Genomic DNA, 57,671 nt, shown 5'->3' on the forward strand with positions numbered 1-57,671 from the left:
ACAGTCGTGTGGTAGCTACACTTTGTTCAATCTATTCTTATTCTTTTCGGTCTCTATGTCTTAGGTATAAAAAAGCCGATGTATTAAACATCGGCTAGAGAGACATGGTTCAGGAGATTTAGCTACGCAAAGCGGCTTTGGCTGACAGTGCTTTTTTATCTGAGTCTGAAAGAAAGGCTAATTCTAATCCGTTAATTTGCGCTTGTCTGATATGCTCTTGAGAAAGGCCTGCTTGAAGTGCTGCAACTTCATATTCATGTGGAAGTTCAATACCTTCAACCGCTGGGTCATCAGTATTTAAACAAGCAAGTATCCCATGCTCTAAAAACTGTTTTATAGGATGATGAGCAAGAGAGTTTACTGTGCTCGTTTGGAAGTTTGACGTTAGGCAAGACTCAATGCCAATACGATGTTTGGCAAGATAATCCATTAGCTTAGGGTCATGGACGGCTTTTACTCCGTGTCCAATGCGTTCTGCACCTAGCTCTTTAATTGCTTGCCACATACTTTCTGACCCCGCCGCCTCTCCAGCATGTACTGTAACTCTTAGTCCTGCATCTCGTACTTGTTTAAAGTGAGAAATAAATCGCTTGCCCGGCTGCCCAAGTTCATCGCCCGCCAAGTCGACTGCAACAATGTGCTGTTTTTGAGTCAAAATAGCGTCTAGCTCCTGCTGACAAGCATCGGTGCCAAATGTGCGGCTCATAATTCCTATTAGGTTAGCCTGAATACCGAAGTCTCGAACGCCCGCTTGCACCCCATCAACTACAGCCTCAACAACGCCAGCGATAGGCAGTTGATGTTTCATAGCCATATAGTAAGGAGAGAACCTCAGCTCGGCATAATCAATTTGAGCATTTAAGGCATCTTCGACATTTTCGTAGGCGACTCTTCGGCAAGCATCGAGATCACCCAATGCGGCAACTCCCCAATCAAGTTTTGATAAAAAAGCGACCAATGATGGTTCTGCTTCGACGATTTGTACATGAGGTGTGAGCTCTTCTATGTTGCCAGCTGGCAGCGCCACACCAAATCGTTGCCCTAGTTCTAAGATAGTTTTGGTTCGAATGTTGCCGTCAAGATGGCGATGCAAATCAGTAAGCGGTAGATTTTTAGTTATCATTATGTTTTTCCGAAAGTGTGTATGGCATCAAGTATAAAAATCAATGTGGTCAGTGTCAGCTAGCAAAGAGTATTAAATCACCCAATTCTGTTTATTTGGCTTTTATGTTTACCATATCTGTTGACCATTCGTTAAAAGGGATGGCTTTACTAAACAGAAAGCCTTGCCCATGAGTGCAGTTAAGCATGGTTAGGAGATGGACTTGCTCTTTGGTTTCAATACCTTCTGCTACAATTTCGACATTAAACCCACGAGTCATGTTGATGATTGCCGCAACGACTGAGCTACTGAGATTTGTCTGTTCGAGCTGCGATACAAACGCCCTGTCTATTTTTAGACAATCGAATGGAAGTTGATGTAAATAAGAAAGGGAGCTGTATCCGGTACCAAAATCATCTATCGCGATATGGATGCCCAGCTCTTTGAGTTTGTTCATGTTTGCTAAAATAACTGGGTCGTTATCAACAATTCTTGATTCTGTGATCTCTAAAGCGAGGTTATTGGGTTCAAGCCCCGTTCTTTCCAAAGTCGCTTTGAGTTCATGAACAAACTGAGGTTGAGATAGCTGGTTCACTGAGAGGTTGACGTGCATTTTAAACGTCGATCCCCATTTACCCATCTTGATGCCTTGCATCGTGTCAAAACACGCTTGATACAAGATTTGCTCACCAATCAGGCCAATAAAGCCGCTTTCTTCAGCGATAGGAATGAATTCCAAGGGGGGAATGATATCACCGCTTGGTGTCACCCAGCGTGCCAAGGCTTCAGCTCCGATGATATCTCCCGTTGATAAGTTTACAATTGGTTGATAATGCGGAATATATTCTTTGTTCTCGATGGCAAGCTTAATTTGAGTGAGCATTTGCGTACGTTTACGAGATACATCGTCCATCTCTGGAGAGTAATAGCAGATCCTTGAGCGCTCTTGCTTGGCGTGGCTGAGTGCGATGCTACCATTACGTAACCATAGCGCCATAGTATGGAGCGTGTTATTAGGGAGTACGATGCCAATGGAGGCATTGACGACCACTTTTTCATTATGCATTGAGAATGGGACAGCAAACATTTGTAATATGCTGTTAGCCGCGGATTGGGCTTCATTCTTTTGTTGTAAAGAGGGGATGTAAATAGCGAATTCATCACCACCTGTACGAGCAATACATGAGGTGCTCGCAAATAGTGTGCGTAATTTTTCAGCAATAATTTGTAATAGTAAGTCACCTTGCTGATGTCCCAAGCTGTCATTAATATCTCTGAATTTATCGATGCCGATAAGCAATAGGCTGCCATTAATTTGATTTAATTGACTAAAGTTATCAATTAAACCTTCACGGCTATAGAGCTTGGTTAGGGAATCGTAGATCAATTGGGAATGCAATGCCTTAAATGAGGCTTTTAGGTTGTTGGCCATTTCATTGAATGAATAAACAAGCAAACTCGTTTCATAAATATTGCCAGCTTTCGGCATGTTACTTTCCCAATCCCCTTTTGCTAGATGCTGAGCAGCAGCAGCGGTAGCGGTAATTGGAGTGGTGATTCGATTAAAGGCAATGAGCCCTATACCAATGCCGATAAGGCTGACAATACCGCCAATAATCCAACTGTTTTGTTGGTTTTCTGGCAGTCGACCAAGTAGATCGGTTTCTGAAATCGAGACGCCAATAAACCATTCGATGCCATGTTTATCTTTAAAGGGAGTGAGATGATTAAAATAGCGGGTGCCATCAACTACCGTTTCGAATTTGTTGAGTGTTGCTGACAGCATTTTGTCATGGTTATCAATATAATGTGCACTGGCTTGGATCACTGGGTTGGCATTTTCGATAGCCAGTAGTCGCTCTCCTTTTGCCGACAGTTCGGTCCCCCAAGAGACAACGGTGCTGGTATTGGAGTGAGCCACTAACCTTTTTTCTGGATCAATAATATATACGTTGGCATGAGTTTTTTGTTGCAGTGAGGTCAGAAACGCATTGAACGTATCGATTTTCACATCAGTCACCAAAACACCGATGAATTTGTTCATAGAGAAAACGGGTGCTAAAGCAGAGAGCGTGATCTCTTGGCGTTCATCAACATTAGTGTAGATTGGCGACCAACTTGGGCTTAAACTTTGTGCAACTGGAGTATACCAGGGGCGAGTTCTTGGATCATAATCGGCAATGGTGGAGCGAATATCTTGATTGATGGTTTTTCCTGAGTAGATCACCAAGTTTTGCTGAGTTCGATTATCTTTCACCATCAAGGTAAAACTATCACCAATCTCTTTGCGAAAGCCCACGTACTCCGCCTGTTCGCCACCAAATCCGATCACATCAATTTGTTCTAGCGGTCGATAAAGCGTTTCAAAACTGGCAAGCAGATATCCTTCTACTTTACTGACATCGTCCGCAGAATAGAACTGACTAAAGCCGATCGTGTGGCTTAAAGCGAGGCTGGCTTGAAAAGGTTCATCGAGAAAACTGATCAGCCGCTGCTCTACATTGGCATTTAATGATGAAAGCTGTTTGCTGCTAATGTCATCAACCATCTCTTCATAACTGTATTTTTGTACACCCACAATCACTCCAATCGTTATGAGGAAAATCATAACAAATGGTAGAACAACGGCTGTTTTCAACGTTATTTGATTCGTAAATGACATGTCGTGTCTTCTGCATCCATACAAATTATCGGTAAAACACGCAAGGTGGTGGGTGATTGCATTGTGCCAGAAAGTGAATCACTGCACCTGATCATTAAAAAATTATCAGTAAAGTTCTTTTAACTTCCTTGTCAACGTATTGCGCCCCCACCCAAGCACCTTAGCTGCGTCTTGTTTGTGACCATTGGTGTGATGAAGTGCTGCTTCCAAAAGTATACGTTCAAATTCAGGAAGTGCATAAGAAAGCAGCTCTGTTTCTCCTGAAGCTAATGAAGATTTAGCCCAACTTGCGAGTTGTTGTTGCCAACTTATAGCACTATCAAAGTCACTATTTTTCTTTTCCGACAATAATTCGGAAGGAAGATCACTGGGCAGCACCTCGCTGCCACTGGCCATTACAGTTAACCAGCGACACATATTTTCAAGTTGTCGTACGTTTCCCGGCCATTCAAGACGATTCAAAATTTCAATGCTCTTAGGATGTAGCGTTTTCATTTCTACGCCTAATTCTTTTGCTGCAGAGGCGAGAAAGTGCTTGGTCAGTTTTTCTATATCTTGGCTTCGCTCACGCAGTGCTGGGATATGAATACGAATGACATTGAGACGGTGAAAAAGGTCGTCACGAAACTTTCCTTGATGAACGAGCTTTTCTAAGTTTTGGTGAGTAGCGGCGACAATGCGGACATCCACTTTGATTGCTGAATGCCCTCCTACGCGGTAAAACTGACCATCGGCTAAAACACGCAGTAGCCGAGTTTGAATGTCGAGCGGCATATCGCCAATTTCATCTAAGAACAGGGTGCCACCATTGGCCTGCTCAAAACGCCCTTGGCGGACACTGTTTGCACCAGTGAATGCTCCTTTCTCATGACCAAACAGTTCTGACTCGATGAGATCTTTTGGAATTGCGGCCATATTGAGGGCAATAAACGGTTTTTGGGCGCGTGGGCTATGGCGATGAAGCGCGTGAGCGACTAACTCTTTCCCGGTTCCTGATTCACCATTGATCAAGACTGAGATTGAGGAACGTGATAAACGGCCAATCGCCCGAAATACCTCTTGCATTGAAGGGGCCTCTCCAATGATTTCCGGTGTACTATCAACGCCAATCTGTTGATTGGATTGTTCTTTGCGCTGCTCCTGACTATGAGCAATGGCACGTTCAACCAAGGTGAGGGTTTCATCGACATCAAAAGGTTTAGGCAGATACTCAAAGGCACCCTTTTGATAGGCATTCACCGCGGCATCAAGATCTGAGTGGGCAGTCATGATGATGACGGGCAACTCAGGAGATCGTGAATGAACTTGGTTTAGCAGCTCAATACCATTCATGCCCGGCATGCGAATATCGGAAACGAGCACATCGGGCGTTTCTCTTTCTAGCGCCAGTAACACACTTTCGGCATCGGAAAACGTTTCGCATTTTATGTTGGCTGATGAGAGCGTTTTTTCCATCACCCAGCGGATCGAACTATCATCGTCCACCACCCAAACGTATCCTTTACTCATAATGTTTATTCCTTAGCAGCAAACCCAATCTGACATCGGTCAAATGGGTAAATAAATAGTAAATGTGGTTCGACCTGGCCAGCTTTCAACATCGATTTTTCCATTGTGCTGATCGATCAGGTTTTGTGAGATAGAAAGACCCAGCCCCGTTCCACCTTCACGGCCGCTGACCATGGGGTAAAACAGTGTGTCTTGTAATTCGGTAGGAATGCCTGGGCCGTTATCGCTGATTTCTATGCGTGCCACTAACTTATGGCGCTGTCCGTGAATATTGGCTTGGTGCACTGTTCTGGTGCGAAGTGTGATTTTACCATGCGGATCATGAGATAAAATCTGCGCCGCATTGCTGACGATATTCAGTAATGCCTGCTCGATTTGATCGGTATCCATCAAAATATCGGGCAAGCTGGGGTCATAATCTCGTTCAATCACCAAGTGTGTGCTGGCTTCTAGCTCAACCAATTGGCGGACTTTTTCCAAAATTACATGGAGATTTTCAGAGCACTTCTTGCCTGGTTTTTGTGGGCCGAGCAAACGATCAACGAGCGCGCGCAGTCGATCGGCTTGTTCAATAATAATTTGGGTGTACTCAGTGAGACTGTGGTCCGGCAACATCTTTTCTAGCAGTTGCGCCGCGCCACGTAGCCCACCTAATGGGTTTTTAATTTCATGCGCCAGCCCGCGAACTAAGAGTTTTGCCGCTTGCTGTTGGGCGTGCTGATTGAGCTCTTGTGTTAACCGTCGTTGTTGACCAATTTTGCGCATTTCGACCAAAAGCATCAGCTCGCGTTGCCAAGATATAGGGCTCACGGTCACTTCCAGCATCAGTGGCTTACCATCGACCACAAACGTAACATCGCTATCAGTAATACTTTGGCCACTTTGCAACGGCTGAGAAAGCAGCGCTAAATCAAGAGAAGCGTGCTGGATGAGTTTTGACAGTGGTTGGTTGATAATTCGCTTAGCACTTTGGGAGAAGAGTTGTTCAGCCGCTGGATTGGCATAACGGATACAAAGAGACTCATCGAGCATCAAGGTGGCGGTAACGATATTATTTAAAATCGTTTGGCTTAGCTCACAATTCACGTTTTCATCCTTGTCCGTGTTCCCAAATGATGCAATGCACAACTTTGGTGCATTGCATGGCTAAGTATGGCGCATCGGTGTCAGAAGAAAAAGTGAAACCTGTTGTTATATCGAGCTTATTGGCGAAGAGTTCATCACTTGATGCTGGCTCGATGTAAATGCACCGTCACAGGGTTAGACGATGCAATAATCTTGCCGTTTACAACTACTTGAATTAAAAAGCGATGCGTTCCTCTATCTAGATTTTTCAGCGTCCAAGTAGGTTGAGTGGCGGGGGCGCCATAGGCCTTGTCATTCATGACCAATTGCAACTGTTCATTGACGGTTAAGTTGCGATTGAGTTCGGCGTTGATTGAAATAACGCCCGCATTGCTGCGTAAGGTTTCATCGTCAGCCGGAGAGCGAATTGCAATGGTCAGCGGTTCTATTTTGTTGACATGGGTTGCGGATTTTTCCTGTGGCAGATTTTTGGTGAGCTCAGTGACGGGGTGAGAGGTTTCAAAGGTTGGCTCAGGCGCATCGGCCTGAAAATCAGGAATCGAAATTTGCTTTGCTCCCTTATCTTGTGGGACATCGCTAAGATGCAACACGCCGTTCGCATCCACCCACGTATAGACGTTTTGTGCAATTGAAGTCGCGGAATAAAGCATGATGAGTGTTAGGAGTAAAGTTCGGATCAGATTCACAGTCATCCCCCTATATAGAGATGTTTTCACGTTAAGGGTATCGGCTTTTGAGTGCCGTTATTGTTGTAACGCTAATGTTACGACGTCCGGAATTAACCCCAAATATGAAAAAGGCTCACCTGCGAGGCGAGCCTAATAAATCCATAACCTAAGTTACATTTTGTACTAAAGCTAAGAATTATACCGAGTAGTACAATTCAAATTCTAGTGGGTGAACGGCCATGTTGACGCGTTCTACATCTTTTGCTTTTAGCGTGATGTATGAGTTGATGAAATCATCAGAGAATACGCCGCCAGCGGTCAGGAATTCACGATCTTCATCCAGTGCTTTTAGTGCCACTTCAAGTGACTCGGCTACTTTTGGAATCTCAGCGGCTTCTTCTGCTGGTAGGTCGTACAAATCTTTATCCATCGCCTCTCCTGGATGGATTTTGTTCTTGATACCATCAAGACCAGCCATAAGAAGAGCGGCAAACGCTAGGTATGGGTTCGCTGCTGGATCTGGGAAACGAGCTTCGATACGACGTGCTTTCGGGCTTGGTACCACTGGAATACGGATAGACGCAGAACGGTTACGAGCCGAGTAAGCTAGCATTACCGGTGCTTCAAACCCAGGGACAAGGCGCTTGTACGAGTTTGTTGATGGGTTAGCAAATGCGTTGATGGCACGCGCGTGCTTGATGATACCGCCAATGTAGTAAAGCGCTAAGTCAGATAGACCGCCGTACTTGTCACCAGCAAATAGGTTTACACCATCTTTTGCAAGAGATTGGTGAACGTGCATTCCTGAACCGTTGTCGCCAACAAGAGGCTTAGGCATGAAGGTTGCTGTTTTACCAAAGGCGTGCGCAACGTTGTGCACCACGTATTTGTAGATTTGGATCTCATCGGCTTTAGTAGTTAGCGTATTAAAGCGAGTGGCGATTTCGTTTTGACCTGCAGTCGCTACTTCATGGTGGTGAGCTTCAACGACGAGGCCCATCTCTTCCATGATCAAACACATGGCTGAACGGATGTCTTGTGATGAGTCAACCGGTGCAACAGGGAAATAACCACCTTTCACACCAGGGCGGTGGCCTTTGTTACCACCTTCAATTTCAGCGCCAGTGTTCCAAGCCGCTTCGATATCATCAATTTTGAATGAGGCACCAGACATATTGTTGGTGTATTTCACGTCATCAAAAAGGAAGAACTCTGGCTCTGGACCGACAAGAACGGTGTCTGCGATCCCTGTTGAACGCATGTAATCTTCTGCGCGTTTAGCGATAGAGCGTGGGTCACGATCGTAGCCTTGCATCGTTGCAGGCTCTAGAATGTCACAACGAATGTTAAGTGTTGCGTCTTCTGTGAACGGGTCAAGAACTGCACTTGATGCATCAGGCATCATCACCATGTCAGACTCATTGATTCCTTTCCAGCCAGCAACGGATGAACCATCGAACATCTTACCTTCTTCGAAGAAGTCTGCGTCGACTTGATGAGCAGGAATAGAGATATGTTGCTCTTTGCCTTTCGTGTCGGTAAAGCGCAGGTCAACAAACTTAACTTCGTTTTCTTGGATCAGCGATAGAACGTTTTCTACTGACATCTTGGATAACCTCCAGTGTTATTAAAGCGGTAATGGCCCGAATCGAATTGAAACTAGCATTGATTAATTTCATTCTAAACTTATTAATCGATGCTGTTTCTAATAAAGCTAAATTCGTGCCAATTAAATTAATCCTTTAATTTCAAGTGTTTTGGTTGTTCTTTGTCGAATTTAAATGCTTCTCTGCACCAAAAAGATCCTTATTTGCACTATTTTGGTGCCTTGAGTTTTATGTTGCACCATTAACTACCAAAGCGCACACTATTCAGCCTAGGTTTACTAGGCTTGTCAATGCTGATTTAGTCCATTTTGATGCAATTTGTTTTAAAGCAAGTAGCGGACTAAGCTTGTGGTGAGCGAAAATCAGCGCGATAGATCACATATTTCTAGGTTTTTCGCCAAAATCTGGTACATTATTGACCGTTTTTTTAATCAAGTTCTATGCTCGTTGCGGCCTCATGCCGAAGCGAGTTACTCCCTTAATAAGTGAAGCAAAATCCATGGCTACTCCACAGATTGATAAATTAAGAAATATCGCGATCATCGCACACGTTGACCACGGTAAAACAACGTTGGTTGATAAACTGCTGCAACAGTCAGGTACGTTAGAGTCTCGCGGTAATACGGAAGAGCGGGTCATGGACTCGAACGATATCGAGAAAGAGCGCGGTATCACTATCCTTGCAAAAAATACAGCCATTAACTGGAATGATTTCCGTATCAACATCGTAGATACTCCAGGACACGCCGACTTCGGTGGTGAAGTTGAACGTATCATGTCAATGGTTGACTCTGTTTTGCTGATTGTTGATGCGGTTGATGGCCCAATGCCACAAACTCGCTTCGTAACACAAAAAGCCTTTGCTCACGGTTTGAAACCAATCGTTGTTATTAACAAAATTGACCGTCCTGGTGCTCGCCCTGATTGGGTTATGGATCAAGTGTTCGACCTGTTCGACAACCTTGGTGCAACGGATGAGCAGCTCGACTTTAAAGTGGTTTATGCCTCTGCACTGAACGGTTGGGCGACACTTAACGAAGGTGAAGTTGGTGAAAACATGGAACCTTTGTTCCAAGCGATCGTTGACAATGTAGAGTCACCACAAGTTGACCTTGATGGCCCACTACAAATGCAAGTTTCTCAACTTGATTACAGCTCTTACGTTGGTGTTATCGGTGTTTGTCGTGTGACTCGTGGTAGCGTAAAAGCGAACCAACAAGTAACAGTTGTCGGCGCTGATGGTAAGAAACGTAACGGTAAAGTTGGTACAGTTCTGGGCTATCTTGGCCTTGAGCGTAACGAAGTTGAACAAGCTAACGCTGGCGACATCATTGCGGTAACAGGTTTAGGTGAACTGAAAATTTCAGACACCATTTGTGACCAAAACTGTGTTGAAGCTATGGTGCCGCTATCTGTTGATGAACCGACAGTGACCATGACTTTCCAAGTCAATACTTCACCGTTTGCAGGTAAAGAAGGTAAATACGTGACTTCACGTAATATCCTTGAGCGTCTGCAAAAAGAGCTTGTTCATAACGTAGCATTGCGTGTTGAAGAAACCGACAACCCAGATCGCTTCCGCGTTTCAGGTCGTGGTGAACTTCACCTATCAATCCTGATTGAGAACATGCGTCGTGAAGGGTTTGAGCTTGCAGTTTCTCGTCCTGAAGTTATTTTGAAGGAAGAAGACGGCCAGAAAATGGAACCGTTCGAAACCGTAACGATCGATGTGATGGAAGAGAGCCAAGGCGGTGTGATGGAGAAAATCGGCCTACGTAAAGGTGAGTTGACGAACATGACTCCAGACGGCAAAGGCCGTGTGCGTCTTGATTTCATGATGCCTTCTCGCGGTTTGATTGGTTTCCAAACAGAATTCATGACCTTAACCTCAGGTTCAGGTTTGCTTTACCATACGTTTGATCATTACGGCCTACACAAAGGCGGTAACATTGGTCAACGTAACAACGGCGTGTTGATCTCTAACGCGACAGGTAAAGCGTTGACTTACGCTCTGTTCAACCTACAAGAGCGCGGTCGCCTATTTACTGAGCACGCAGATGAAGTGTACGAAGGCCAAGTGATCGGTATCCACAACCGTTCTAACGACCTAACAGTGAACTGCTTGAAAGGCAAGCAGCTGACAAACGTTCGTGCTTCTGGTACTGATGAAGCGCAAGTATTGTCACCTGCAATCAAGTTTACACTTGAGCAAGCACTTGAGTTTATTGACGACGATGAACTAGTGGAAGTGACCCCACAGAGCATTCGTATCCGTAAACGTCATTTGACTGAAAATGATCGTAAACGTGCAAGCCGTGGCTAATACCGTCATGGTATAAGTTAACGAGTTAATCTAAGGGCGAGGAGTGTACTTCTCGCCTTTTGCTTATCTGCAATATAGTCAGTTTTAGGTATAGAATGGTGATTGATGATAAAAATAAGCAGGGAGAAGGCATTTGAAAATTAAAAAGCTTGGCAAACAATGTTTACTGTTTACGCGTTATTTACTCAGCCGGATGGATCATGACCGCGTCAATGTTAATGCGGGCTATTTGGCTTATATCACGTTGTTGTCGATCGTACCTATGCTTACCGTGCTGTTATCAATTCTCTCCTCATTTTCTATTTTTGCCAATGTCGGTATGGTTATTCAAGATTTTGTGATCACCCATTTTGTGCCTGCCGCAGGCGATGTAGTGCGAGAGGCGTTGCTCGAATTTATCGCGAATACAGGTAAGATGACGGCCGTGGGCGGGGTATTTTTATTCGTTGCAGCTTTAATGCTGATTTCCAATATTGACAAGAATTTGAACTACATTTGGCGAGTTAAAGATAAACGGCGCATGGTGCTCTCTTTTTCAATGTATTGGATGGTTCTTACGCTCGGGCCAATTTTAGTCGGCGCAAGTATTGCGGCAACCTCGTATATTACCTCACTCAAGATTATTGACAGCGAAGCACTCTCTGGTGCTTATAATTTGTTGCTGCGCTGGCTACCTTTTATTTTGTCATTCTCTGCTTTTGTCGGTTTGTACCTGCTGGTGCCGAATAAAAAAGTGCATCTTTCACACGCCTTGGTCGGGGCAATGGTGGCGGCTATTTTATTTGAGTTCAGTAAAAAAGGTTTTGCTGCTTATATTACTCAGTTTCCCTCCTATCAACTGATTTACGGCGCACTGGCGGCGATCCCTATTCTGTTTGTGTGGGTCTACTTATGCTGGATGATTGTGCTCGTTGGGGCGGAGGTGACGGCGACTTTGGGTGAAAAAGAGCACTGGAGCAATGAGCAAGAAATGCTAAACTCATTGCCTATCTCCGAGCAAATGATAAAGGGAAATCAGAGTGATAGCGTTGATCCAGAGAGTGAGTGAAGCGGCGGTACGTGTTGATGGGGAAGTGGTTGGCGAAATCAATCAAGGCTTACTGGTGCTACTTGGGGTCGAAAGAGATGACGATGAGGCAAAGGCCAAACGTCTAGTCGAACGTGTGACTCAGTACCGCGTGTTTGAAGATGAAGAGGGAAAAATGAACTTGAACGTGCAACAAGTGAACGGTCAGGTTTTAGTGGTGTCTCAATTTACATTGCCAGCCGATACCAAAAAGGGGACGCGTGCCGGATTTTCAAAAGGTGCACACCCTGCTGATGCTGAGCGTCTGTATGATTACTTTTCGGATTTGTGTGAGCACATTTTGCCAACTCAGCGTGGCCGCTTTGCACAAGATATGAAAGTTTCGCTGATTAATGATGGCCCAGTGACATTCTGGCTTCAGGTTTAATAAAGAAATGGATAGAGCCTCCTTCGTTGGGATCATGCGGAGTATGAGAGGCTGTGATTTAGGGATAACCAAATGTTTAAACTGATTACGCCAAGTACCGACAACCAACTGAATAAATACTACCATTTTCGCTGGCAAATGCTGCGTGAGCCATGGCATCTACCGATCGGCTCGGAGCGTGATGAGTATGATGGCATGAGTCACCACAGGATGATTGTCGATGGTCGTAACCGACCGATTGCCATTGGTCGCTTGTACATTACGCCAGATTGCGAAGGGCAAATTCGCTATATGGCGGTTAAAAGTAGCCGTCGCAATAAAGGTATGGGCTCTTTGGTGCTGGTGGCGCTAGAGTCGCTGGCTCGTCAAGAAGGTGCAAAGCGCCTAGTCTGTAGCGCCCGTGAAGATGCGATTGCATTTTATGAAAAGAACGGCTTTGAACGCCGGGGCTCGCTCAATGATGAACGCGGTCCGGTTCGACATCAACAAATGGTCAAACCGCTCGATCCCATGGCCAATGTGATTCGCAAACCTGAATGGTGTACTGAACTGCAAGAACGCTGGGCCACGCACATTCCTATCAGCGAAAAAATGGGCATTAAGGTGACTCAATATACGGGCTACCAATTTGAGTGCAGCGCTCAGCTCAATCCGAATTTGAACCCACACAACACCTTATTTGCAGGCTCGGCATTTACCCTTGCCACCTTGACCGGATGGGGAATGGCATGGTTGCTGATGCGTGAGCGAAGCCTGAATGGCGATATTGTTTTGGTTGATAGCCGCATCCGCTATCGTCACCCTGTGGTGCATAACCCTTTAGCCTTCACTTCATTGGATGGCATTAGTGGCGATTTAGATCGTTTAGCCAGTGGACGTAAAGCGCGTATCGTCGTCAATGTCACTATCACCAGTGGCGGTAAACCCGCCGTTGAATTTACGGGAACCTATATGTTGATCCCCAATTACAAGGCATTGTTAGCCGCCGCATCATTGGCTGAGTAAGTGTCGGTTTCTGGATCACACGAATAGATGGTGTGCTGTGTGTTGTGGAGCAGTTCGAAGTGCATCTCACGGCACATCTGTTGGAGGTTAAGGTTAAGTTGTCCTTTCTCCAACTTGACCAAATCCACGTGACCATCAAGGTTTGCCTTGAGCGTCTTTCCAACCAGCGGCGTTGTATTAATCATCATCCGCCCTCTGTCTGAGTGAATGACTAAACCTTCGAGCGTAAACGGCTCATGGCTGAGGTTTTGCTCAGGATCGCTTAGCGTTAATATGCCTTGTCGAATATTGAGCGTTGCTTCACCTGTGAGGGAGTGGGCGAAGGTGGCGTAGTCTCCGGCGAGGCCGTTGACCTGCGCTTCCCATTCACTGAGACCCTCTATGGTAAAGGGAAGCTGGGTGACTTTATTGAGCACCGCTAGCGGTAGCCCATCGGCATGAATGTTGGTTTGCCAAGGCTGACTTAACGTTTGGAAATTCCAACGCGCAGTGGCATCGATATAGCCGTTTTCTAACGGCATGAATAAACGATCTAGGTACCATTGGCCTTGCTCGCTGCGCATCTCAACGACGCTTTGCGTGCTCAATAGTGAATCGTAGCTGGCGCTGTTTGCGCTGATATTGAGCGTGCCTTGCCACAATCCCAAGCGTTTTTCTTTTACGAGAGTTAACTGCTTCCCTTTGGCATGGACACCAGACAATTGCCAATAAGGTGGCGCAAATAATTGAATGAGTTGGCTATTGGCGATGGTGAGTTGCTCGATGGTGAGGTTATCAACCCCCGGCCAATGCTGGCTCAGCGACGTAAAATCATCTTTGCTTTCGCTCACCCATTTTACACCGCGAATAGTGAGCTGTTGCAGCGATGCTGAGGTTGGGGTGATAACACCCGCCCATTGAATATCACCTTGCTTAAATTCACTACTAAAATCCTCAATGATCAGTTTACCCGGCTCGGTGCGCAGGCTAAAGGTCGGCTCCACCCACTGCTGACCTAGCCAAGTTGCATCGTCGGCTTGCAGCGAGAACTTACCTTGTTGCTGCTGCCAAATATTGCTGTGTGGATAAATGTTCTCCAGCGAAATATCGACGTTACGCAAGCTGATATCCGCAAGCTCGATCTGACTGTTTAAAATATCTAAGCTATTGATATGGTCTATTTTGTCAAAGAGCTGAAACCAACCCGATTGGCGTAAGGAATGACTCATATCTCGGCTAAGATTGAGTTTTTCCAGTGTCACATTGATCAGCGACCAACCTTGAGGATACTGCTCGGCTTGACCTGAAATAGCCGCGCCGCGCCATGACAACGAGAGCCCATAGACGGTGCTGTTGGCAGGTTTGTAATCCATATCGAGCAGTAGGTTATTCAGCGCTTCTCCTTGCCAATAAAATTGTTCAGCTGAGAGTTGTATCTCGCCGAAAGGCAGAGCTGTTGGATCATCCGACCAATGTGGATTTTTAATCTGTAGGTTAACACCGCGCGCTAGCCAACCTTGTTGGGCGATGTCGGCGTGATTGAGCGCGATTTGGCTCACCGAAATGGGCCATGATCGCAAATCGGTAGGAAGGCCATTTTGTAGACTGATACCACTAAGTAGCACGCTATCAACGGCGATTTTTTGGTCGCGAATGAGCTGTGGGCTGAGCCAAATATCGGCTTGCTCTATCGGGATGTACTGCTTATTTTGCCGCAGTGTTAATTGGTTGAACTGAAAATGCAAAGGATACTGGTATTGAAGAGATTGAAACGTCACGTTTCCTTTCAAAAGTCGTTCAACGAGAGTTTGAGCAACGGGAGTAGCATAAGAGGTATGTAGCAGTGCAAACATACCCAGCATGAAAGTGAGAAATAGCGCGATGATCGCAATCAGCAATGCCAAAGCCTTGTTCATGGTGTCCTTACTCGTAAATCGTTACCTGCGACAGAGTGAAACAAATTACCTCACGCAGCAACAAAAAAAGCCCCTTATCAAAGGGGCTTGCTACTGACTTATCAGTTTTAGTCGAGTTGTGGGCCTGCGGCCACTAATGCTTTACCTTCTGCGTTATCAGTATACTTGGCAAAGTTATTGATAAAGCGCGAGGCGAGATCTTCAGCTTTGCTTGTCCATTGTAGAGGATCCACGTAAGTATCGCGTGGGTCGAGAATGGTTGGGTTTACACCAGGTAGTGAGGTTGGTACTTCAAGATTGAAGATTGGAATATGCTTGGTTGCTGCCTTCTCAATCGAACCATCTAAGATAGCGTCAATGATGGCGCGGGTATCTTGAATCGAGATGCGTTTACCGCTGCCGTTCCAACCTGTGTTGACTAGGTAAGCTTCAGCACCAGCTGCTTCCATACGTTTTACCAGCACTTCGGCATATTGTGTTGGGTGGAGCGTTAAAAACGCTGCGCCAAAACAGGCTGAGAAGGTTGGTGTTGGTTCGGTGATGCCACGTTCAGTACCCGCTAGTTTTGCCGTAAAGCCAGACAAGAAGTGATACTTGGTTTGTTCTGGAGTCAATTTAGAGACTGGTGGAAGCACACCAAATGCATCTGCGGATAGGAAGATCACTTTATTGGCGTGACCACCTTTCGATACAGGCTTAACGATGTTTTCGATGTGGTAGATAGGATAAGAAACACGAGTATTCTCGGTTTTAGAACCATCATCAAAGTCAATCGAACCATCGCTACGTACTGTGACGTTTTCCAGTAGCGCATCACGGCGGATCGCGTTGTAGATGTCAGGCTCGGCTTCTTTGGAGAGCTTGATGGTTTTCGCGTAGCAACCGCCTTCAAAGTTAAACACGCCATCATCATCCCAGCCGTGCTCGTCATCGCCGATTAACGCGCGTTTTGGATCGGTAGAGAGTGTGGTTTTTCCTGTGCCAGATAGGCCAAAGAAAATCGCCACATCGCCATCTTTAGCCATGTTGGCTGAGCAGTGCATTGAAGCAATACCTTGCAGTGGAAGGAAGTAGTTCATCATTGCGAACATCCCTTTCTTCATTTCACCGCCGTACCAAGTACCGCCGATCAACTGCATTTTTTCCGTTAAGTTAAACACAGTGAAGTTTTCTGAGTTCAGGCCTTGCTCTTGCCATTTGTCATTGGTGCATTTGGCACCATTCATGACCACAAAATCAGGTTCGAAGTTAGCTAGCTCTTCTTCTGTTGGGCGAATGAACATGTTTTTGACGAAGTGCGCTTGCCACGCCACTTCAGTAATGAAGCGCACGCAAAGGCGCGTATCTGCGTTGGCACCACAGTAACCGTCAAGAACGAATAGACGTTTAGCGGATAGTTGACGACCCACTAGTGCTTTTAGATCATTCCATACTTCTTGGTTAATCGGTTTGTTATCGTTTTTCGCTTGTTCAGATGTCCACCATAGGGTATCGCGTGTGGTGTCATCTTTGACAATGAATTTATCTTTTGGTGAGCGGCCTGTAAAAATGCCAGTATCAACGGCAACAGCGCCAAGTTCAGTGACGACGCCTTTTTCGTAGCCTTCAAGGTCTGGGCGAGTTTCCTCGGCAAATAACAGTTCATAGCTTGGGTTGCGAACCACTTCGACTACGTTGGTTATTCCGTATTTGGTCAGGTCTAGTTGTGCAGCCTTTGTATGTTCCATAACGGTCATAGGTGCTCCTTGTAAGAGATTTTGTAGGGATTTTGTAATAATGTTTGTAATTGTTATCTGCTCACCATGCTAGCAACGGGTGGGGGATAAAACAGGGACACAGTTCAAAAATTGCCCATGACACTCCTGTGGTTTTAGGTGTCCCGTCACATATTGGCGCAACTATTTTATCGCGTACGCAAACCTTTGCGCTAGATCAATAAGATTAATACTTTTAAAAAAATAAGTACGCCATTCTGTTTGTTTAAGGCTTGATTTTACTGGGTTTTGATCACAAAAAAAGCCAGCGTAAAGCTGGCCCTGATACGTTTTCTTCGTGCTTGTTAATTCATGCAAATTAATGAATTGTGTCGCTTCCTGAGGAGGCTTGTGCGTAGAGTGTTGCGATCTCAGCCTCTTCAAATGAGTAGTTGGTGCCACAGTAATCACAATGTAAAGAAACGGATCCTTCAGACGATAAAATATCGTAAATTTCCTCTTTGCCTATTGTGATGATGGCCGCCCCACTGCGTTCACGTGAACAACCACAATGGAATTCCACGGGTTGTGGGGTGAACAACTGAACTTTCTCTTGGTTATACAGGCGATACAACAGATCAGTGGCTTCTAAGGTGAACAGCTCTTCGTTTTTTACGGTGTTAGTTAACTGCTCTAAGTGCTCAAAATCATCGGGCGTACCCGTTCCGTCCGGAATGGTTTGCAGCAACATGCCAGCGGCACAGGCTTTTCCATCTTGCGTACCAATGCGTATCCAAAGGCGTGTTTTCAACTGTTCAGAGCGGATGAAGTAACCTTCCAGCACTTCCACTAAGTTATCACCCTCTAAACCGACCACACCTTGGTAGCGCTCGCCTTTCTTGGGCTCGATAGTGATAACTAAATGACCTTTACCCATCAAAGTGTGTAGGTCGGCATCATCGGCAATATCGCCTTTCCAGCGTGCGACACCACGCACTTTCTGTTCATTATCACCATTGATAACGACTAAGGAAACTGGGCCATTGCCTTGCAATTGCATGGTAATTGAGCCTTCAAACTTCAGCGTTGCGGTTAGCAAGGTCGTTGCGACGAGCAGTTCGCCCAAAAGTTTTTGTACTGGGGCTGGATATTCCTGGCTCGAAAGGATGTGTTGATACGCGTCGTCTAATTGTACCAACTCGCCACGTACGGATAGATCTTCAAATAAGTAGCGATTTAAAATGTTATTTGCCATTTAGCTATTTCCTCGGAACATGGTCCAGCTTTTATTGATGTTTAAATTTAATGATGTCACGACGCTCTTTTTTGTCTGGTCTGCGTTCGGGGCTTGGGTTGTGTGCGTTGAGCTTACGTTGCTCGGCATGATGGGCACGTTTGGCGATGCTTGCTGCGGTTTCCGAATACAGGGTTTGTGCTTCTGGCGCGCTGCGCCTTTGCCCTAACAGATTGATCACAGTGACGATTTTCTCTTCTTGGCCTTGGCGCAAGGTAATCGTTGCCCCAAGCTCGACAATTTTACTTGGCTTGGTGCGTTGGCCATTATAATGGACTTTACCACCATCGACCATACTGCGTGCGATCGAGCGCGTTTTATAAAATCGTGCTGCCCATAGCCATTTATCTAATCTTATTTGCTCTGTCGCAGAACTCATACTACAAATGTGCCTCAAAGGGAGTTAGTCTTGTACGTTTTATGGCCTTTACAATGGTGTTTTGGTTCCAGATTTTCAAGCTACCCGACAAAATAATGTCAGTAAAAAGGACGAGAATGTCTCCTATGATATATTAATGTGTTTTTGTAGCGCGATCTTCGCGGTCTTATGTATCTGTTCCATTTAAATGGAAGCATAGTTTAAATGAAATGGAAGCGTAGTTTAAATGAAATGGAAGTATAGTTTGAGGCCAATCCGCCGGTTTTCGTCTGGCTAACGGCTCATGAATGTGAAATATCATGGTTGAAGTAAGAAAATATCAGTAAGGACATCTTTTGAGGCGAATCGATTTTAGCAGTATGACCTCATCTCGCTTATGGCAAGCAGGTTTGCTACAAAAAATACCGCAATGGCAGAAACAAATCAGCCAATTTCTTACCTTAGTATTGCTGGTCACGTCGGCTTGGATTCTAGGAAAAATGGTGTGGCTGATTCAGCAAAACGCGGTTGATATAACGCCTTGGTCTCCAAGAGCAATCGCATCAACGCCGAATGCGGCGCGTTCGCTTGATCTCTCTTCTTTACAACAAGGAAGTTTATTTGGTCGCTATAGCGAGCAGAAGGTCGAAGCCGCACAGCCTGTGGTCAAAGATGCCCCTAAAACCAGCCTTAGCTTATTATTGGTTGGGGTGGTGGCGAGCAATGAACCGAGTAAGAGTCTAGCGGTAATCGCAAATCGTGGCAGTCAATCGACCTATGGTGTTAACGAAGTCATTGAAGGAACCCGTGTCAAATTGAAAGCGGTGTTCAATGATCGCGTTATTATTGATAACTCAGGGCGCGATGAAACCTTGATGTTGGATGGAATTGACTATCATAAACCGAGTGTAGCAACGCCTGAGCGCGTTGTTGCATCGAATGTGCGTGGTAATAACCCAGCGTCTGCAGAAGAGAAGTTGGATGACATTCGCGCCGCTATTGCCAGCAATCCGCAAGAAATCTTTAAATATGTACGCCTGTCGCAAGTGAAACGTGATGACAAAGTGCTTGGATACAGAGTGAGCCCTGGGCAATCTCCTGAGTTGTTTGAGTCGGTAGGGCTACAAGATGGCGATGTCGCAATCGCGTTAAACGGTCAGGATTTAACGGACCCGGACGCCATGAATAAGATTTTTCAGTCAGTCTCTGAGTTAACCGAAATGAACTTAACAGTCGAAAGAGACGGGCAATCCCATGACATTTATATCCAATTTTAGACAGACTGATGCATGAGCATGAGTTTAGGGAGTAAGACGTGAAGCATTGGTTAAACAAAACGACGTGGTTATTGATGGGTGGCTTGTTGTCATCGCCGTTAGCCATGGCAAACGATTTTAGTGCCAGCTTTAAAGGCACCGATATTCAAGAATTCATCAATATCGTGGGCCGTAATCTTGAAAAAACAATCATTGTTGATCCTTCAGTTCGAGGGAAAGTCGATGTCCGCAGCTATGACACGCTTAATGAAGAGCAATACTACAGCTTTTTTTTGAATGTATTAGAAGTGTATGGTTTTGCGGTGGTGGAGATGGACAACGGCGTGCTCAAAGTGATCAAGTCGAAAGATGCCAAAACGTCTGCGATTCCTGTCGTTGGCGATGAAGGAAAAGAGAACGGTGATAGCGTGATCACGCGCGTTGTTGCGGTGCGGAATGTTTCGGTACGAGAGCTTTCACCTTTACTGCGCCAGTTGATCGATAACGCAGGAGCGGGCAACGTAGTGCATTATGATCCGGCGAACATCATTTTGATTACAGGTCGTGCTGCGGTCGTCAACCGTTTAGCCGATATCATCAAACGAGTTGACCAAGCCGGTGACAAAGACATCGAGGTTGTGGAACTAAGTAATGCATCTGCCGCTGAAATGGTGCGTATTGTGGAGGCATTAAACAAAACCACGGATGCCAAAAATACTCCAGAGTTTTTGCAGCCTAAGCTGGTGGCCGATGATCGTACCAATTCGATTTTGATCTCAGGTGATCCTAAAGTCCGTGAACGTCTAAAGCGATTGATCACTCAGCTTGATGTTGAGATGGCAACAAGAGGCAATAACCGCGTCATTTATCTAAAGAATGCGAAAGCGGAAGATTTGGTTGATGTGCTGAAAGGAGTGTCTGACAACTTGCAGGCCGAAAAACAGTCTGGGCAAAAAACGGGGCAAAGTTCACAACGCACTGAAGTGATGATTTCAGCACATGCGCCGACCAATTCCTTAATTGTTACCGCTCCGCAAGACATTATGAAAGAGCTAGAAGATGTGGTTGCGCAGTTGGATATTCGTCGCGCTCAGGTATTGATTGAAGCGCTGATTGTCGAAATGGCTGAAGGGGATGGCATCAACTTAGGCGTGCAATGGGGCTCACTCGATAACGGCTCTGTAATTCAGTATGGCAACGCGGGCGCGCCAATCGGTAAGGTAATGATTGGTTTAGAAGAAGCCAAAGATACCACCACCAGTAAAGCGGTTTATAATTCTGATGGTACTTTCTTGCGTAATGAAAACACTACCACCAAAGGGGATTACTCTACTTTGGCGTCAGCGCTCGGTGCGGTCAATGGTGCAGCCATGAGCTTAGTGATGGGCGACTGGACGGCCCTTATCAGCGCTGTGTCGAGTGACTCCAACTCGAACATCTTGTCATCACCGAGCATTACCGTGATGGATAATGAAGAAGCCTCCTTCATCGTGGGTGAAGAGGTGCCTGTTTTGACAGGTTCGAGCGCGGGCGCAAATAACGATAATCCTTTCCAAACCGTAGAACGCAAAGAGGTCGGTATCAAGCTGAAAGTGGTACCACAAATCAACGAAGGCGACTCAGTTCAACTGAAAATTGAACAAGAGGTATCCAACGTATTAGGAGCGAATGGTGCCGTCGATGTCCGTTTTGCAAAGCGTCAATTAAATACATCGGTCATCATTCAAGACGGGCAAATGTTAGTTCTGGGGGGGTTGATTGATGAGCGCGCGGTCGAAAGTGAATCCAAAGTCCCACTATTAGGCGATATACCGGTTTTAGGCTATTTGTTCAAATCGACCAGTACCCAAGTTGAGAAGAAAAACCTGATGGTCTTTATTAAGCCGACCATCATTCGTGATGGCATGACGGCCGATGGCATCACTCAGCGTAAGTACAACTACATTCGTGCTGAGCAGCTCTATAACGCTGATCGCGGTTTGAAGTTGATGGCGAACGACAATATTCCTGTGCTGCCTAAGTTTGGTGATGACCGTACTCATTCTGCGGAAGTACAAGCCTTTATCGAACAAATGGAAAAACAGCAATGACCGAAGTTTTGTCGCAACCTCACTACCGTCGTTTACCGTTTAGCTTTGCCAATCGTTTTAAATTGGTATTAGAGCTGGTAGAAGACAACGAGCTGCCGACGTTATTTTATGTCGCTCCGCTGGCTATCGAATCATTAGTCGAAGTGAAACGAGTCGTGAAACAGCCGCTCAACTTGGTTGAAATTTCACTGGCCGAATTTGAAAGTAAGCTGACCCAAGCTTACCAACGAGACTCGTCAGAAGCGCGACAATTAATGGAAGATATTGGTGCTGACAGTGATGATTTCTTCTCATTAGCCGAAGAGCTGCCGCAAAATGAAGATTTGTTAGAGTCAGAAAACGATGCGCCCATCATCAAATTGATCAACGCCATGCTTGGCGAAGCGATCAAAGAGGGCGCGTCGGATATTCATATTGAAACCTTTGAGAAAATCTTGTCGATTCGTTTTCGTGTCGATGGGGTACTGCGTGAAGTGTTAGCGCCGAGTCGTAAATTAGCGCCGTTGCTGGTTTCACGCGTCAAAGTAATGGCTAAGCTTGATATCGCTGAAAAACGTGTACCACAAGATGGCCGCATTTCATTGCGCATTGGCGGCCGAGCGGTCGATGTTCGCGTGTCAACCATGCCTTCGTCTCACGGTGAGCGTGTGGTGATGCGTTTGCTAGATAAAAACGCTACGCGCTTAGATCTACACAGTCTAGGAATGACGGCAGCCAACCACGAAAGCTTCCGTCAATTAATCAAACGACCGCATGGCATTATTTTGGTGACGGGCCCAACCGGTTCAGGAAAATCCACCACCTTGTACGCTGGCCTGCAAGAACTCAACAGCAACGAGCGTAATATTTTAACCGTGGAAGACCCGATTGAGTTCGATATTGATGGTATCGGCCAAACTCAAGTCAATCCTAAAGTGGACATGACTTTTGCGCGAGGATTACGTGCTATTTTGCGTCAAGACCCGGATGTGGTCATGGTTGGGGAAATTCGTGATTTAGAAACCGCGCAGATTGCGGTACAAGCGTCTTTAACTGGGCACTTGGTGATGTCGACTTTGCACACCAATACCGCCATCGGTGCGATAACACGTTTGCGCGATATGGGAATTGAACCCTTTTTGATCTCATCATCGCTGCTTGGCGTATTGGCACAACGCTTAGTGCGTACCTTATGTCCAGATTGCAAAGAGGCCTACCAAGCAGACAATGAGCAGAAAAAACTGTTCAATTGTAAGAAAAAAGAGTCGCTGACACTGTATCGTCCGAAGGGCTGTGACAAATGCAATCACAAAGGGTATCGAGGCCGAACGGGTATACATGAATTGTTGCTGATTGATGATGAGGTACAAGCCTTAATTCATAGCGAAGCTGGAGAGCAAGCGATTGAAAAAGCGGTGCGGGCGAAAACACCGAGCATTCGTGATGACGGGCTTGATAAAGTGCTGAAAGGCATTACCTCACTTGAAGAAGTGATGCGAGTGACGAAGGAAGCATAATGGCGGCATTTGAATATAAAGCGCTCGACGCCAAAGGCAAACAAAAAAAAGGTGTTATTGAGGGGGACCATGCTCGGCAGGTTCGCCAGCGCTTAAAAGAGCAAGGGCTTATACCGATTGAACTCATTGAGACGCAAGCGAAAGCGGCTCAGCGTGAGCAATCGCCTTTGAGTTTTAAGCGCGGTATCAGTACACCGGATTTAGCGCTCATTACTCGCCAGTTATCCACTTTAGTGCAGTCAGGCATGCCATTGGAAGAGTGTTTGAAAGCGGTATCTGAACAATCGGAAAAGCCGCGTATTCGCACCATGTTGGCCGCTGTACGTTCCAAAGTGACTGAGGGTTATACCTTGTCAGACAGCTTAGGTGATTATCCACACATCTTTGATGACCTGTTTCGTTCGATGGTTGAAGCGGGCGAAAAATCAGGTCATTTGGATTCGGTGCTTGAGCGTTTAGCGGACTATGCTGAGAATCGCCAAAAAATGCGTTCCAAGTTACAACAAGCGATGATTTATCCAGTGGTGTTGGTGGTGTTCGCGGTGTGTATTGTGGCTTTTTTGCTGGCGGCTGTGGTGCCTAAAATCGTCGGACAATTTGTCCAAATGGGGCAAGAATTACCGAAGTCGACTCAATTTTTACTCTCCTCAAGTGATTTTATCCAGCATTGGGGTGTCCAATTGCTGGTGCTATTGGTGATCTTGATTTATCTCGTCCGATGGTTGTTAAGCAAGCCGAATTTGCGGTTGAAGTGGGATAAAAAAATCATCGGCATGCCGTTGATTGGCAAAATCACTCGCGGTCTCAATACTGCGCGTTTTGCGCGAACTTTGTCTATTTGTACCTCCAGTGCGATTCCTATTTTGGATGGGATGCGTGTAGCGGTGGATGTGATGTCCAATAAATACGTTAAGCAACAAGTGTTGTTGGCGGCTGACAATGTTCGCGAAGGGTCGAGCTTGCGTAAAGCGCTTGAGCAAACCAAGTTATTTCCACCGATGATGCTGCATATGATCGCCAGTGGAGAACAAAGTGGTGAGCTCGAAAGTATGCTGACGCGCTCGGCCGATAACCAAGACGCGAGTTTTGAATCGACGGTCAACATCGCATTAGGTATTTTTACCCCGGCATTGATTGCATTAATGGCTGGGTTGGTACTGTTTATCGTGATGGCGACCTTGATGCCGATTTTAGAAATGAATAATTTAATGAGTCGTTGATCATGACTGAATTCTGCAATGATAACGACCAAACTATGTTGGAGGTTGGAATGAGAACAAAAACAAATAAACAGTCGGGCTTTACTTTGCTTGAAGTGATGGTGGTTGTGGTTATTTTGGGTATTTTGGCGAGTTTTGTGGTGCCTAATTTGCTCGGTAATAAAGAAAAAGCTGACCAACAAAAAGCGATTACCGATATTGTCGCACTCGAAAATGCGTTGGATATGTATAAATTAGACAACAGCGTGTACCCAACGACAGATCAAGGCTTAGAAGCGCTAGTGACCAAGCCGTCGAATCCTGAGCCACGCAACTACCGCGATAACGGTTATATTCGCCGTTTGCCAAATGATCCTTGGGGCAACCCTTATCAATACTTAAGCCCTGGTGATAACGGTACGATTGATATCTTCACGCTAGGTGCTGATGGTCAAGAAGGTGGCGAAGGCGCCAGTGCCGACATAGGCAACTGGAACATGCAAGATTTCCAATAAGAGAGAGGGCGGCCTTAGCCGCCCCATTTATCTGATGCTATCTCAACGCGGTTTTACCCTACTCGAAATACTGCTGGTGCTCGTGCTGCTCTCGCTTAGTGCTGTGGCCGTTATATCGACGCTACCTAGCACGAACAACGATGATGCGAAACAGTACGCGATGAGCCTTTATCAGCGTCTACAACTGAGTAATGAAGAAGCTATTCTCAGTGGCAAAGATTTTGGTTTGCGGGTCGATGAAAAAAAATCGCATCTGGTTTTCCTATCGATGGAGGACAAGGGATGGCAGCCGCTAGAGAGCAAGAAAATGGCTTCACAGCTCCAACTGCCTGAGGGGTTATCTCTCCAGTTTGAGCTGGGAGGAAGTGCATGGAAAAACGACGATCGACTTTTCAAACCGGGCAGTCTGTTTGATGACGATAAGTTTGCTGATGAAAACGAACAGAAAAAGCAGCTACCACCACAAGTGTTTATTTTATCGAGTGGTGAGCTGACTCCTTTTGTCCTGAGCATCCATCTTAATCAGCAAGATGCAGAGCAAGGCTGGCGAGTGGTAGTGAAAGAAAACGGGGAAATCACGCTGTTCGCTCCGGGAGATGCGATCGATGGGTAAACAAAAAGCGATGACGCTGTTAGAAGTCTTGGTGGCGCTGGCTATTTTTGCCACCGCTTCCATCAGTGTGATCCGTTCGGTCAGCCAACACATCAATACCGTGAGTTATTTGGAAGAAAAAGCGTTTGCCGCCATGGTGGTCGATAACCAGATGGCGCAAGTGATGCTTACTCCTCAAAACGTACAAGCGAAAAATGGCAGTGAAGTATTGGCGGGTCGAACCTGGTATTGGAAAGTCACTTTAGTACCCACTGCGGATAATTTATTGAAAGCTTTTGATGTTAGCGTGGCTAGTGAAAAAGAAGGATCACCTTTGGTGACAGTGAGAAGTTATGTCGCCAAATAAACAAAGCAAAGGCTTTACCCTGATTGAAGTGCTGGTGGCGATTGCGATTTTCGCTAGTTTGAGCGTTGGTGCTTACCAAGTATTGAACCAAGTCCAGCGCAGTAATGAGATTTCAGCCCAACGTAGCCAACGTTTGAACGAATTGCAGCGCGCCATGGTGTTAATGGATGGCGATTTTCGGCAGATGGCAACGCGTCAATTTCGCACCAATGGTGAAGAGCCAAGTCAACAGATGCTGATTTGGAAAGAGTACTTGCTCGACTCCGATCAAAAAGGAGTGCTGTTTGCACGATTAGGTTGGCATAACCCACAGCAGCAATTTCCACGCGGGGAAGTCACTAAGGTCGGCTACCGAATTAAAGAGGGCGTGTTAGAGCGTATATGGTGGCGTTATCCTGATACTCCTGCAGGGCAAGAAGGGATCATCACGCCATTGTTACATGATGTTGAGTCACTATCGCTGCGCTTTTATAACCAAGATAAATGGAGTGAAGAGTGGATTGATGCCTTGAAAATCCCACAGGCGGTGGCCGTGAAATTGGCGCTGAAAGATTATGGCGAGATTGAGCGTATCTACCTTACTGCTGGTGGTGGCATCAATTCGACCAATAAAGAGGCTGATAATAATGGCGCACCCTAATCGAGCCCAACGCGGTGTGGCGTTAATCGTTATCTTGCTGTTGTTGGCGATTATGGTGTCGATTGCCGCAACCATGTCCGAGCGTTTATTCACACAGTTTCAAAGAGCGAATAATCAAATTAGTTACCAGCAAGCCTATTGGTATAGTGTGGGTAGTGAAGCTTTAGCCAAAGTTGCTATCGAGCAGAGCTACAAAGACAACGAAACGATTAACTTAAGTCAACCTTGGGCGATGAAAGAGCAAACGTATCCATTGGATTACGGCACTTTGAAAGGGCGCATCCTTGATAAACAGGCTTGTTTTAACCTGAATGTACTCTCGAGAGCCAGACCTGCGGCAGGGAGTGTCGAAAAACCCTATTTAGTGCAAGTGTTGCAACGGTTATTGGAAGAGCTTGAGGTCGACAGCTATCAAGCCGAAGTGATTGCCGATTCGGCTTGGGAGTATATTGATGGCGATTCAGATGTGCAGTCCTCTTATGGCGTAGAAGACAGCCAGTATGAATCAATGTCTCCTGCTTATCTGGCGGCGAATAGTTTACTTGCGGATAACAGTGAGTTGCGCGCGGTTCAGCAGGTGAGCGGTGATGTAATGAATAAAATAGCGCCTTATATCTGCACTCTCCCCACTGATGATTGGCGTTTGAATATCAATACATTGGAACCCGATCATGCCAAGTTATTGGTGGCGATGTTCAGCCCGCACTTAAGTGAAGGGGATGCAAAAAACTTACTCGAGAGCCGACCATTTGATGGTTGGGCTTCGGTAGACAATTTTCTCGCAGAGGCCGCATTGGCTGCTGTGGAGAGCAAAGTGAAAGAAGAAGCGAAACAGTACCTAGCTGTCGATAGTGCTTATTTTGAACTGGATGCTCAAATCTTGGTTGATGACTCGCGAGTTCGTATTCGCAGTTTATTGTTTAGTGATAATAGAGAAACCGCAACGGTCATACGCCGTCGCTTTGGAGGGATCAGTGAGCGAGTTTCTGACCGTTCGGCTGAGTAGTCAACAAGACGCTGAAATACCTTGGCTGGTGTGGTCAACACAGCAGCAAGAAGTGATTGCCAGCGGTGAAATATCCGGATGGGAGCAGCTATCTCAGCTCTCTAGCTATGCGGCTGAACGCGCCACGATTGTGCTGCTCGCTGCCAGTGATTTAGTTCTCACTGAGGTCGCGATTCCATCAGGGGCGGCTCGTCGCTTAGAGTCAATGTTGCCTTATCTAATCGAAGATGAGATCGCACAAGATGTGGATGAGCTGCATTTTTCAATTTTGCATAAAACCGCTTCCACTGCTTACGTTGTCGGGGTGGATCGTGCTTGGTTGCGTACCCGCTTAGATGAGCTCAAAGCCGCGGGTTTTGACGTGAAAAAGGTATTACCGGATGTGTTGGCTATCCCTGCATCTGAGGGGTTGTCGGCACTGCAGATCGGCCAAGAATGGTTAATCCGTAAAGGTGAGTATTTAGGGGTGAGCATTGAACCGCAGTGGTTAACGCTGTTTAGTGCTTCAGAATGGGTCAAGCAAGAGGGGCACTATTTACCGCTAGAGGCGTATACCCCGCTCCCTGAGCTGACATTGGCTGAAGGGCAACATTGGCAACAGGCCGAGCCTCATTTAGTCATGGCGTTGCTGACTCAGCAAGCAATAGCGAGCAAAGTGACTTTACTGACGGGAAGTTTTAAAACCAAGTCCTCGTTTTTGAAGCATTGGCAAGTATGGCAAAAATGCGCATTAGCGGCCGCGGTGTTGATTGTAATTTCAACCAGCCACCATCTTTTGCAAGCTGGGCACTACGAAGCGCAAGCCGATGCTTATCGAGCGGAGAGTGAACGTGTTTTTCGCGCGGTTTTCCCTGATAAACAGAAAATACCCACTATCAGTTACCTGAAAAGACTGATGAATGATGAAGCGGCTCGACTCTCTGGCGGTGGGGCCAATGGTTCGATGTTGGAGTGGTTGTCGAAGTTGCCCAGCAGTATCGGCAGCGTACCGAACATGCAGTTGCAAAGTGTTAAATATGATGGCAATCGGGGTGAAATTCGCCTTGAAGTTCAAAGTAATGATTTTGAAAGCTTTGAACAAGCGCGCCTTAAATTGGAAAAGCAGTTTGTGGTTGAGCAAGGGCAGTTAAACCGCTCGGGTTCTGTAGTTAATGGTACCTTCATACTGAAAAGCCAGTGAGGTGAGTGACATGAAAAATAGCCTGAGTGCACTTCAACAACGATGGGCGGCCTTTTCCCCTCGTGAACAGAAATTACTGTTAGGTGGTGTGTCGCTGTGTGTGGTTGCGATCATTTATTGGGGCATTTTAGCGCCACTTAATCAGAAAACCGAGCTTGCGCAAGCCCGGATTATCAGTGAAAGACAATTGCTTAATTGGGTGACGGATAAGGCCGATGCCATTACTCAATTGCGCGCACAAGGTGGTGGGGTGGCAACGACGCAACCGCTCAATCAAGTCATCTCATCAAGTGTGCAGCGTTTTCAAATTGAGCTTATTCGTATTCAACCGCGTGATGAAATGATGCAGGTTTGGATACAACCACTTCCTTTCTCTAAATTGGTGGATTGGCTTGCCTTTCTAAAAGAGCAGCAAGGTGTCGATGTCGAGTTTATGGACATCAACCGTGCTCAGCAAAGTGGCGTTGTCGAAGTAAAACGCTTACAACTGAAGCGAGGTGGTGAGTGAAAAAGAAATTGCTCTATAGCGGGTTCCTTGTAATGGTTTTTCTCATCAGTGTGGTCGCGCATATTCCGGCTTCCTTGGTGATGAATCAACTCTCCTCTTCCGAAGTCATGCGTGTCACTGGTGTTGACGGTACGGTGTGGTCTGGTAGTGCTCAGCAACTCTTTTGGCAAGGGCAAAATGTCGGCGATCTCAACTGGGACATCCAAGTATCACAACTGCTGATGGCCAAGTTTGAAGTGGCGGTACGCTTTGGACGCGGTAGTGATATGGGAGTTCGTGGCAAAGGCAATCTTGGTCTGGGGTTTTCTGGCCCTTATGCGGACAAGGTTGTGGTTTCTGTCGCGGCTAATAAATTAGCGACGCTGTTTCCGCTGCCTGTACCAGTGACTTTTCAGGGGCAAGTCGAGTTGTCCCTGAACCATTACCGCTATGATAGCCCGTGGTGTGAATCTGCCGAAGGCTCACTTGCGTGGACTCATGGCCGAGTTGACTCACCTTTAGGAGAGCTCTCGCTTGGTCCGGTAGTGGCAGATCTGCAATGTCAAAGCAATCAGATGACATTGAACGGTCAGCAAAACAGTGAGCAAATGAGCAGTGAATTTGCCCTGCAGCTGCAACCAGATATGAGTTACAGTGCGAAAGCGTGGTTTAAACCTGAAGCGCAATTCCCACCCGAAATGGCGGAGCAATTACAGTGGATTGGAGCGCCAGACAACCAAGGTAAATATCAGTTTAATTATCAAGGCCAGCTTTGATTGGTTTTTTAACCGTAATCATTTCATACCCCAATAAAAATGCTGAGTCTATTGATCGGCATTTTTATTGGTAATGGCCGTTATGGTTTGACTTGTAAAATGGTATTCCAAGGCAAATCGGCATCCCCTAACACAATAAAGTTGGGGTTTTCTAACGTTTCACGCTCATTGTAGGACAGCGGTTGCAGTTGCGTGTTGAGGATGCGTCCGCCCGCCTCTTCTACGATGCATTGCGTGGCGGCGGTATCCCATTCACCGGTTGGGCCGAGGCGCAAATAGCAGTCGACAGCACCTTCTGCGACTAAACACGCTTTCAGCGCTGCCGAGCCCAGCGGCACTAGCTCATAATTCCATGCGCTGCTCATGCAACTTGTAATACGGTTAATATCTTGGCGGCGACTGATCGCAATCGCGATGGATTGCCCAACGGTTTCGTGCTTGTGTGTTTCAATACGCAAGCTTTCAGACATGTCGGGGATCTTCCATGCGCCTTTGCCTGCGTAGGCGTAGTAGGTCACGCCAGAAACTGGCCCATAGACGACGCCCATCACTGGTTGGTTTTCTTCGATCAGTGCGATAATGGTGGCAAAGTCACCACTGCGCGCAATAAACTCTTGCGTACCATCAAGCGGGTCAACCAACCAGTATCGCTGCCATTGGCTGCGTTTTTCTAGGCTAATGTCCGCCGCCTCTTCCGACAAAACAGGAATATCTGGCGTGAGTTCACTCAGTCGTTCGCAGATCAGTTTATGCGCAGCAAGATCGGCACTGGTGACTGGGGTGTGGTCACTTTTGGTGAACGCTTCGTAGTTTTTCTTTTCGTAGATATCGAGAATCAATTGCCCGGCAGAGCGAGCGATTTCAATTACGTCAGGCAGTAAGTAAGATAAATTATTGGCTGTTGGCATCATCAATCCTATAGCTCTACTTTGTTATTTTAGGCTGCGCAGAGCAAGCAGTAGTGCGGTAATGCTTCGGGCTTCACAGAAATCGAGGTGAGTCAGTAGCTCTTCTGCTTGGGCCAGAGGCCAGCGAATGACCTCTAAAGGTTCGGGTTCATCGCCTTCCATTACTTCTGAGTATAGATCTTGTGCTAAGAAGAGTGTCATTTTGCTCGAAAAGTAAGAGGGGGCAAGTACCACTTCTTTTAAGGGGGTTAAGGTGCTTGCGCCAAAACCAATTTCTTCTTTGAGTTCACGATTTGCTGCTTGTTGCGGGCTTTCTCCTTGGTCAATCAAACCCTTAGGGAATCCGAGCTCATAGCGTTCAGTGCCAGCGGCATACTCTCGAACCAGCAGTAAATCTCCTTGTGCCGTTACTGGCACCATCATGACTGCATGCCGGCCGCTCGGTTTCATTCGTTCATAGGTGCGCTGTTCGCCGTTAGAAAAGCGTAAATCTAATGATTCGATGGTAAACAGGGTCGATTGGGCTGCCGTTCTTTGGGCTAAAATTTCGGGCAGTTTTCTGGTTGGCATACACTAATTCCCGTAAGGCAAATGACTTTTCTAACTATATGAGAAAATGACCTTAATTGAAAAGGACTTGAGCGCGGCAAATGATTTTAAGTATAAAAAAGCCGAGAATCTCATCTCGGCTTCGTTTTTCTGTAATCCACGTATCTAGCGATTCACTAGTAGTAAGAGTGCTCACCACGATCGTGTTCAGTAGCATCGCGCACCGCGGTTAATTCGCCTTCAAATTGTTGAAGCAGTTCTTTTTCAATGCCTTCTTTGAGGGTGACATCGACCATTGAACAACCGTTACAGCCGCCACCAAAGGCGACAATCGCAATACCATCTTCGGTGATTTCAACCAAGCTGACATGGCCACCATGGCCAGCTAACTGCGGGTTGACTTGAGTTTGAATCGCATATTCCACACGTTCAATCAGGCTTGCGTCATCAGACACTTTACGCATCTTCGCATTCGGAGCTTTAAGTGTCAGTTGTGAACCCATTTTATCTGTGACGAAATCGATCTCTGCGTCTTCTAAAAACGGCAAGCTCAGTTCATCGACATACGCAGAAAAACCTTCAAAGGCAATTTCAGTATCAGTCGCTTCCACTGCCTCTGGTGGGCAGTAAGAGACGCCACACTCTGCATTTTGAGTGCCTGGATTGACTACAAAAACTCGGATGTTAGTACCATCAGGCTGTTGCCCAAGCAACTTGCCGAAATGGGTTTGGGCTGTTTCGGTAATAATAATAGAATTTGACACGACGAATACCTGAGTAAATTTATAGGTTATTACTTGCCATTCTACTCCTGAAACACGGCGGATCCAGTCCTTTTTACGCGCTAAATAAAACCGTGTTGGTTAATCTTTAGGTTCAGGAGTACGGCATATGCAGTAAATATCAATCCTTTCGACACCGACTTCAAGCAGTAATTGACAGATTTGCTGCACGGTACTGCCCGTGGTCACTACATCGTCAACAAGTGCAATGTGCTTGTGCGTGGGAAGGTGCCGTAGTGTGAATGCATGTTTGAGATTTTGTTTGCGCTGTAATTTAGAAAGCCCTTGCTGCTGGGGCGTTGCGCGATTGCGTTTGATCAACTGGTTATCGCAGCTAGCCCCCAGTTGTTGACTTAATTGAGAGGCAAGTAGTGCGCTTTGATTGAAGCCGCGTTTTAAGCGCCGTTGCCAGTGCAGCGGAACGCTGGTGATGAGCGGGGCGGGAGTGTCGATACGTGGCGTCAGTAAGGCACTCAAATGGCGAGATTGCCAAAATTGACCTTCATATTTGAGTTGATGAATGGTGTGACTGAGCGGAAAAATGTAGTCGCCGACACAGTATAGGCGTTGCCAAGGCGGAGGATTTGCTAAACATTGCCCGCATTGAGGTACGGTAATAAGCGTTGGCAGGCCGCACTGTTGGCAGCGAGGTTGCGGTGCAAAATAGGTTAGGCAGGTCTTACACCAAGCCCCAGTTTGATGAGTTTCAATCGGTAAACGACACAGTAGACACTGACGGCTTACCAAGCGAGTGATGGTTTTTTGAACCCAATGCGATAACATAACCCAACCAAAGCTGTGAAACGAAGTATGGTTATACTCTTGCAACTTGAATCAGTCTTTGTGTTGACCGTGATTTCAAGTCAGTGAGTGTATGATCGGTATTTTTTCAGCGAAGAAGTGTGAATTTAGTGGGGGAATTTGTGAGCATGGCCACAGCGTTATATTGGCAAGCCTCAGGCGAGGGCGATGATCTTGTCTTGGTGCACGGTTGGGGGATGAATGGTGCAGTATGGCAGCAAGCGGTCGATGTGCTTAAAGGACATTTTCGTGTGCACGTGGTTGATTTGCCTGGTTATGGTCACAGCGCTGCTAGCCACGCCGCTGATCTAGAAGAGATCGCGCAAGCGCTAATCATGCAAGCGCCTAAACAAGCCATTTGGGTCGGTTGGTCTTTGGGTGGGTTAGTGGCGACTCATATGGCACTGCATCACCCAAGTTATGTGAGCAAATTGGTCACTGTGGCGAGCTCTCCCAAATTTGCGGCACAGAAACCGTGGCGTGGCATTCTCCCTCAAGTGCTCAGTGCCTTTACTGAACAGTTAATGGACGATTTTCAGGCTACTGTTGAGCGCTTTATGGCACTGCAAGCGATGGGCAGCCCTCAGGCAAAGCAAGATGTGAAATACCTAAAACAAGCGGTGTTATCACGGCCCGCGCCGAACCCACAATCATTGTTAGCGGGTTTGGTCATGTTGGCCGAGGTGGATTTGCGCCAGCCTTTGACAGCACTCTCGATTCCCATGCTTCGTCTATATGGTCGGCTTGATGGTTTGGTGCCGGTTAAGGTGGCGCAAGAGTTGCAAAAAACCTTGCCCAATAGCGAGCAGTACATTTTTGGCAATTCCTCCCACGCACCGTTCATCACTGAACTGGACGATTTTTGCCAGCAGCTCATCGCCTTTGCACGTTAAGGCATTGATACCCATGCAATGTCTTTCTACTTAAAGCTACAGCTGTGTTGGCTCACCTCAATCACATCGTTGTTCTCTCATGGGGATTCGCCCGCTTGCTGTCTCTATCTGCGGCGTCTTGAAACGTCAAGTCGTTGGGTGCAAATGTTAAATTAAAAATAAATTTGCTAAAAGTTTGAGCAATCTGGTCGATATAAAGTCTAACCCAGTAGTGCTGAGCGAAAGCAGGTCTATCGGGGCGGGCGATACTGAGGAGGTTTCGGCTATGATGGTGTCACCAACGAACGTAAGTGTGCCACTTATCGCCCCATCGGTTAATGTGCAAACGGAACAGGCCGCGCGTGACAATCGGATCCGCGCCCCTGTGATGCCAACCGTCGAACTGGCTAAAACCAACGCTGAGCGTAAGGTAAAGGCGGATGATAAAAGACGAAAACAGTCGTCATGGGACCCTTCAGAGCATCCAAGCTATGAGGTTGGCACCGAATACGAAACATCGACTTCTTATCAAGAGGAGCAGAAAAGCGAGCTCGAAAGGCTGTTTGACTTGCTCGCTCTCGCCACCTACAGCAAGGATCAAGGTAAAAGCTATACGATGCGGTTTAGGTTACCTAAACACATTATTGATGCTGCGATAACCGAAGGCAAAATGGCGCGCCGGCGAACTGTAATTAAGTACTATTATGGTCACGCGGTTGCACCCAATACGCCTTCTGAAGTGATTGCGGTGTTGTAGGTCGATGAATGCGACTTATCGCGATAAATAAAATCCCCACTTAGGCGTTGGCCGCAGTGGGGATTTGTGTTTTTTGCGGCTCTGATATGAGCGACGCGGTTAGGTGCTTTTCACTGTGATTCGTTTATCCAGTAAGTTATGCATCGCCGCTATTTTTTCGCTTTAGCAAAGGCGGCGGCGAAAGCTCCACCCATCGCAGCGTTTTGTTGTGGCTCTTCACGACGGCGTTGCGGTTGGCTACTATTTTGATGCGAACGCGTGTTGCCACTTGTTGCGCCAGAGCGTTGGCTGCGGTTATCTTGCCCCGGCTCATCGTTTAAGCGCATCGAGAGTGCAATGCGTTTTCGCTGCACATCGACTTCCATCACTTTGACTTTGACGATGTCGCCTGCTTTCACCACTTCACGCGGGTCGGCAATGAAACGATCAGTCAATGCAGAGATATGCACTAAGCCATCTTGGTGAACGCCAATGTCGACAAAAGCACCAAAGTTGGCCACATTCGATACCACGCCTTCCAAAATCATCCCAATTTCCAGATCTTTCATTTCAGTCACGCCGTCAGCAAAGGTCGCGGTCTTAAACTCAGGGCGTGGATCGCGGCCCGGTTTATCGAGCTCTTTGATGATGTCAGTGACAGTCGGTAGGCCAAAATGCTCGTCGGTGTAATCGACGGCGTGTAAGTTGCGCAAAAATTCACTATTGCCGATCAGTGCTTTGATCTCTTTGCTGTTTTTTTCGGCGATGGCTTTCACCACTGGATACGCTTCTGGGTGAACCGAAGAGGCATCGAGTGGATTTTTACCATCCATAATGCGTAAGAAGCCCGCACATTGCTCAAATGCTTTTGGCCCTAAGCGCGCGACTTTTTTCAGTGTAGCGCGTGAAGCGAAGCGTCCATTTTCATCACGATAATCAACGATGTTTTGCGCCAGTGCGTTAGACAAGCCAGCCACGCGTGTTAACAGCGCGGCAGAGGCGGTATTCACATCCACGCCCACCGCGTTGACGCAGTCTTCAACAATCGCATCTAAGCGTTTGGCGAGCATCGACTGGCTGACATCGTGTTGGTATTGGCCCACACCGATCGATTTTGGATCGATTTTCACCAGCTCGGCAAGTGGATCTTGCAGGCGGCGAGCAATCGACACCGCGCCGCGTAGCGACACATCCATATTGGGGAACTCTTTGGCCGCCAACTCAGAGGCTGAGTAGACCGAAGCCCCTGCTTCGCTAACAATGATTTTCTGCACTTTCAGGTTGCCGCGCTTAATGACATCGGCGACAAAAGTATCGGTTTCGCGCGATGCGGTACCGTTGCCAATCGCAATCAAATCGACGTTAAATTGGCGCACCAACTGCTCAACAATTTTCGCTGATTTGTCATGTTGGTTATGCGGTTGATGCGGATAAATCGTCTCGGTCGCCAGTACCTTACCCGTGGCGTCCACTACCGCAATTTTCGAACCCGTTCGCAAACCAGGATCTAAGCCGAGAGTGGCGCGTGGGCCAGCCGGTGCGGCCATCAACAAATCTTTTAAGTTGGTGGCAAACACTTCAATCGCTTCGATTTCGGCACGCTCTTTCATTGCGCCCATCAGTTCGGTTTCCATGTGCATTGATACTTTAATGCGCCACGCCCAACTGATCACTTGTTTGCGCCACCCATCGGCAGGGGCGCTGCTTAAGTGAATGCCATAGTGTTGTGCAATCAGCGTTTCGCAATACGATTGGCGCACGCCCTCTTCTTGCTCTGGGTCGGCATTCATGCTCAAACTTAAAAAGCCTTCATTGCGGCCGCGAAGCATGGCCAATGCTCGGTGTGAAGGCACTTTACTGAGCGTTTCATTATGCGCGAAGTAATCTTTAAATTTCTCCCCTGCTTGCTCTTTGCCTTCGACCACGCGAGAAACCAATTCGGCACTGCGCGTCAAATGGCGGCGCACTTTGTCCAGCAGGTTGGCATCTTCCGCAATGCGTTCCATGATAATGGCGCGTGCACCTTCCAGTGCTGCTTTGATATCACTGATCCCTTTCTCGGTGTTCACATAGTGTGCGGCCTCGGTTTCAGGGTCGGTTTGCGCTTCATTCCACAGCTTGTCTGCCAGGGGTTCAAGCCCTGCTTCAATCGCAATTTGACCTTTAGTACGACGCTTAGGTTTGTAGGGCAAATAGAGATCTTCAAGGCGAGTTTTACTGTCTGCTTGGTTGATCTCTTGTGCTAGCTCGGCGGTGAGCTTGCCTTGTTCTTGAATCGATTTCAGAATGGTTTGGCGGCGATCATCGAGCTCGCGCAGATAGGATAAACGGCTGTCTAAGGTACGCAGTTGGGTGTCGTCTAGCCCACCCGTGACCTCTTTACGGTAACGGGCGATAAAAGGAACGGTGTTTCCGTCATCAATAAGTGTGACAGTCGCTGTCACTTGCTCAAGACGCACATTTAGCTCTTGTGCGATCAATTTGCAGATAGCTTGGCTCATCCGTGGTTTCTCTTTTGTAGTTCAGTAGCACCACCACTCAGGGTGGTTTGAATAGGGTAACTATTGGGGCACGTTAGACTTATTTCTAGTCTAATGGCGCGCTGTTATGAGATTAGTGAGATAACCTTCTACCCGATTGTGCCAAAGAGGTCACGTAACGCGTGTGATTTTGATGTCATTTTTCAGCGTTGGCAGAGCTAAAACCGAAGATGAGTTTGGTGGCTAAAGATAAGCTCAGTCAGTTGGTGCCGAGCGAAAATGACAGTATAGTAGCAAGCCATCGTGATGAATGTATAACCCGCGGCTACCTTGAATGTGCGGCGGTGTGTAATGGGAAAAGATCTTGAAGACCAAACTGATTACCCGTGAGGGCTACAATAAATTAAAGGCAGAGCATGACCATCTTTGGCATGAAAAACGGCCAGAAATTACCAAAATAGTCACTTGGGCTGCAGGCCTCGGGGATCGCTCTGAAAACGCAGACTACACCTTTAATAAGCGTTTACTTCGCCAAATTGATCGCCGAATTCGTTTTTTGAGAAAATTTTTACCGGAAGTGACGATAGTTGATTATTCGCCTCAACAAGAGGGGAAAGTGTTTTTCGGTGCTTGGGTGGAAATTGAAAATGAAGCGGGTGATGTAAAGCGCTTTCGCATTGTTGGCCCAGAAGAGATTTACGGTGACGCGAAAGATTACATCTCCATCGATTCACCGATGGCGCGTGCTCTGTTGAAAAAAGAGGTTGATGACGAGGTGCAAGTGCCCACGCCCACCGGCATCAAAGAGTGGTTTATTAACTCGATTGAGTATGAAAAAGGGCAGTGAACGGAGTATTTGGTTCAAAATATTCCTCGGTCGCTCATTTTTCTCACCTCACTTGCTTCGCAACGCCTCTAACGGTTTTTTCAACACGGCGGGTAGCGAGTAGAGCAGCAGTAGCCGTAGGGCGTGGTTGATCATCACAAACGCGGGTTCCATGCCCAGCAGTAGGGCGACGGCGGTCATCGCTTCTACGCTGCCGGGGACCCAAGCTAAAAGTAATACCACCCAAGATTTATCCAGCAGTAACGCAAACAAGCCAGACACTGCGACGGCGACCAGCAGACCAATCAGTGTAACCATCACACCCGCGCGCGAATAAGCCATGGCTTCGCGCAATGTGGTATCGGCAAGGCGTGCGCCAATCAAAATGCCCAGCAGTGCGGTGGCGAATACCACCATCCATGTTGGAAGTTGTAGCGCAATGCCTGTCGAAAAACTATTGAAACTGGCCGTGACCAGCAGTGCCGCCAACATATAGGGCGCGGGAATGCCGAGCAAGGTCGAGCCTTTGCCCAGCAGTAGACTAAGCAGCGCAAGCGCAAAGAAAATCAACCACGCGTAAATCGTTAAACTGCTCTCAACGGGGGCAACGTCGGGCGTGCTATTGGAGATAAAAAGAGCCAGTAACGTGAGGATCATCAAGCGCACCGAGTGCGAATAAACCACTTTGGTTGAAGGAGTCTGGCTTGATTCGCTGATCACCAAAATCGCTGCCATCGCGCCCGGTACCGCACCGAGTAGAGATTCAAACGGTGACCAACCTTCTCTTTTGCGGAGCCAAAGAAAGCTGCTGGCGATCTGCAAGCTTAAGCAGCAAACCAAACCGATAATCACCGGTAGGGTTAAGGTTTCGCCCAATTGACTTAAACTGATGGTCGCCCCAACGCTGATGCCGAGCACAATTTGCACCGTCAACAATAACCCGTTAGGAACGCGAATGGATAAGAGGTGTTTTTTATGCAGCACAATGACTAAAGCTGCGGCAATAAACATTTCAGAAAGCGGAATGGCGAGCAGGCTTCCCACACTTGCCGCAACAGCTGCGATCACCACAATGTGAATAAACAGAGTAAAAGAAGCTCTTTCGAACATTATGCCTTTCCTTAATAAATTGTGCAGCGTAAATGCCATCGTTCCTCTAGCACTTCACGTTGCAGTGCTTGCGTTTGGCTTTCTCCCGTATCGATATGACCGTCGGGGATGATGATTTAGGCCATCGCAGGGTTTAAACGTGTCCAGCTTACTAACAATAATGCAGCGAATGCCAACCACACCAAAGTGGCACATACCAGTGTGCTGGTGAGAGGTAGCCAATAACTGAAGTAGTATACTGCCAACAGATATGCCGCATACGGGATAAGCGAGTAAAGGCCAAACAACGCGGTGGTGCGCAGGTCTTCCATCGTGCGTTCGGTGCCTACAATGTAATGCGCAATCAGAGCGAAGGTAGGAAACAGCGGTACAAGACCAGCAATAAAAAAGCTTTTGCTTTTAGAGAGCAGGGCGATGATCAACACGGCAAGCGCACCAAGCAGGCACTTGAAAAACAGAGCTGCCATGACATTTCCTTTTGTCAGAATAGATTAAGTGTTGCTCACTATAAATCACTGACAGGTTAACTAGAAATGTTCATTGATGGGTTTGTTATTTTCTATGCAACATTTCTTCAAATCCAAGTAAAATGGCCGCCACTCTTTTTATTCGGCGGCGTGTTGTATCATGCGGCTTGGTTGGGCAAAGATGAAATTAGGAAAACGGCTCACGCAACTAGTACTGCAGATCAACCGCCACTACGATCATATTTGGGATTGCTGCTGCGATCACGGTTTGCTTGGCGCGGCGTTACTGAAGCGCTGTCCAAATAGTGTGGTGCATTTTGTAGATATTGTGCCAGCGTTGATTGAAAAGGTGACGCTTGATTTAACGCGCTATTTCCCTGCAACGGCGTCGTTACCGCGCTGGCGTGCACATTGCCTTGATGTGCGCGATTTGCCGCTTGATAACCATTCTGGCTCGCATCTACTGATCATCGCTGGGGTTGGCGGTGATTTAATGAGTGAATTCATTGCCGCGCTGGTTGAGCGTTATCCGCATCGCTCGTTCGATTTTCTGCTTTGTCCTGTGCATCACGGCTACACCTTACGTGAACAGTTGATGTCACTGGGCGCGAGATTACAACAGGAACAACTGGTGGAAGAGAATCGGCGTATCTACGAGCTGCTAAACGTGCAGATTCATCCGCCTGCAGTACGAGGTAAAGAACCAAAATTACCCCTCCTTAGTTTGGCCGGCGAATCGATCTGGCAAGTGGCCAATGATGAGCAAAAAATGATTGCCCAGCGTTATCTGACGCAATTGCAACAGCATTATCAGCGTAAAGCGCAAGGCGGCGATGTTAGCGCGCAAAAGTGTTGGCAAGCCTATCAGCCGATTAATATCACTTGTCATGGAAATTTTCGCGATGGAAATAGCCCAATAGGCGGAGAATATGAAAGCACTCAATGATCTGAACTTGTTTGTCGAAACCGCACGCCAAGGCAGTTTTTCTAAGGCGGCCAACAGCGTATCGCTGACCACGGCCGCGGTCAGTGCCGCCATTCGCCGTTTAGAAGAGCAGGTGCAGTTTCCGCTCTTTGTCCGCTCGACACGTCATATGCGCTTAACCCAAGAGGGGGAGATTTTCCTCGCCAAAACTCAGACAGCCCTTGCCACGTTGCAAGAAGGGCTCGATCAGATAGCATGCGCGCGCGGTCAACTGGCGGGGAAGCTGCACCTCAGTGCCCCTTCGGATTTGGGGCGCAATTTACTGCTGGATTGGATCGATGAATTTATTGCCTTGCACCCGAACGTCATCGTTAAACTGGATCTCTCCGATCGCTTAGCGGATATGTATGCTCACCCGATGGATATTGCGATTCGTTATGGCCATCCTGCTGATTCCAATTTGGTTGCGATGCCGCTGTGTGAATCAAACGAGCGCGTGTTGTGCGCCTCGCCAGAATATTTGGCAACGCATCCACCTATCCTCCATCCTGACGATCTGCAACATCACAATTGTCTTTGTTATATGCTGGCCGACACGCTGCATAACAAGTGGGTTTTGAGCCGAGAGGGCGAAACGCAGAGTGTGGTAGTGCAAGGAAACCCCGCATGCAACGATGGTGACGTGGTACATCGATTGGCTGTTAAAGGCAAAGGCATTGCCAATAAGTCATTAATGGATATCAGTCAGGATATTATTGATGGGCGCTTAGTACGCATTTTACCGCAATGGGAAAGTGGGCCAGTGCCAATTTATATCGTGTGCGCAGACCGACGTTTGATCACTCCAACCATTCGCGCTTTTCAGGAATTTATTCGTGGAAAAGGCTGCCAGCAACGACAAGCGGTACTGACAGCCATCAAACAGCGTGAGAGTTAATCCCGCATTAGCCAACAAACGTTAGCGGGCGGATTTGTAGGTATTCCAATGCCTCTTGCTCGCTAAGCTGTTGTTGAAAGTGCTGAAAATGCGCACTCTGCTGGTGTTGTTGCAAGCTCTCCTCTGAGCACCAAATCTCCTGCATCAAGAATAACCCGTCAATCGAGTTATCACGATAGAGCTCATATTGGCAGCAGCCTGTTTCGTTGCGGCTCGGTTCAAGCAGCGCTTCAAGCATAGCTTGCACTCGCTCTATTGAGTCGGGAAGGGCTTTGATTTCGGCTAATAAGTGGATCATGGCTTATAACTCAGTAAAGACGGTTTGCTCTGGCCAGCGAGATTTCGGCAGCTTGGCGTTGAAATCTTCTTCGCTGTGGTAACCGAGCGGTACAATTACTAAGCTGGTGAACCCTTTTTCAGTCAGGCCAAATTCTTGGTTGAGCACCTCGGCATCAAACCCTTCAATGGGGACAGCATCAATGCCCATCGCAGCCGCTCCGAGCAGCAGTGTTCCAACATTTAAATAAACTTGTTTTTGCATCCAGTGTTCGGCGTCATTGAGCGTTTCTCGATGCAAGTTAACAAAATAGCTGCGTCCGCCGTGCATGCCTGTTTTCGCTTCTTCATTGGCAAAGCGGCCATCTTTCTCTTCGTTTTCCAGCAGCGTCAATAAGTAGTTATCATCAATATCGGTTTTGGCGCAAAACACCATCACGTGAGACGCATCCAAAATTTTGCGTTCGTTAAAGGAAAATTGACCTTGCGCCGCTTTGGCGATACGCGTTTTGCCTTCCTCGCTAGCCGCCAAAATAAAATGCCAAGGCTGCGAATTGACGCTAGAGGCGCTCATGCGTACCAGTTCTTTAATATCAGCGACTTGCTGTTCAGTCAGTTTACGGTTGGTGTCAAACGCTTTGGTGGAATAGCGCGCTTGCGATGCTTGAACAATATTCATTTTTCCCTCCTAGGGAAGATAACATTCGAGATGGCGCTAAGATAACGGACTGAGTCCAAACAAGAAACCGCCTCTTGCTTAATTCATTTTCAAAAAAAATTTGATAATCCGAATTTGAAAACGCCCTAGCTTGCGGAAAAAGTTAGCACTATCTCATGATATTTCTGAATTAGCGCATACACTTAATGTGTACGGTAGATCATCATTAAGGGATATGGTCACTCACTAAGCGTTAATGATTGTCTAATATATTCAAAAGGTTGCTTTGGCCGGAGAGTATGCATGACGGAGTGTAAGTGCATTTGTTGGTTTATTCTCTTTTCTCTTCCCATCCACTCGGCGTGGGCGGATATTGACTACGGGCCTGCGCAAAGCTATGTGCAATCGCCACTGCATACCAATAGCCTTTCTGCACAACTTCGCTCCGGCTTTTCGATGCAAGAGGAAGAAGTGGAGCTCTATACCAGCGCGACTATCGCCAGCATTTGGGCGATCACTCCCCACTATAGTTTGGATTATTACCAGAATCAGCTTGCAATGGGCGGTAAATGGCAGCTCACTTCGAAGTGGCAGGTTGAGTTTAATTATCGTTGGAACTTTGCTGCCAATAATCATTTAGATGGCTTAACACTTGCTTTTCATGACTGGTTTGGCATTGATCAAAATGGGCGTGAGGATGTCGATAACGATCGCTTCATCATTCAAATGCCAGAGTACGGCATTGATCAGGAAGCGTTCCGAGGCGAGACATTGAGCCGTGCGTTGACCAGTTATTTACAGTACCAGCTGGTGGATAAGTCTCATCACGGTTTGTCATTGGGAGTTTCACTCTATTACAACGATCCATACCATGGAATATTCAACCTGTCTGAGTTTGAACAAGCGGTGCAGCTTAATTATGGCTACCGAAGAGGTAAGCATGCACTTGATACGCTGTTGGCTATCACCTTTCGCAACCCGACCAATGTACCAGGCCAAACACAGTATCATTCGAGCACTTGGTCGATGGGTACCAGTTATCGATATCAGTGGTTAGAACGCCATTATCTGATTGGGCAGGTCTCATTCTATCAAGGCCTTTCAACGGGGGAGGATGACTTTTCTAAACCATCGACCGAGTTTATTTTGGGGTATCGTTATCAAATGAGCCATTCAGCGATTGAAGTTACTGTGGTCGAGAATATGTTTAATGCCAATAACAGCACCGATATTGCCTTTGGTTTAGGCTATCGCTATCGTTTTGGCCGCTTTGATAAAGAGCCGAACTGACAAACGATGTCATCCGCTTAGTGTCTAACAACGAAGCGCGACAAAAGACATAAACGTTAACAATTCTTTGCATGATTTTAGCCGCAACGGTGTTACATTTTACTCGCTCGGTTTGATATTGGCTGAAGCTCAGAATTAGGTGGGATCTCAGATGCAAGAAAACTATAAAATTTTAGTGGTGGATGATGATGCGCGTTTACGTGCATTGCTTGAGCGTTACTTGTCAGAGCAAGGTTTTCTGGTGCGTAGTGTCGCCAATAGCGAACAGATGGATCGCCTGCTCACTCGTGAAAACTTCCACTTAATGGTGCTTGATTTGATGTTACCGGGTGAAGATGGTTTGTCTATTTGCCGCCGCTTGCGTAACGCCAATAACATGTTGCCGATTTTAATGCTGACCGCTAAAGGCGACGAAGTGGATCGTATTGTTGGCTTAGAGGTGGGTGCGGATGATTACCTGCCCAAACCGTTTAACCCGCGTGAACTACTGGCGCGAATCAAAGCCGTGCTACGCCGCCAGGTGATTGAAGCCCCCGGCGCGCCAAGTGCTGAAGAATCGGTGGTTGAGTTTGGTGAGTTTCGCTTGAATTTAGGTACCCGCGAAATGTTCCGTGGTGATGAGCCAATGCCGCTCACTTCCGGTGAATTTGCCGTATTGAAGACCTTAGTCACCAATGCGCGTGAGCCGATGTCGCGCGATAAGTTGATGAATATGGCAAGAGGGCGTGAATACTCCGCAATGGAGCGCTCGATTGATGTGCAAATCTCGCGTTTACGTCGCATGCTTGAAGTGGATCCAAGCAAACCACGCTACATACAAACGGTGTGGGGCTTAGGTTACGTCTTCGTTCCAGATGGTAAAGAGTCTTAAATTTCAATCAGCTCCTGTCGGTTAACCCACAGGAGCTTTTTTGTCGCCTTTTTGATAGTACGTTCATAGCGGGTTTTCCTATGCGCATTCGCAGTTCCTTTACTCAATCGATTTTGCTCTTCTTTTCATTGCTGATCGCCAGCCAAGTGTATTCTTATTACGCCGTATTTAACTATGCTTTGATGCCCAGTTTGCAGCAGTTCAATAAGATTTTGGGCCATGAGATCAACCTAATGCTGGATGATGCGGCGAACAATACATCGAAGCTGGGAATGGACGCCTTACAGCGCCGCCGAGTGTTAGAACAGTTGGGTGTCACTATTCATGGTGAAGAGAGTGAGATGGCCCAAGAGTATCACGATGCCATCAGCATTGATTTGATGAGCGAGGAGATGAGCAATGAGCTCGGCTCGCCGACCGATGTGCGGATGATTTTGGGTAAAGAGAGTTATATTTTATGGATGAAAGTGGACTCTTTTCCGGGGTCATTAATACGCATCCCTCTCTCTGAGCTGCAAAAAGAGGATTTTGCGCCACTATTTCACAATAGTTTGGTGATGGCGTTATTGATCGTCTTAGGGGGATGGCTGTTTATTCGTCTGCAAAATCGTCCTTTAATTGCCTTAGAAAAAGCCGCCAAAGCCGTTGGCCGAGGTGAGAACCCGCCACCATTGCCACTCAAAGGCGCTTCTGAAATTCGCGCGGTGACGTTGGCGTTTAATCAAATGTCGAAAGGGATCCAAGCACTTGAAGAGGATCGCTCATTATTGATGGCGGGGATCAGCCACGACTTACGTACGCCGCTGACTCGTATTCGCTTAGCCACGGAAATGATGTCTCCAGAAGAGAGTTATCTCGCCGAAGGGATCATCAGTGATACGGAAGAGTGTAACGAGATCATCAGTCAGTTTATGGACTACCTTAAACCCGTCAATAAACAGACCTTTACCGCCGTTGATCTCAATGAGATCGCCAATGATGTCGCCACTGCCGAAGGGGGCTACGAGATCAAAATCGATGTCGCGCTGCATTTACCAATGCAGCCAGCCTTTGGCAATGCGATCGCCATTAAACGCGCGGTGAGCAACTTAGTGGTGAACGCCATTCGTTATGGTAATGGTTGGGTTAAGGTGAGTACGGGCAGTACCGCAGATAACAAAATGGCTTGGGTTTGTGTGGAGGATAATGGCCCGGGTATTGATCCTAGCCAAGTGAGTAAAGTGTTTGAACCTTTTACGCGTGGTGATACGGCGCGCGGCAGTGAAGGCACAGGGCTTGGTTTGGCGATAGTGAAACGGATTGTTAGCCAGCATCATGGCAGCGTTGTGGTGAGTAACCGCAGTGAAGGTGGACTCAAAGCGCAACTGAGCTTCCCGACCAAATAGGGGCTTATTCACTCAATAACACAATGGGCTCAGTTGAGCCCATTGTGTTTACGGTTTATGCCTTTTCGGCTGCTGACCGAAGTTTTTGGGCACATCCATGTAATCAGTTGGTTTTGAGCTCTTCGAGTTCTTCTTCTTCGCGTGGCAATTTTTCTGGCAGTAGCAAGTTGAGAAAAATGGCGGTGATACCGCCAGCCGCTACGCCGGATGAAAAAATGCTCTTAATGAACTCGGGCATAAATTGCAGAATCTCTGGCTTTTGCGCAATGCCTAACCCCATCGAAAACGACAGTGCCATGATTAAAATCGCGCGGCGGTCGAGATCCACACGGGAAATAATACGCACACCCGCGGCTGCAATGGTGCCGAACATGACGATGGTTGCACCGCCAAGTACCGGTTCAGGAATCAATTGTACAAAGCTTGCCACGCCCGGGAACAGGCCGAGCAACACCAACATGGCGGAAATAAAGTAACCCACATAACGGCTGGCAACCCCGGTGAGCATAATTACGCCATTGTTTTGGCTAAAGGTCGAGTTGGGAAAACTGTTAAAGACCGCCGCCAGCGCGGAGTTCAAACCATCAGCCAGCACACCACCTTTAATACGCTTCATGTAAATCGGCCCTTTGACAGGCTCGCCCGACACTTCAGAAGTGGCGGTGATATCACCAATCGCTTCCAATGCGGTGATCAAGAAAATCAGTACCAGAGGAATAAAGAGTGACCAATCAAAACCTAAACCAAACTGCATAGGTATTGGTAGGGCAATCAGGGCAGTCTCACTCAGTGAATCAGTGTTCACCATCCCCATCAAGTAGGCCATGATATAACCGACGAACATCGCAATCACAATCGATGCTACGCGAATGTATGGGTTACTTGAGCGGTTGAGCAGCACGATAAGTCCAAGCACGGTTCCCGCCAATGCCAGTTTGTCTAAGCTGCCAAAAGTGCCATCGCTGAGCGCAGCATAGCCGCCACCCATAGAAACTAAACCAACTTGTACCAGTGTTAAGCCTATCAGGGTGACCACAATGCCCGACACCAGCGGCGTGATCACGCGGCGCGCGTATTGCAGCACTCGTGATAATAGGATTTCAGCAAAAGAGGCGACTAAAATGGTGCCAAAGATCGCCGCCATCATAGTGCTGATATCTGCACCACCCGCTTTTAATGACAAACCTGCGCCAATAATTGGCCCAAGAAAGTTAAAACTGGTGCCTTGGATAGAAAGTAAACCGGAGCCAATCGGGCCAATGGTACGGATCTGGATAAAGGAGGATAAGCCAGATGCAAACAGCGACATGCTGATGATGGTGTTAGTCTGTTCGGCAGAAACACCAAGTGTTTGGCAAATAATGAGCGAAGGGGTGATGACCGCAACAAACATGGCTAGCAAATGTTGTAAAGCGGCGAAAATGGTTTGGGGTAGCGGTGGCCTATCGTTGAGTTGATAAACCAAATCAGACTTACGCGAAGCGTTGTGGATAGTCATACTGTTTTCCTAATGGTGCGTTGTTGTCTTAGCGTTCGCTGAGTGGGAGCACTAAGTGGAGCAGACACGTCATCTGTGATTGCTGTTAATCAGAATCTGCTCGGACTGGATAAGTGAGTAGTTCACTAAAAAAATTGGCGAAATTATAGAGGGTTTACGCAAGAAAGCAAACGTTTGCTTTGCTGTGTAAGGGAGAGGGGAATACAGAACGAACAATCTTATGCTTTGGCGTAGATGTCCTTCTCTCCTAACCAGCGATCGATAATGGCGGTCGCGTGGCTTGGATAATGGTCGTGTAAGTAGCGAGCAATGCGCTGTACTTCAGGAATTAAACGTTGGTCACGGACTAAATCCGCAATTTTGAAATCCGCGAGGCCGGTCTGTTTGGTACCAAGCAGCTCACCCGGACCGCGAATTTCTAAGTCTCGCTGAGCAATTACGAAACCGTCATTGCTCTCACGCAGTACGCCCAAGCGCTTTTGCGCGGTTTTCGATAGTGGTGCATGGTAGAGTAATACGCAATGACTGGCGACAGAGCCTCGCCCTACGCGGCCGCGTAATTGGTGCAACTGCGCTAAGCCCAAACGCTCAGGGTTTTCGATGATCATCAAGCTCGCATTCGGCACGTCAACGCCAACCTCAATCACCGTTGTGGCAACCAGCAAGTGCAGTTCATTGTTTTTAAAGGCTTGCATCACCGCTTGTTTTTCGCTTGGCTTCATTCGGCCATGCACCAAACCGATTTTGACATCGGGCAGAGTGCGTTGTAGTTCTTGCGCTGTGTCGGCGGCGGCTTGCGCTTCTAGCACCTCAGACTCATCAATCAAAGTACAGACCCAATAAGCCTGTTTTCCTTCACTCAAACAGGCATGACGTACGCGCTCGACGATATCATCACGCTTTGTATCTGGGATTGCGACAGTTTGAATGGGCGTTCGTCCCGGTGGCAGTTCATCAATAACGGAGGTTTCTAAATCAGCGTAAGCAGTCATCGCTAAAGTTCGTGGGATCGGCGTTGCGGTCATGATTAACTGGTGCGGATACGCGCCTTGCTTCGCCCCTTTCTCACGCAGTTCTAAACGCTGGTGGACACCAAAGCGGTGTTGTTCATCAATGATGACGAGCGCAAGGTGATGAAATTCAACTTGTTCTTGGAAAAGAGCGTGAGTACCCACTATCATTTTTGCCTCACCGCTGGCAATGCGAGCCAGTTCTGTTTCTTTCGCTTTGCCTTTTAATTTACCCGCCAGCCAGCCGACTTGGATGCCCATTGCTTCAAACCAGTTGGCAAAGTTAATTGCGTGCTGCTCGGCCAGCAATTCCGTCGGTGCCATTAATGCTACTTGATAGCCATGTTCGATAGCACGTGCGGCGGCTAATGCAGCGACTAGGGTTTTCCCTGAGCCCACATCACCTTGTACTAAACGCATCATGGGGTGAGCTTGTGCCAGATCGGCTTCGATCTCTGTCACAACACGTGTTTGTGCTTTAGTGGGAGAGAAAGGCAGTTGTGCAAGCAGTTGTTGTTTGAGTGTGCCAGACCCAGCCAGTGGCAATGCGATATCTTGCTGGCCTTGATGGCGTACAGCCAGCATGGAGAGGTTTTGCGCCAACAGCTCTTCCATAATTAGGCGAACCTGCGCCGGATGTTTCCCCTCATCAAACAGTTGCAGGTTAATGCCCGGTGGCGGCCGGTGAATGATGTGCAGCGCTTCAGAGAGCGTAATTTGGTGATCATACAACCCGGCAGGTAGCAATTCTTGTACGGCGGCTTTGTCGAGTAAACTTAATGCTTGATCAGTGAGTGTGCGTAGCGTGAGTTGGCGCAGGCCATCGGTTGTTGGGTAAACGGGTGTTAAGTTAGCTTCGACATCTGGCTGTTGCTGAGGAGCATAAAATTTATAATCAGGATGAACAATTTCAAGGCCGAATCCACCACGTTTAATTTCACCGTAAGCGTGCACTAACTTACCTTCAGTGAAATTGTTTTTCATCCCAGCAGTAAAGTTAAAAAAACGCAGCGTAATGGTGCCGTTACCATCGCTTATTTTTACTGTGAGCATTTTGCGTTTGCCAAAAACCGTATCCACCGCCATGACTTTACCTTGCACGGCGGCCCAAAGCCCGGGATGCAATTTAGCGATAGGGTAGATCCGTGTGCGGTCCTCATAACGTAAAGGGAGATGGAACAGCAGATCTTGCACACTGATTAAGCCAACCTTTTCCAGTTTTTCAGCCACTTTAGCGCCCACGCCAGAGAGTGAGGTGAGAGGAATCGCGGACAGTAGCTGTGACATAACAGGGCTCATTAACAGTATCGTTATGTATTATTCAACCATCGAACTGTTTTTTTGTACAGCATAAAATCATGTAATGGTCGATAAGCGGCAGGCCATCGGCTAATTTGAATAGTGACGCCTAAAATGCAAGATGGGGGTAGGGTATCGGAAAATAAAAAACCCCATGAGTGGTTAGCCGCAAGGGGTTTTATTTGTTTGGATAGTTTAATTTTTCCGGCGTCGCACTTTCAGTGCATGAGGCATCACACGAATTTTTTTCATGATGTTTGCTAAGTGAATGCGATCTTTGGTGGTCAGCAGCACAGTAACAGTATACAAACGTCCATCACGCTCCTCGGTGGAGAGGCCATGAATGTTGGAACCTGTTTTCGAGATTACATTGGTCAGTTCCGCTAACGCACCTTGGTGGTTTTGCATGTCCACTTTCAGTTCGGTGATGAACTCTTGGGCGTAATCTTTAGACCACTCAACCGCCATGTAACGATCCGGCTCTTTTTGGTAGCCACGAACATTAGGGCAGGTTTCACGGTGCACCACTAAACCACGGCCCGGAGATACATGCGCAATGATGTGATCGTCTGGAATGGGGTGGCAGCAGTTAGCAAACGTGAGCAAAATACCTTCAGCGCCGCGGATCGGCAGTTTCTTTTTCGGTTTGCCATCATTGCTTTCCACTTCGGTCAGCTCATCAGCATCGCCAAGCAGACGACGCGCAATGACAATACTCATCAGTTCGCCTAAACCAATCGCGGCCAGCAGATCATCGACCGTGGCCATTTTAAGCTCACCAATCACATGCTTAATGTTCTCGTCACTGATGTCACTGAGTGAAAGATCACCCAGCGCGTGATTGAGCAAACGTCTACCAAGTGTGATCGATTCCTCACGGCGCATGGTTTTAAGCACTTGACGTATCTTAGTACGAGCGCGAGACGTGACCACATAGTTGAGCCAAGCGGCATTAGGGCGAGCCCCAGGTGCGCTGATGATTTCAATCGTTTGGCCGTTTTTCAGTGATTTACTTAACGGATAAGGGTTTCGATCAACACGAGCTCCAACACAGGTATTACCGACATCGGTGTGTACCGCGTAGGCAAAATCAACCGCAGTTGCCCCGACAGGCAGCTCAACGATGCGGCCTTTGGGGGTGAAGACGTAGATTTCATCAGGGAAAAGATCCGACTTAACGTTCTCAATAAACTCAAACGAGTTGCCAGCGCTTTGTTGTAGCTCAAGTAGGCTTTGCATCCAGCGCTGTGCTTTAATTTGCGCGGTGGTGCCAGTGCGTTCGCCATTACCTTTGTAAGACCAATGAGCAGCAACACCTTTGTCGGCCATCTGTTCCATGTCTTCAGTGCGGATCTGCACTTCAACTGGGACGCCGTGTGGGCCGACCATCGAGGTATGCAAAGATTGGTAGCCGTTCGCTTTGGGCACGGCGATGTAATCTTTCATGCGCCCCGGGCGAGGTTTGTACAAGCTATGAACTTGGCCTAATGCACGATAACAAGTGTCTGCAGTGTCGACCACGACTCGAAAAGCGTAGATGTCCATAATGGTGTGAAAGCGCTGCTCTTTGGTTTTCATCTTGTTATAGATGGAGAACAGGTTCTTTTCACGGCCGACCACGCGTGCTTTCAAACCGAAATCTTGCAAGCGGCCTTCAATTTCACTGTGGATGCGTTGGATCATCTCTTTGCGGTTACCGCGAGCGGATCTTACCACTTCTTTCAATACGCGATAACGATTTGGGTACAATGCTTCAAAGCCAAGCTCTTCTAGCTCAGTCTTGATGTTATGAATCCCTAAGCGGTGAGCAAGAGGCGCGTAAATCTCTAACGTTTCACGGGCAATACGACGCTTTTTATCCGGGCGCAATGCGCCAAGGGTACGCATATTGTGTGTGCGGTCAGCAAGTTTGATGAGAATAACGCGAATGTCTTGCACCATTGCCAGCACCATCTTACGAAAGTTCTCGGCTTGGGCTTCTTTACGATCACGAAATTTCAACTTGTCGAGTTTAGAAACCCCGTCTACCAATTCCGCCACGGCGTGACCAAATTGCGCTTCAAGATCGTCTTTAGTGACATCGCAATCTTCGATGACATCATGTAATAACGCTGCTTGTAGCGTTTCCAAATCAAGGCGCATATCAGCCAAAATTCGAGAAACCGCAACAGGGTGAATGATGTAAGGCTCGCCGCTAGAACGGGTTTGCCCTTCATGGGCTTCACGTGCGACCACATAAGATTGACGCAGAGCCTCAATTTGAGGCTCTGTTAGGTATTCTTGGACAACGTCTTTAAGGCTATCAAATAGATACAAATTATAGGCCCGGAAGGTTGTTGAATTTGAATGGCAGAATTAACGGTTGTGAGCGATGCTGCTTACGGCGGCCAATTCTGCGGCTTCTTGCTCTTTCTGCTCTTGGCGCTCACGAGCATCAAGCACATCTTTCGTGATAAGACCTTCTTCGATTTCGCGCAGAGCGATAACGGTTGGCTTATCGTTCTCTTCTGGCACCAATGAATCTTTACCGCCAGTTTGCATTTGACGAGCGCGGCGAGCCGCAATCAGAACTAGGTCGAAACGATTGCCCACTTTTTCAACAGCGTCTTGAACAGTTACGCGTGCCATGAGAACTCCAAATAGTTAACTAAAAATTTTTAAATGACGAGAAAGTATACAGTCTAATCTTTGTTTATACTAGCGATAGACTTTGCCTTGTTTGAGCGGGTGATTATTCCGCCAGTAGCGCGTTGAGCATGCTGTTATATTTAGCAGCTTGCTTGTCTTGCTTCAATCGTTCAGCACGTAAAATAGCTCTGAAATCCATTAATGCCACATCGAAATCATCATTTATGATGACATAGTCGTATTCGGTGTAATGCGAGATTTCAGCTTGAGCTTCATTCATACGTTTAGCAATGACGGCTTCGCTGTCTTGACCACGAGCATTCAAGCGGCGTTCCAATTCTTCTTTTGAAGGAGGAAGGATAAACACACTTTTTGCATCCGGCATTTTGTCGCGTATTTGACGCGCGCCTTGCCAGTCAATATCAAGAAAAACGTCAATGCCTTTGTTGAGGTTATTTTCAATCCATACCTTAGAGGTGCCGTAGTAGTTGCCAAATACTTCAGCATGTTCGAGAAATTCACCTTTAGTAATCAACTCTTCAAACAGCTCTTTTTGCACAAAATGGTAGTGAACACCATCTTGTTCGCCCGGGCGCATGCCGCGTGTGGTATGTGAAACAGAGACTTTCATCGCATAGGTTGGGTTGGTTTCCAACATCGCAGAGATCAAGCTTGATTTGCCTGCACCACTGGGTGCAGAGACGATATAAAGAGTACCTTTGCCCATCTGTTCTGTTCCACGTTAGGTTAGGATTGAATACTGATATTTGCGTCTATCAGCATGTTAAAAGATAGCACTGACCCAGAGAGTTTCATCCTAGAAAATGAAAATAAGGCCAGAAAAAATGGAGGCGAAGAGTAGCACGTTCCCATGGATGTCTACAACAAAAAGGTCGGCCTTTAGCTGTGAAAGGGGAATTTTAAAACGGTGATATTTTCTTCAATGGGTAGACGTTTGCTCTTATTTCAAGGCTTGTCGAGGGGGTTTATTGCTGTATAATCGCCCGCCGCTGAGCTCGTGATTTGAATATGATTGCGTGGTAAGCCTATAAATTAATGCAAGACTAATTCTTCGATTTGGGTTCCCTCGCCCCCAAAACAAACTAAAAAGGTACACAATGAGTTACTTTACCCTTGCGCAGCAGCGCAAAGCTTTGGCACTTTTAGTGCTATTTCATTTGATCATTATTGCATCAAGCAATTATTTGGTTCAGTTGCCCTTTACTGTATTCGGTTTACATACCACTTGGGGCGCATTTACTTTCCCATTCATTTTTCTGGCAACGGATCTCACTGTACGCATTTTTGGTGCAGCGTTGGCTCGTAAAATCATTTTCTTAGTGATGTTACCGGCTTTGATTGTTTCTTATGCACTCTCGGTGCTATTTTTTGAAGGTCAATTCCAAGGGCTTGCCCAGCTTCATGAGTTTAATCTGTTTGTTGCGCGTATTGCGATTGCCAGTTTTATGGCGTATTTGCTAGGGCAAATTATGGATGTGCATGTGTTTAATCGTCTGCGCCAGATGAAGCAGTGGTGGGTTGCGCCAACATGTTCTACGTTATTTGGTAATGCACTAGACACGGTCGCTTTTTTTGCGATTGCTTTCTATCAAAGCCCCGATCCGTTCATGGCTGAACATTGGACCGAAATTGCCTTGGTTGATTATGGTTTTAAACTGGTGATCAGTTTAGGCCTGTTTGTGCCGATGTACGGTGTGCTGCTCAATTACTTGATCCGGAAGCTGACAGCGGTCAACCCTGATTTTCGAACCGTTGGGATCAATGCTCAGTAGTTGAAATGTTCAGTAGTGGAGTAGCAAGCCATTATACTAGGAAGATAGAAAATCAAAGCCCGAGCAAGTGCTGCTCGGGCTTTTTTATGTGTCTGCATCTTATAACTATGATAGGTCGATAATGAGTGGCCAACCAATGTCGCTTTGACGGTTTGCTTCAATATCCAGCTCGGCGGTGGTGAGAGGATTGGCCGCTAACCATTTGGCGGATAACCGAAGAGTCAGTTGGTCACCTTGAGCTTGCAGTGTAAATTTAGGCTGTAGTGCCTCGTTACGACGATGGCTGAGCAATACGGCAAGGCGCAGTAAACGTAACACCCGCTTGGCGCTGTTGCCCGACAGAGCATACTGCTCTGGCAATGAAGAGAGCTGCTCGCGATAACGACGAGCAATTTCGCCTAGAAAGTGTTTCTGTGCACGGGTATAGCCGGGTAAGTCGAGGTTTTGTAACAGGTAGGCGCTGTGTTCACCGCCTTTTTTTAAATCAATCGCTAACCCTATTTCATGCAATTGTGCAGCGGTAGTGAGCAGCATTTCAGCTTGCGGTTCCGCAATCCAATCTTCCCCCCCACACTGTTTGAGCAGCGATTGGGCAAGTTGAGCCACTTGCTTGGCGTAGTCAACATCAATTTGATATCGCACCTGGACGCTATTGATGGTACGCGTTCGAATGTCATCTTGGCGCAGCTCTTCGACCATTTCATACACTAAGCCTTCACGCAATGCGCCGCCAGCTAAAGTCATCGATTCAATCTCGAGCAGTTCAAAGATGGCGATTAAAATCGAGAGGCCACTTGGGAAAACTAACGCTCGCTCTAAAGTTAAGCCTTCAATATCAAGCTCTTCCAAGTGATCGGCGAGCATCGCTTGTTTTTGCAAGCGTTTTAGTTTGGTATGAGTGATCACCTCATCCATCCCTTGCGCCAGCATAATCTCTTGCAACGCTTGTACTGTGCCACTGGCACCCACGCACACATCCCAACCTAACTGTGTGTACTGCTCAAGGATAGGCGCTAACGTCTGTTTTGCCGCATCGATCGCTCGATTAAAGTTAGCCGCGTTAAGCTGTCTGTCTTTAAAATGGCGCTCAAGCCAAGTGACGCAGCCCATTTTTAAACTGGTTAACGCTTTAGCATTGAACCCTTCACCAATGATGAGTTCAGTACTGGCCCCACCAATATCGACAACCAAGCGTCGTCCTAAGCCACCTGAAGTGTGCGCCACTCCTTTATAGATAGTTGCCGCCTCTTCTTCACCGGAAATTACCTGAATGGGGTGGCCGAGTATTTGGTTGGCTTGAGTTAAAAACAGTTCAACGTTGGTGGCTGTACGCAGTGTGGCAGTGCCAACAATACGGATATTGCTGGCGGGTACATCTTGCAGTCGTTCCGCAAATAAACTGAGGCAGTCCCATCCTCGCTGCATCGCTTCTTGGCTAAGAGCGTTGTTATCATCTAACCCGGCGGCCAAGCGTACTTTGCGCTTTATTTTGGCCATCGTTTGTACACTGCCATCAATATGACGCACGATGAGCATATGAAAACTGTTCGACCCAAGGTCGATGGCAGCGTAGAGCGGCGAGGAGACGGCTTTACTCATAAATGGATTACGAACCCTTATTACTTTGATGCGGTTGACGTGGGCGACGACTTTGTGGCTTACGGTTGCCAGTACGAGGGCCATTGTTATTAGTACGGCGCTGCTGAGGATTACGAGAACGCAAACGAATTGGCGGCGGTAAGTCTTCAATCAACGCCGATGCATCGTAATCAGAAACAGGAACCGCGTGCCCGGTGTACTCTTCAATCGCGGTTAGGTTAATGGCGTACTCTTCACAGGCAAAACTAATCGAGTGACCACTCTCTCCTGCGCGACCTGTACGACCAATGCGGTGTACGTAGTCTTCACAGTCATCAGGTAAGTCGTAGTTGAATACGTGTGTGACTTGAGGAATGTGTAAGCCTCGCGCTGCCACGTCGGTTGCAACAAGAATGTCGACATCACCGGTAGTGAATTGCTCAAGGATTTTTTCACGTTTCTTCTGCGGTACATCACCCGTTAGTAGGCCGACACGGTGCCCATCTGCAGCTAAATGACCCCAAATAGAGTCGCAGCGGTGTTTTGTGTTGGCAAAAATGATGGCGCGATCTGGCCAGTCTTGTTCTATCAGTGTCTGTAATAGCGCCATCTTATGTTCGTTAGACGGGTAGAACAGCTCTTCTTGGATGCGATGGCCAGTTTTTTGTTCTGGTTCAACAACCACGTGCTCAGGGTTATGCATGTGCTCGAACGCCAACTCTTGAACGCGATAAGAAAGCGTGGCTGAAAACAGCATGTTCAGGCGCTCTTTAGGTTCTGGCATACGGCGAAACAGAAAACGAATGTCCTTGATAAAACCAAGGTCAAACATGCGATCAGCTTCATCCAGCACAACGGCTTGAATATTATTCAAGTTAAACACGTGTTGTTTGTAGAAATCGATGATACGTCCTGTTGTACCGATCAATATGTCGACACCATCTTGCAGCTTAGACAACTGCTTATCGTAGCTTTCACCACCGTAAGCCAGCGCGGCTTTGATGCCAGTGCTGGCAATCAGAGGTTCGGCGTCGTTATAAATTTGAATCGCTAACTCACGAGTCGGGGCCATAATAATGGCACGCGGCTGCGTCGGTTTTCGCCCTTCATGTTCAGGGGTTGTTAGTAAGTGGTTAAAAGTAGCAGCGAGAAACGCAAGCGTTTTACCAGTCCCTGTTTGGGCCTGGCCTGCAATGTCTTGGCCGGTGAGCAGTACCGGCAACGCCAAGGCTTGGATCGGGGTACAGTAATCGAACCCTTTTTTTTCCAATCCTTCAACAACTTGAGGATGTAATCCCAAATCGGCGAACTTTTGCTCTGTGATATGTGTCTTTTTCATCGCCATAGAATATCAGCTTAAGCTTGCAATACGAAAGTAAATACATTCCAATAGAGCATCTATTTACTGGTTAGCTTATAATCAGTGCAGAAAAACATATTGGAGTGGAAGATGAGCGATAAGATTTTGCAGCTTACAGATGATGGTTTTGAGAACGATGTAATCAAAGCTGCAGGCCCTGTTCTTGTTGATTTTTGGGCAGAATGGTGTGGTCCTTGTAAGATGATTGCGCCAATTTTGGATGAAATCGCTAGCGAGTACGAAGGCAAACTGACTATCGGTAAATTAAATATCGACCACAACGCAGGTACTCCACCTAAGTTTGGTATTCGTGGCATCCCAACCTTGCTGCTGTTCAAAAATGGCAACGTCGCTGCAACGAAAGTTGGTGC

53 protein-coding genes (1 of these 53 running past the window's edge) are annotated in these 57,671 nt (G+C 47.2%); 26 read left to right on the top strand and 27 right to left on the bottom strand.

The window, feature by feature from the left end; translation table 11 throughout:
* Positions 1-118 precede the first annotated feature (118 nt).
* The 6 genes from add to glnA form a co-directional block, all read right to left on the bottom strand.
* Complete coding sequence (gene add, locus B9J87_RS00475; protein ID WP_094149166.1) at positions 119-1,123, bottom strand: adenosine deaminase; 1,005 nt, start codon at positions 1,121-1,123, stop codon at positions 119-121.
* A gap of 91 nt (positions 1,124-1,214) precedes the next feature.
* The gene (locus B9J87_RS00480; RefSeq protein ID WP_441351324.1) at positions 1,215-3,764 is read right to left on the bottom strand and encodes an EAL domain-containing protein; all 2,550 of its coding nucleotides are present in this window, start codon (positions 3,762-3,764) and stop codon (positions 1,215-1,217) included.
* 105 nt (positions 3,765-3,869) lie between these two features.
* The gene (glnG, locus tag B9J87_RS00485) at positions 3,870-5,273 is read right to left on the bottom strand and encodes a nitrogen regulation protein NR(I) (protein ID WP_013855452.1); all 1,404 of its coding nucleotides are present in this window, start codon (positions 5,271-5,273) and stop codon (positions 3,870-3,872) included.
* A 39-nt stretch (positions 5,274-5,312) separates the two neighbouring features.
* Entirely contained in the window at positions 5,313-6,359 is a 1,047-nt protein-coding gene (glnL, locus tag B9J87_RS00490; protein ID WP_026027507.1) for a nitrogen regulation protein NR(II), read from the bottom strand.
* A gap of 134 nt (positions 6,360-6,493) precedes the next feature.
* Complete coding sequence (locus B9J87_RS00495; protein WP_094149168.1) at positions 6,494-7,075, bottom strand: DUF4124 domain-containing protein; 582 nt, start codon at positions 7,073-7,075, stop codon at positions 6,494-6,496.
* Positions 7,076-7,223: 148 nt separating this feature from the next.
* Positions 7,224-8,633, bottom strand: coding sequence for a glutamate--ammonia ligase (gene glnA, locus B9J87_RS00500; RefSeq protein WP_017043509.1), 1,410 nt, complete (start codon positions 8,631-8,633; stop codon positions 7,224-7,226).
* A gap of 500 nt (positions 8,634-9,133) precedes the next feature.
* Here glnA and typA point away from each other — a divergent pair, with 500 nt between their 5' ends.
* The 4 genes from typA to B9J87_RS00520 all read left to right on the top strand — a co-directional run bounded on the left by typA (position 9,134) and on the right by B9J87_RS00520 (position 13,416).
* Complete coding sequence (typA, locus tag B9J87_RS00505) at positions 9,134-10,957, top strand: translational GTPase TypA (protein ID WP_010319743.1); 1,824 nt, start codon at positions 9,134-9,136, stop codon at positions 10,955-10,957.
* A 133-nt stretch (positions 10,958-11,090) separates the two neighbouring features.
* Positions 11,091-12,005, top strand: coding sequence for a virulence factor BrkB family protein (locus B9J87_RS00510; RefSeq protein ID WP_017045688.1), 915 nt, complete (start codon positions 11,091-11,093; stop codon positions 12,003-12,005).
* Positions 11,977-12,411 carry a D-aminoacyl-tRNA deacylase gene (gene dtd / locus B9J87_RS00515; RefSeq protein ID WP_013855445.1) on the top strand — a complete coding sequence of 145 codons (435 nt, stop codon included), beginning with the start codon at positions 11,977-11,979 and terminating at the stop codon, positions 12,409-12,411. Before B9J87_RS00510 ends, dtd begins: the two co-directional genes overlap by 29 nt.
* 72 nt (positions 12,412-12,483) lie before the next feature.
* On the top strand, positions 12,484-13,416 hold the full coding sequence (locus B9J87_RS00520) for a bifunctional GNAT family N-acetyltransferase/hotdog fold thioesterase (RefSeq protein ID WP_017048711.1): 933 nt from the start codon (positions 12,484-12,486) through the stop codon (positions 13,414-13,416).
* On the opposite strand, the gene B9J87_RS00525 is transcribed toward B9J87_RS00520, so the two are convergent.
* The 4 genes from B9J87_RS00525 to hslR all read right to left on the bottom strand — a co-directional run bounded on the left by B9J87_RS00525 (position 13,377) and on the right by hslR (position 18,678).
* Positions 13,377-15,311, bottom strand: a complete 1,935-nt coding sequence (locus tag B9J87_RS00525; RefSeq protein WP_094149169.1) for an AsmA family protein — start codon at positions 15,309-15,311, stop codon at positions 13,377-13,379. The genes B9J87_RS00520 and B9J87_RS00525 overlap by 40 nt on opposite strands.
* Before the next feature lie 107 nt (positions 15,312-15,418).
* Positions 15,419-17,047: a phosphoenolpyruvate carboxykinase (ATP) gene (pckA, locus tag B9J87_RS00530; protein WP_013855443.1), complete on the bottom strand. Its 1,629-nt coding sequence runs from the start codon at positions 17,045-17,047 to the stop codon at positions 15,419-15,421.
* 337 nt (positions 17,048-17,384) lie between these two features.
* On the bottom strand, positions 17,385-18,260 hold the full coding sequence (gene hslO / locus B9J87_RS00535; protein ID WP_013855441.1) for an Hsp33 family molecular chaperone HslO: 876 nt from the start codon (positions 18,258-18,260) through the stop codon (positions 17,385-17,387).
* Between the two features lie 31 nt (positions 18,261-18,291).
* Positions 18,292-18,678, bottom strand: a complete 387-nt coding sequence (gene hslR / locus B9J87_RS00540) for a ribosome-associated heat shock protein Hsp15 (protein WP_026028320.1) — start codon at positions 18,676-18,678, stop codon at positions 18,292-18,294.
* 359 nt (positions 18,679-19,037) lie between these two features.
* Between hslR and gspC the strand changes: the two genes are divergently transcribed.
* The 12 genes from gspC to B9J87_RS00600 are packed head-to-tail and all read left to right on the top strand — an operon-like array spanning position 19,038 to position 30,261.
* Entirely contained in the window at positions 19,038-19,934 is an 897-nt protein-coding gene (gene gspC, locus B9J87_RS00545; protein ID WP_228376488.1) for a type II secretion system protein GspC, read from the top strand.
* A gap of 38 nt (positions 19,935-19,972) precedes the next feature.
* On the top strand, positions 19,973-22,003 hold the full coding sequence (gene gspD, locus B9J87_RS00550; protein WP_094149170.1) for a type II secretion system secretin GspD: 2,031 nt from the start codon (positions 19,973-19,975) through the stop codon (positions 22,001-22,003).
* Complete coding sequence (gene gspE, locus B9J87_RS00555; RefSeq protein ID WP_019282846.1) at positions 22,000-23,499, top strand: type II secretion system ATPase GspE; 1,500 nt, start codon at positions 22,000-22,002, stop codon at positions 23,497-23,499. The genes gspD and gspE overlap by 4 nt, the downstream gene beginning before the upstream one ends.
* On the top strand, positions 23,499-24,719 hold the full coding sequence (gene gspF / locus B9J87_RS00560; RefSeq protein WP_017045694.1) for a type II secretion system inner membrane protein GspF: 1,221 nt from the start codon (positions 23,499-23,501) through the stop codon (positions 24,717-24,719). The genes gspE and gspF overlap by 1 nt, the downstream gene beginning before the upstream one ends.
* A gap of 50 nt (positions 24,720-24,769) precedes the next feature.
* Positions 24,770-25,213, top strand: a complete 444-nt coding sequence (gene gspG / locus B9J87_RS00565; RefSeq protein WP_010319321.1) for a type II secretion system major pseudopilin GspG — start codon at positions 24,770-24,772, stop codon at positions 25,211-25,213.
* Positions 25,214-25,247: 34 nt separating this feature from the next.
* Positions 25,248-25,826 carry a type II secretion system minor pseudopilin GspH gene (gene gspH / locus B9J87_RS00570; RefSeq protein WP_013855434.1) on the top strand — a complete coding sequence of 193 codons (579 nt, stop codon included), beginning with the start codon at positions 25,248-25,250 and terminating at the stop codon, positions 25,824-25,826.
* Complete coding sequence (gene gspI / locus B9J87_RS00575) at positions 25,810-26,172, top strand: type II secretion system minor pseudopilin GspI (RefSeq protein WP_017045697.1); 363 nt, start codon at positions 25,810-25,812, stop codon at positions 26,170-26,172. The genes gspH and gspI overlap by 17 nt, the downstream gene beginning before the upstream one ends.
* Positions 26,159-26,812, top strand: a complete 654-nt coding sequence (gspJ, locus tag B9J87_RS00580) for a type II secretion system minor pseudopilin GspJ (RefSeq protein WP_094149171.1) — start codon at positions 26,159-26,161, stop codon at positions 26,810-26,812. The genes gspI and gspJ overlap by 14 nt, the downstream gene beginning before the upstream one ends.
* Positions 26,799-27,818, top strand: a complete 1,020-nt coding sequence (gspK, locus tag B9J87_RS00585; protein ID WP_017048718.1) for a type II secretion system minor pseudopilin GspK — start codon at positions 26,799-26,801, stop codon at positions 27,816-27,818. Before gspJ ends, gspK begins: the two co-directional genes overlap by 14 nt.
* Positions 27,787-28,998: a type II secretion system protein GspL gene (gene gspL / locus B9J87_RS00590; protein WP_013855430.1), complete on the top strand. Its 1,212-nt coding sequence runs from the start codon at positions 27,787-27,789 to the stop codon at positions 28,996-28,998. Before gspK ends, gspL begins: the two co-directional genes overlap by 32 nt.
* Before the next feature lie 10 nt (positions 28,999-29,008).
* Positions 29,009-29,506, top strand: a complete 498-nt coding sequence (locus B9J87_RS00595; RefSeq protein ID WP_013855429.1) for a type II secretion system protein M — start codon at positions 29,009-29,011, stop codon at positions 29,504-29,506.
* Complete coding sequence (locus B9J87_RS00600) at positions 29,503-30,261, top strand: type II secretion system protein N (RefSeq protein WP_017043523.1); 759 nt, start codon at positions 29,503-29,505, stop codon at positions 30,259-30,261. Before B9J87_RS00595 ends, B9J87_RS00600 begins: the two co-directional genes overlap by 4 nt.
* Before the next feature lie 80 nt (positions 30,262-30,341).
* Here B9J87_RS00600 and cysQ read toward each other — a convergent pair whose 3' ends face one another.
* The 4 genes from cysQ to B9J87_RS00620 form a co-directional block, all read right to left on the bottom strand.
* A complete protein-coding gene (gene cysQ / locus B9J87_RS00605; RefSeq protein ID WP_010319313.1) occupies positions 30,342-31,169 on the bottom strand; it encodes a 3'(2'),5'-bisphosphate nucleotidase CysQ in 828 nt (275 codons plus the stop codon).
* A 24-nt stretch (positions 31,170-31,193) separates the two neighbouring features.
* Positions 31,194-31,739 (bottom strand): ADP compounds hydrolase NudE, encoded by a 546-nt coding sequence (gene nudE, locus B9J87_RS00610; RefSeq protein WP_013855426.1) that lies wholly within the window; start codon positions 31,737-31,739, stop codon positions 31,194-31,196.
* A gap of 155 nt (positions 31,740-31,894) precedes the next feature.
* Positions 31,895-32,482, bottom strand: a complete 588-nt coding sequence (nfuA, locus tag B9J87_RS00615; RefSeq protein ID WP_013855425.1) for a Fe-S biogenesis protein NfuA — start codon at positions 32,480-32,482, stop codon at positions 31,895-31,897.
* Between the two features lie 99 nt (positions 32,483-32,581).
* A complete protein-coding gene (locus B9J87_RS00620) occupies positions 32,582-33,283 on the bottom strand; it encodes an amidophosphoribosyltransferase (RefSeq protein WP_019282843.1) in 702 nt (233 codons plus the stop codon).
* 146 nt (positions 33,284-33,429) lie between these two features.
* Here B9J87_RS00620 and bioH point away from each other — a divergent pair, with 146 nt between their 5' ends.
* Together bioH and B9J87_RS00630 are read left to right on the top strand one after the other, a co-directional pair.
* Positions 33,430-34,194 carry a pimeloyl-ACP methyl ester esterase BioH gene (bioH, locus tag B9J87_RS00625; protein ID WP_038148688.1) on the top strand — a complete coding sequence of 255 codons (765 nt, stop codon included), beginning with the start codon at positions 33,430-33,432 and terminating at the stop codon, positions 34,192-34,194.
* A gap of 265 nt (positions 34,195-34,459) precedes the next feature.
* The gene (locus B9J87_RS00630) at positions 34,460-34,930 is read left to right on the top strand and encodes a hypothetical protein (protein ID WP_026027513.1); all 471 of its coding nucleotides are present in this window, start codon (positions 34,460-34,462) and stop codon (positions 34,928-34,930) included.
* Between the two features lie 149 nt (positions 34,931-35,079).
* Here the strand turns inward: B9J87_RS00630 and B9J87_RS00635 are convergent, their stop codons facing one another.
* Positions 35,080-37,410 (bottom strand): Tex family protein, encoded by a 2,331-nt coding sequence (locus B9J87_RS00635; protein ID WP_094149172.1) that lies wholly within the window; start codon positions 37,408-37,410, stop codon positions 35,080-35,082.
* A gap of 343 nt (positions 37,411-37,753) precedes the next feature.
* Between B9J87_RS00635 and greB the strand changes: the two genes are divergently transcribed.
* Positions 37,754-38,236: a transcription elongation factor GreB gene (gene greB, locus B9J87_RS00640; RefSeq protein ID WP_010319306.1), complete on the top strand. Its 483-nt coding sequence runs from the start codon at positions 37,754-37,756 to the stop codon at positions 38,234-38,236.
* Positions 38,237-38,284: 48 nt separating this feature from the next.
* On the opposite strand, the gene B9J87_RS00645 is transcribed toward greB, so the two are convergent.
* Genes B9J87_RS00645 through B9J87_RS00650 form a run of 3 tightly spaced genes read right to left on the bottom strand, consistent with a single transcriptional unit; the run spans position 38,285 to position 39,792 of the window.
* Complete coding sequence (locus tag B9J87_RS00645) at positions 38,285-39,325, bottom strand: AbrB family transcriptional regulator (RefSeq protein WP_094149173.1); 1,041 nt, start codon at positions 39,323-39,325, stop codon at positions 38,285-38,287.
* An 11-nt stretch (positions 39,326-39,336) separates the two neighbouring features.
* Complete coding sequence (locus B9J87_RS17970) at positions 39,337-39,441, bottom strand: NUDIX domain-containing protein (protein ID WP_158513716.1); 105 nt, start codon at positions 39,439-39,441, stop codon at positions 39,337-39,339.
* Entirely contained in the window at positions 39,442-39,792 is a 351-nt protein-coding gene (locus B9J87_RS00650; protein ID WP_017048724.1) for a GlpM family protein, read from the bottom strand.
* 181 nt (positions 39,793-39,973) lie between these two features.
* Here B9J87_RS00650 and B9J87_RS00655 point away from each other — a divergent pair, with 181 nt between their 5' ends.
* Both B9J87_RS00655 and B9J87_RS00660 read left to right on the top strand, forming a co-directional pair.
* Positions 39,974-40,738 carry a tRNA (adenine(22)-N(1))-methyltransferase gene (locus B9J87_RS00655; protein ID WP_254918082.1) on the top strand — a complete coding sequence of 255 codons (765 nt, stop codon included), beginning with the start codon at positions 39,974-39,976 and terminating at the stop codon, positions 40,736-40,738.
* Entirely contained in the window at positions 40,722-41,654 is a 933-nt protein-coding gene (locus B9J87_RS00660; protein WP_013855415.1) for a LysR family transcriptional regulator, read from the top strand. Before B9J87_RS00655 ends, B9J87_RS00660 begins: the two co-directional genes overlap by 17 nt.
* A 7-nt stretch (positions 41,655-41,661) precedes the next feature.
* On the opposite strand, the gene B9J87_RS00665 is transcribed toward B9J87_RS00660, so the two are convergent.
* Complete coding sequence (locus tag B9J87_RS00665) at positions 41,662-41,952, bottom strand: putative quinol monooxygenase (protein ID WP_013855414.1); 291 nt, start codon at positions 41,950-41,952, stop codon at positions 41,662-41,664.
* Between the two features lie 3 nt (positions 41,953-41,955).
* Positions 41,956-42,609 (bottom strand): oxygen-insensitive NAD(P)H nitroreductase, encoded by a 654-nt coding sequence (gene nfsB / locus B9J87_RS00670; RefSeq protein WP_088731492.1) that lies wholly within the window; start codon positions 42,607-42,609, stop codon positions 41,956-41,958.
* Between the two features lie 282 nt (positions 42,610-42,891).
* Between nfsB and B9J87_RS00675 the strand changes: the two genes are divergently transcribed.
* The 3 genes from B9J87_RS00675 to envZ all read left to right on the top strand — a co-directional run bounded on the left by B9J87_RS00675 (position 42,892) and on the right by envZ (position 46,134).
* Entirely contained in the window at positions 42,892-43,878 is a 987-nt protein-coding gene (locus B9J87_RS00675) for a DUF3187 family protein (RefSeq protein ID WP_094149175.1), read from the top strand.
* Between the two features lie 151 nt (positions 43,879-44,029).
* Positions 44,030-44,749 carry an osmolarity response regulator transcription factor OmpR gene (ompR, locus tag B9J87_RS00680; protein ID WP_010319303.1) on the top strand — a complete coding sequence of 240 codons (720 nt, stop codon included), beginning with the start codon at positions 44,030-44,032 and terminating at the stop codon, positions 44,747-44,749.
* An 80-nt stretch (positions 44,750-44,829) separates the two neighbouring features.
* Entirely contained in the window at positions 44,830-46,134 is a 1,305-nt protein-coding gene (gene envZ, locus B9J87_RS00685; protein WP_017043535.1) for a two-component system sensor histidine kinase EnvZ, read from the top strand.
* Positions 46,135-46,237: 103 nt separating this feature from the next.
* Here the strand turns inward: envZ and B9J87_RS00690 are convergent, their stop codons facing one another.
* From B9J87_RS00690 to gmk, 5 genes are all read right to left on the bottom strand, one after another.
* Complete coding sequence (locus B9J87_RS00690; RefSeq protein ID WP_094149176.1) at positions 46,238-47,632, bottom strand: uracil-xanthine permease family protein; 1,395 nt, start codon at positions 47,630-47,632, stop codon at positions 46,238-46,240.
* 218 nt (positions 47,633-47,850) lie between these two features.
* Positions 47,851-49,929 (bottom strand): ATP-dependent DNA helicase RecG, encoded by a 2,079-nt coding sequence (gene recG, locus B9J87_RS00695; RefSeq protein ID WP_094149177.1) that lies wholly within the window; start codon positions 49,927-49,929, stop codon positions 47,851-47,853.
* A 207-nt stretch (positions 49,930-50,136) separates the two neighbouring features.
* Positions 50,137-52,257, bottom strand: coding sequence for a bifunctional GTP diphosphokinase/guanosine-3',5'-bis pyrophosphate 3'-pyrophosphohydrolase (spoT, locus tag B9J87_RS00700; protein ID WP_094149178.1), 2,121 nt, complete (start codon positions 52,255-52,257; stop codon positions 50,137-50,139).
* Positions 52,258-52,296: 39 nt separating this feature from the next.
* The gene (gene rpoZ / locus B9J87_RS00705; RefSeq protein ID WP_013855406.1) at positions 52,297-52,569 is read right to left on the bottom strand and encodes a DNA-directed RNA polymerase subunit omega; all 273 of its coding nucleotides are present in this window, start codon (positions 52,567-52,569) and stop codon (positions 52,297-52,299) included.
* Between the two features lie 103 nt (positions 52,570-52,672).
* Positions 52,673-53,296, bottom strand: a complete 624-nt coding sequence (gmk, locus tag B9J87_RS00710) for a guanylate kinase (protein WP_017044367.1) — start codon at positions 53,294-53,296, stop codon at positions 52,673-52,675.
* A 391-nt stretch (positions 53,297-53,687) separates the two neighbouring features.
* Here gmk and B9J87_RS00715 point away from each other — a divergent pair, with 391 nt between their 5' ends.
* Complete coding sequence (locus tag B9J87_RS00715) at positions 53,688-54,362, top strand: 7-cyano-7-deazaguanine/7-aminomethyl-7-deazaguanine transporter (RefSeq protein ID WP_026028324.1); 675 nt, start codon at positions 53,688-53,690, stop codon at positions 54,360-54,362.
* 105 nt (positions 54,363-54,467) lie between these two features.
* On the opposite strand, the gene gppA is transcribed toward B9J87_RS00715, so the two are convergent.
* Entirely contained in the window at positions 54,468-55,961 is a 1,494-nt protein-coding gene (gppA, locus tag B9J87_RS00720; RefSeq protein ID WP_094149179.1) for a guanosine-5'-triphosphate,3'-diphosphate diphosphatase, read from the bottom strand.
* Positions 55,962-55,968: 7 nt separating this feature from the next.
* Positions 55,969-57,279: an ATP-dependent RNA helicase RhlB gene (gene rhlB / locus B9J87_RS00725; protein ID WP_026027733.1), complete on the bottom strand. Its 1,311-nt coding sequence runs from the start codon at positions 57,277-57,279 to the stop codon at positions 55,969-55,971.
* 111 nt (positions 57,280-57,390) lie between these two features.
* On the opposite strand from rhlB, the gene trxA reads away from it, so the two are divergent.
* Positions 57,391-57,671, top strand: the 5' portion of a protein-coding gene (gene trxA / locus B9J87_RS00730; RefSeq protein ID WP_010319293.1) for a thioredoxin TrxA. The gene runs 46 nt beyond the window's last position; 281 of the gene's 327 nt are visible here — the first part of the coding sequence; its start codon is at positions 57,391-57,393; the stop codon falls past the right edge of the window.

Source organism: Vibrio sp. V19_P1S1T109 (assembly GCF_002241375.1).
GTDB classification, from domain to species: domain Bacteria; phylum Pseudomonadota; class Gammaproteobacteria; order Enterobacterales; family Vibrionaceae; genus Vibrio; species Vibrio anguillarum.

What these genes read in the sequence shown, in the direction of transcription:
- glnG (WP_013855452.1), bottom strand. Translation starts at nt 5,273, where the DNA reads ATGAGTAAAGGATACGTTTGGGTGGTGGACGATGATAGTTCGATCCGC.
- nfsB (WP_088731492.1), bottom strand. Translation starts at nt 42,609, where the DNA reads ATGAATATTGTTCAAGCATCGCAAGCGCGCTATTCCACCAAAGCGTTT.
- B9J87_RS00715 (WP_026028324.1), top strand. Translation starts at nt 53,688, where the DNA reads ATGAGTTACTTTACCCTTGCGCAGCAGCGCAAAGCTTTGGCACTTTTA.
- gspJ (WP_094149171.1), top strand. Translation starts at nt 26,159, where the DNA reads ATGTCGCCAAATAAACAAAGCAAAGGCTTTACCCTGATTGAAGTGCTG.
- bioH (WP_038148688.1), top strand. Translation starts at nt 33,430, where the DNA reads ATGGCCACAGCGTTATATTGGCAAGCCTCAGGCGAGGGCGATGATCTT.
- B9J87_RS00480 (WP_441351324.1), bottom strand. Translation starts at nt 3,764, where the DNA reads ATGTCATTTACGAATCAAATAACGTTGAAAACAGCCGTTGTTCTACCA.
- B9J87_RS00630 (WP_026027513.1), top strand. Translation starts at nt 34,460, where the DNA reads ATGATGGTGTCACCAACGAACGTAAGTGTGCCACTTATCGCCCCATCG.
- ompR (WP_010319303.1), top strand. Translation starts at nt 44,030, where the DNA reads ATGCAAGAAAACTATAAAATTTTAGTGGTGGATGATGATGCGCGTTTA.
- nudE (WP_013855426.1), bottom strand. Translation starts at nt 31,739, where the DNA reads ATGCCAACCAGAAAACTGCCCGAAATTTTAGCCCAAAGAACGGCAGCC.
- gspF (WP_017045694.1), top strand. Translation starts at nt 23,499, where the DNA reads ATGGCGGCATTTGAATATAAAGCGCTCGACGCCAAAGGCAAACAAAAA.
- recG (WP_094149177.1), bottom strand. Translation starts at nt 49,929, where the DNA reads ATGTCACAGCTACTGTCCGCGATTCCTCTCACCTCACTCTCTGGCGTG.
- glnA (WP_017043509.1), bottom strand. Translation starts at nt 8,633, where the DNA reads ATGTCAGTAGAAAACGTTCTATCGCTGATCCAAGAAAACGAAGTTAAG.
- pckA (WP_013855443.1), bottom strand. Translation starts at nt 17,047, where the DNA reads ATGACCGTTATGGAACATACAAAGGCTGCACAACTAGACCTGACCAAA.
- B9J87_RS00645 (WP_094149173.1), bottom strand. Translation starts at nt 39,325, where the DNA reads ATGTTCGAAAGAGCTTCTTTTACTCTGTTTATTCACATTGTGGTGATC.
- hslR (WP_026028320.1), bottom strand. Translation starts at nt 18,678, where the DNA reads ATGAGTTCTGCGACAGAGCAAATAAGATTAGATAAATGGCTATGGGCA.
- gspI (WP_017045697.1), top strand. Translation starts at nt 25,810, where the DNA reads ATGCGATCGATGGGTAAACAAAAAGCGATGACGCTGTTAGAAGTCTTG.
- B9J87_RS00655 (WP_254918082.1), top strand. Translation starts at nt 39,974, where the DNA reads ATGAAATTAGGAAAACGGCTCACGCAACTAGTACTGCAGATCAACCGC.
- typA (WP_010319743.1), top strand. Translation starts at nt 9,134, where the DNA reads ATGGCTACTCCACAGATTGATAAATTAAGAAATATCGCGATCATCGCA.
- B9J87_RS00595 (WP_013855429.1), top strand. Translation starts at nt 29,009, where the DNA reads ATGAAAAATAGCCTGAGTGCACTTCAACAACGATGGGCGGCCTTTTCC.
- B9J87_RS00690 (WP_094149176.1), bottom strand. Translation starts at nt 47,632, where the DNA reads ATGACTATCCACAACGCTTCGCGTAAGTCTGATTTGGTTTATCAACTC.
- gspG (WP_010319321.1), top strand. Translation starts at nt 24,770, where the DNA reads ATGAGAACAAAAACAAATAAACAGTCGGGCTTTACTTTGCTTGAAGTG.
- envZ (WP_017043535.1), top strand. Translation starts at nt 44,830, where the DNA reads ATGCGCATTCGCAGTTCCTTTACTCAATCGATTTTGCTCTTCTTTTCA.
- B9J87_RS00520 (WP_017048711.1), top strand. Translation starts at nt 12,484, where the DNA reads ATGTTTAAACTGATTACGCCAAGTACCGACAACCAACTGAATAAATAC.
- B9J87_RS00620 (WP_019282843.1), bottom strand. Translation starts at nt 33,283, where the DNA reads ATGTTATCGCATTGGGTTCAAAAAACCATCACTCGCTTGGTAAGCCGT.
- B9J87_RS00525 (WP_094149169.1), bottom strand. Translation starts at nt 15,311, where the DNA reads ATGAACAAGGCTTTGGCATTGCTGATTGCGATCATCGCGCTATTTCTC.
- B9J87_RS00665 (WP_013855414.1), bottom strand. Translation starts at nt 41,952, where the DNA reads ATGATCCACTTATTAGCCGAAATCAAAGCCCTTCCCGACTCAATAGAG.
- B9J87_RS00650 (WP_017048724.1), bottom strand. Translation starts at nt 39,792, where the DNA reads ATGGCAGCTCTGTTTTTCAAGTGCCTGCTTGGTGCGCTTGCCGTGTTG.
- hslO (WP_013855441.1), bottom strand. Translation starts at nt 18,260, where the DNA reads ATGGCAAATAACATTTTAAATCGCTACTTATTTGAAGATCTATCCGTA.
- gspE (WP_019282846.1), top strand. Translation starts at nt 22,000, where the DNA reads ATGACCGAAGTTTTGTCGCAACCTCACTACCGTCGTTTACCGTTTAGC.
- gspH (WP_013855434.1), top strand. Translation starts at nt 25,248, where the DNA reads ATGCTATCTCAACGCGGTTTTACCCTACTCGAAATACTGCTGGTGCTC.
- rhlB (WP_026027733.1), bottom strand. Translation starts at nt 57,279, where the DNA reads ATGAAAAAGACACATATCACAGAGCAAAAGTTCGCCGATTTGGGATTA.
- B9J87_RS00660 (WP_013855415.1), top strand. Translation starts at nt 40,722, where the DNA reads ATGAAAGCACTCAATGATCTGAACTTGTTTGTCGAAACCGCACGCCAA.
- gspC (WP_228376488.1), top strand. Translation starts at nt 19,038, where the DNA reads ATGACCTCATCTCGCTTATGGCAAGCAGGTTTGCTACAAAAAATACCG.
- add (WP_094149166.1), bottom strand. Translation starts at nt 1,123, where the DNA reads ATGATAACTAAAAATCTACCGCTTACTGATTTGCATCGCCATCTTGAC.
- B9J87_RS00635 (WP_094149172.1), bottom strand. Translation starts at nt 37,410, where the DNA reads ATGAGCCAAGCTATCTGCAAATTGATCGCACAAGAGCTAAATGTGCGT.
- gmk (WP_017044367.1), bottom strand. Translation starts at nt 53,296, where the DNA reads ATGGGCAAAGGTACTCTTTATATCGTCTCTGCACCCAGTGGTGCAGGC.
- rpoZ (WP_013855406.1), bottom strand. Translation starts at nt 52,569, where the DNA reads ATGGCACGCGTAACTGTTCAAGACGCTGTTGAAAAAGTGGGCAATCGT.
- cysQ (WP_010319313.1), bottom strand. Translation starts at nt 31,169, where the DNA reads ATGCCAACAGCCAATAATTTATCTTACTTACTGCCTGACGTAATTGAA.
- gspK (WP_017048718.1), top strand. Translation starts at nt 26,799, where the DNA reads ATGGCGCACCCTAATCGAGCCCAACGCGGTGTGGCGTTAATCGTTATC.
- B9J87_RS00675 (WP_094149175.1), top strand. Translation starts at nt 42,892, where the DNA reads ATGACGGAGTGTAAGTGCATTTGTTGGTTTATTCTCTTTTCTCTTCCC.
- gppA (WP_094149179.1), bottom strand. Translation starts at nt 55,961, where the DNA reads ATGAGTAAAGCCGTCTCCTCGCCGCTCTACGCTGCCATCGACCTTGGG.